Raw genomic sequence first — 57,671 nt, 5'->3', positions numbered from 1 at the left:
ATGGCGATACCGACTCCACCTTCGTCTGGCTCGGCAGTGCCCATTCCCAGGAAGATGCCACGCGCATCGGCCAGGGCCTGGTGCAGCACGTCAACCAATGGTGGCGTGAACGCCTGCACAGCGAGTTTGGCCTGCAAAGTGCCCTGGAGCTGCAATACGAAACTCACTTCAGTCGCTTCCTGATGCCGACCATTCGTGGGGCGGAGGAGGGCAGCAAGAAGCGCTATGCCGGCCTGGTGACCCGTGCCGATGGCAGTGAAGAAATGATCTACAAAGGCCTGGAAACCGTGCGCAGCGACTGGTCTCCCCTGGCCCGCCAGTTCCAGCAGGAGTTGTACCAGCGGATCTTCCACCGCCAGCCCCATCAGGACTATGTGCGTGACTACGTGCGCCGCACCCTCAGCGGCGAACTCGATGAACTACTGATCTACCGCAAGCGCCTGCGCCGGCAACTGGGCGATTACGAGCGCAATGTCCCGCCCCATGTGCGTGCGGCGCGCCTGGCGGATGAATTCAACGACCGTGAGGGCCGCCCACGGCAATACCAGAACGGTGGCTGGATTCGCTACGTGATCACCGTCAACGGCCCCGAGCCCCTGGAGGTGCGTCAGGCGCCGATTGACTACGATCACTACGTCACCCGGCAACTGCAGCCGGTGGCCGATGCGATCCTGCCGTTTGTCGATGACGATTTCAGCACCTTGGTCGGTGGCCAGATGGGCTTGTTTTAACGCCGGGAACACGCTTCACTCTGGACGCTGACACGTCTTGGAGGTATGCCCGATGTACACGCTCTATGGCACGCAAAGTTCTGGCTCATGCATCGTCGAAATTGCCCTGCAACGTTGTGGCGTGCCGTGGCAGCAAGTCGATGCCAGCCCCTGGGGCGATACTGCGGGAATGGAGGCCCTCGGGCAGATCAACCCGTTGCGGCAAATCCCCACCCTGCAACTGCCTGACGGTAGCGTGCTGACGGAAAGCGCGGCGATCCTGATCCACCTGGGCCTGGAGTATCCAGGCGCAGGGTTGCTGGTCGGCAATCGCGCCCAGATCATGCGCGGCCTGGTGTACATCGCCGCCAACTGCTATTCGGCAATCACCATCATCGACTACCCGCAACGTTTCCTCGACAACACCGATGAGACGGTGCAGGCGCAATTGATCGCGGGCACCCAACAGCATCTACACCAGGCCTGGCAGATGTTTGCCGAGCAGTTTGCCGGGCAACTGTTTACCCCGCAGGGGTTGCCCAATGCCCTGGGCATCATGGCGGCCGCGGTGTCCCGTTGGGAGGGCGTGCGGGACGTCCTGCAGCATTCCCACCCCGCGTGCGCCCAGGCCCTGGCGCAGGTGGATGGCGATCCACAGGTGGCTCCGGTGTTTGCCTGGCACTGGCCGGATTGGCCCGCGCAGTGAGCCCTGGCAATCAGAAGAAACAATGAGGCCCGATGGGCCTCAAACCCTTGCGTCGCGGGCGTCCTGGCCTACTCTTTCTGATAGTCGCGTAGGAATCATCCTTGAAATTGACTGTCGCAGACATGAAACTCAAAAACTCTGCATGGAATTGGAAGGAGGTACGCATGCTCGTCCGGTCGCTGACCCTGGCTACCTTGATGGCGTTTACGGGGCCGTTGTTGGCTGCGGATAACCGAGGCCCGCTGGAACAGGATCAAGGCAAATTTCGCCCACTGATCGTGATAGCACCCAGCTCCATCGACCCGACTCAGGTCCAACTCAAGAAAGATCTTGAACAGCCTGAGAACAAACAGAAGTTCACCGAGCGCAACATGGTGCTCTACACCGTGAACTACACGAGCATCGGCACCGTCGGCCAACGTGACGGCAAGGACCTCGGCGCCCAGGACACCAACGCGTTGATCCGTGCCCTGAAGCTTGGCGCCAGCGCCGGTACCAAAGTGATCCTGGTGGGCAAGGACGGCGAGAAGAAAGTCGAAAAGACCGTACCCCCCGATACCCTGGACCTCGCAGAGTTTTTTGCCGCAGTCGACAAAATGCCAATGGCCGAAAAAGAAGCCGCCGCACCCGCCGAACCAGAACCTGCCGCACCGGCTGCGGGCAAGCCTGGCGCCAAAGCCAAGCCTGGCAAGCACGCGCCGCAACCCCTGGAAGATTGACGCTTTCGGAGCAACCCTTTGTAGGAGCCGGCAAGCTGGCTCCTACAGTGGATGCGTTGGCAAGTCCTACAAGCCGTGTGCCACTTGCAGGCATTGCGCTACGAAGCATATGATAACCGTTATCATTTACGGCTTACCTCCTGTGCGCGTCCTCCATGCCTCCGATTCCTGCGACAAGCCCCACTGACCTCGCCACCCTTTATCAGCAGCAACACCGCTGGTTGCAGCACTGGTTATGGCGTCGTTTGAACTGTTCGCAGAGCGCTGCTGACTTGGCCCAGGACACTTTTCTGCGCCTGCTCGCCAAGAATCAACCCCTTGAGGTCCAAGCCCCCCGCAGCTTCCTGGCGAAAGTCGCACAAAGCGTGCTGTCCAATCACTTTCGCCGGCAAAAGCTGGAAAAGGCCTACCTGCAAGCCCTGGCGCTGTTGCCAGAAGAGGTGGCACCCAGCGCCGAGACCCAATGGCTGCTCCTGGAAACCCTGATGGCCCTCGATGAAGTGCTCGGCCGCCTGGCATTGCCGGTGCGCCAGGCCTTCCTCTGGTCGCAGCTCGATGGCTTGAGCCTCGGCGAAATTGCCGAGCGCCTGGGCACCAGCATCACTACGGTCAAGCGCTACATCGTCCAGGCCGGTGCGCAGTGCATTGTGCTCGACAGCCAGCGCCCATGAATCCGTTGCCCCTGACCCTGGAAGCCGCTGAGCAGGCCATGCACTGGCAATTGGAGTTGCAGGCAGCGGACGTCAGTGAACAGACACGGAGCGAATGGCTGGCCTGGCGCCAGCAAGATCCTCTCAACGAGCAGGCATGGCAGCATTCCCAGCGGTTTTTCCAGCGCATGCACGAGGTGCGAGACCCCGCGCACCAGGCTCTGGTCAGCGCCACCCTGTTACCGGCGCTGTCCCGTCGTCGGGTCCTGAAAAACCTGGCCCTCTTGCTGGCCGCCGGCAGTGTGGCGTGGACCGCCCGGGATGCCGGGCTGTTGCAGCCCTGGACCAGCGATTTCAGCACCACCGTCGGTGAGCAATGGCGTATCGACCTGGCGGACAATACCGAGATCCAGCTCAATACCGACACCGCTATCGATGTGAACTACAGCCCCGACCAGCGCCTGATCCATCTGTTGCGCGGGGAGATCCTGGTAGTACCCAACCCGTTGGACGCCCGCCCGCTGTGGGTGAAAACCGCCGAAGGCCTGACCCATGCCGCAGGCGGGCGCTTCAGCGTGCGCCAGCGCGATGGGTTTACCCAGTTGGGGTCCGACCGGCAGCCACTGGCGGCGCAGATTCCATCGCGCAGCCTGAGCCTTTCGCCCGGCGAGATCGTCAGCTTTGACCAGCAGACCCTGTTGGCGCGCCGCCCGCAGCGCGCCGGCGAACTGGCCTGGGGCCGCGGCATGATCGTCGCCGAGGGCCTGCGCCTGGAAAACTTCCTCAATGAATTGAGCCGCTACCGACGCGGGCATCTGGACTGTGACCCGAGCGTGCGCGAGCTGCGTGTGTCCGGCACCTATCCGTTGGCCGACACAGACCGCATCCTCACTGCGCTGCAACAGACCCTCGAGCTGGACGCGCAGCATTTCACGCGGTTCTGGGTCACGCTTAAACCGCGTCGGGCGCAGGTATGAATTTATTTTGCATGCATGTGGTCCGTTTCCGAATCTCACGAGACTTATATCCCCAGACACTCACTTATCTGGGGAACAGCGCATGCACCCGCAACGCACCATTCGGGCAATACTGAAAAAATCACTGGCTGTGGCCGTCGTTCGCGGCATTGCCAGCTTCGCCGGGGCCGCACCGCTGTTGCTGGCGCCGGCCTGGGCCATGGCCGCGCCACAGCAGGAGTTCGACATTGCCCCAGGCTCCCTGGCCGGTGCGTTGAACCAGTTTGGCCAGGCCACGCATATCTTGCTGTCCTACCCGGCCGCGCTCACGCAAGGGCAGACCAGCCCCGGCCTGCAAGGGCGACATGACCTCGACACCGGCCTGGCAATCCTGCTCAGTAACAGCTCGCTGCAAGCGGTGCGCGGCAGCGGCGATAACTACTCCCTGCAACCCCGTCCTGCCGACGGCGCATTGCAACTGGGCACCGTATCGATCTCCGGCAAGGCGCCGGGGTCGACTACCGAGGGCACCGGCTCCTACACCACGCAGTCGTCCAGCAGCTCAACCCGCCTGAACCTGACGCCCAGGGAAACCCCGCAATCACTGACCGTCATGACCCGCCAGCGCCTGGACGACCAGCGCCTGACCAACCTGTCGGACACCCTGGATGCCACCCCCGGCATCATCGTGTTGCGCGACGGCCTGGGTTCGGAAAGCGACGCCTATTTCTCCCGTGGCTTTCAGATCCAGAACTTCGAAATCGACGGTGTGCCCACCGTCACCCGCATGGACAACTACACCCAGAGCATGGCGATGTACGACCGGGTGGAAGTGGTGCGCGGCGCCACCGGCCTGATCAGCGGCATGGGCAACCCCTCGGCCACCATCAACCTGATCCGCAAGCGCCCGACAGCCGAGGCGCGGGCTAGCGTAACCGCCGAAGCAGGCAACTGGGACCGCTACGGCAGCGGCCTCGACGTATCCGGCCCCCTGACCGAAACCGGCAATGTGCGCGGGCGCTTGGTGGCCGACTACAAGACCGAACACGCCTGGGTCGACCGCTACAAGCAGCAGACCCAGTTGCTGTACGGCATCACTGAATTCGACCTGACCGAAGACACCTTGCTGACCATGGGCTTGAGCTACCTGCGCACCGACGTCGACGCCCCGGCGCGCTCCGGTTTGCCCACACGCTTTACCGATGGTTCGCGCAGCAACCTCAGCCGCTCCCTGAATACTGCGCCGGCCTGGTCCTATAACGACCATGAGCAGACCAGCTTCTTTACCTCCATCGAGCAGAAGTTCGACAGCGGCTGGAGCGCCAAGGCTGAATTCACCCATTCGCAAAACAAGTTCGATGAGGTGTTCAACTACGTCAACGGCAGCCTCAACAGTGATGGCAGTGGCACCACCCAGTTGCCAGTGCGATTCTCTGGTACCCCGCGCCAGGATAATCTCGACCTGTACGCCACCGGCCCGTTTGACCTGCTGGGCCGTGAGCACGAGTTGATCGCCGGCGTGACCTTGTCCAAGTACAAGGAAAACGTGCCCAGCCATGGCGGCTGGAACTATGCGTATTCCGGCTCCCCGGCGGGCGCCATCGACAACCTGTTCAACTGGGACGGGCACTCGGCCAAGCCGGACTTCCCGGTGACCGGAAAATCCTCGGTGGATGAAAGCCAGTACGCCGCCTACCTGAGTACCCGCCTGCGCATGACCGACGATTTGAGCGTGATCCTCGGCAGTCGGGTCATCGACTGGAAGCGCGAAACCCAGGACAGCCCCTACGGCGGCGTTGCCACCCGTACCAGCGAGTCGGAAACCGGCGTGTACATTCCCTATGCCGGGGTGGTCTACGACCTGACCGACAATTGGTCGGCCTATGCCAGCTACACCAAGATCTTCAATCCCCAGGCCAGTTGGGTGCGCGACATCAACAACAAGGCTCTGGAACCCATGGAAGGCAAGGGCTACGAGCTGGGCTTGAAGGGCAGTTTCTTCGACGAGCAGTTGAACACCAGCCTGGCGCTGTTCAAGTTGGAACAGGACAACCTGGCGATCTGGATCGACACGCCGGGCGGCAACACCTATCGCAACGAGAAGGGCACCACCACCGAGGGTGTCGAACTGGAACTCAACGGTGAGCTGGCCGAAGGCTGGCAAGCCTCGGCGGGTTACGCCTATGCGGTCAGCACCGATGCCGACGACAAACGCATCGTCACCACCTTGCCGCGCCAGAGCCTGAAAACCTTCACGACCTACCGCCTGCCGGGAGCGTTGAGCAAGGTGACCGTGGGGGGTGGAGTGAACTGGCAGAGCAAGGTCGGTGAAGACCTGCACACGTTCAGCCAGGGTAGCTACGCCATCACCAACCTGCTGCTGCGCTATGACGTGACGCCGCAGCTAAGTACCTCGGTCAACCTCAACAACCTGTTCGATCGCGAGTACTTCAGCTATGCCGGCAACCACGGAATGTACGGCGCGCCGCGTAACCTGATGACCAGCATCAAGTACGACTTCTAACCCTGCCCCGATCCCCTGTAGGAGCGGGCTTGCCCGCGATAGCAGTAGTTCAGGCGCTGTTACTGTCGACTGACACACCGCCATCGCAGGCAAGCCAGCTCCCACCTTTGATTGGTGCTGCGGCACAAAATACTGCACCCGACAAAAATCCCCTGTAGGAGCGGGCTTGCCCGCGATAGCAGTAGTTCAGGCACTGTTTTTGTCGGCTGACACACCGCCATCGCAGGCAAGCCAGCTCCCACCTTTGATTGGTGTCACGGCCAAAATACTGCACCCGACAAAAATCCCCTGTAGGAGCGGGCTTGCCCGCGATAGCAGTAGTTCAGGCACTGTTTTTGTCGGCTGACACACCGCCATCGCAGGCAAGCCAGCCCCCACCTTTGATTGGTGCTGCGGCACAAAATACTGCACCCGACAAAAATCCCCTGTAGGAGCGGGCTTGCCCGCGATAGCAGTAGTTCAGGCGCTGTTACTGTCGGCTGACACACCGCCATCGCAGGCAAGCCAGCCCCCACCTTTGATTGGTGCTGCGGCACAAAATACTGCACCCGACAAAAATCCCCTGTAGGAGCGGGCTTGCCCGCGATGGGGGTAGTTCAGGCACTGTTACTGTCGACTGACACACCGCCATCGCAGGCAAGCCAGCTCCCACCTTTGATTGGTGCTGCGGCACAAAATACTGCACCCGACAAAAATCCCCTGTAGGAGCGGGCTTGCCCGCGATAGCAGTAGTTCAGGCACTGTTACTGCCGGCTGACACACCGCCATCGCAGGCAAGCCAGCTCCCACCTTTGATTGGTGCTGCGGCACAAAATACTGCACCCGACAAAAATCCCCTGTAGGAGCGAGCTTGCTCGCGATAGCGGCGTATCAGCCACCGAATCTATTGGCTGATCCACCGCCATCACAGGCAGCAGCTCCGCGCGCTGCCTTTTTGCTATGCGCCGCTCACGCCTTCCACGGCTTGAGCCACAGCCCCAACCCCAGCAGCACCCCGGCGCCCGCCAGGGTGCTCAAGCCCAACTGCCAACCATCGTTGTGCAACGGGTGCAGGACCAGCGCCGCGATTCCCAGCAACACCACACTCAACCCCCACTGCAACGGCCAGCCCAGTTGCCCGAGTAGGTGTTGGCGTTGCATCAGCAGCAGGTTGGTGACGATTACTCCACCCAAGGCCGCCAGGGCAATGCCCGGCAGGCCGAAGAAGTACGGCAGCATGACCAGCAAACCGGCATTGACCAGGCTGCCCAGCAGTTCGCACTTGAGCGGCAGACGCGTGTCGCCGTTGGCGTAGGCATAGCGCGCGAGCATGGCGTTCCAGGCGCCGAACACCAGCGGCGTGGCGAACCAGGCGAGCAGGGCCGGCAAGGGCCCGTCGGCGCTTTGCGCCGGCATCAGCAGGTGAATCAACACGGGGCTGGCGCCAATCAGGCCGAGGGCGGCCGGCAGGCTCAGCAGGGTGGCGGCGTCCAGGCCACGGCGTAGCAAGGCCAGGCGTTGTTGGCCCTGTTCGCCGCTCATCAGCCCCAGCAGCACCTGGTTGAGGCTCATCAGCGCGATCAACGGCAGGTTGATCAGTTTGCGCGCCAGGTTGACCCAGGTCACCGCGCCTTCCCCCAGGTAACTGGCGATCAGTCGTTCGAGCAAGGCCAGGCCCTGGCTGGCGAGATTGCTCGCCAACAGCGGACCGATGCGCCCCAGCAATTCGCGGCCGGCCAGGGCATCGCCCTTGACCTGCCAGGGACGCCAGCCGAACGACCAGACCGGTGCCAGCAGCGGTAGACACATGAGCACGCTGCCGGCAAAAAAACACATCGCCAGTTCCGCGCTGTCACTGGCCGGGCCACGGATAAACAGGTACAGCACCGGCGGCAGGTTGAACAGCAACGAACCCAGCCCCGGCAGCACAAAGCGCTGGCGCGCCTGCAATGGAATACTGAACAGGCCATGCATCACCAGCCCCGGCGCGCAGGCGGCGAGCCAGCGCAGATTGGCAGCGGCCTGGTCGTGGGCGGCGGCGTCCAGCCCCGGGCCGATCAGCCGTACCCACAGCGGCGCGCTGAGGGCGAGCACGGCAAACAGGGCCAGGCCCACACCGAGCAGGCGCGGCGACAGGCTCGCCAGCCAGGCCTGCTGGCGTTGCGCATCACGTTGCTGATAGAGGGGCAGGGCCGCCGCGGCGAGCAAGCCGGCGGCCAGGGTCATGCGCAGCGCTTCGGGCAGGAATACCGCGACCAGAAACCCGTCGCTGCGGCTGCCCGCCCCCCAGGCCGCGACCAGCAGCCATTCCCGGGCAAAACCGGCCACCAGCCCGGCGAGGGTCGCCAGGGTCAGCCACAGGGTGCTGCCAAACATCAGTGCAACAGGGTGAACAGGCCCTTGCCACCCACCTTGTAGTTCAGCCCGCGAACGCGTTCGCCCATGACCTTGGCGCCGGTGCCACCGACAATTTTGTACGGCGCGACGGTTTTGGCCACCACGGTATTGGCGGTGACCACCGAACCCTCGCACAGGTGGGTGCCAAATCCGATCAGCGCACGGCTGCCAATCCACACATAGTCGTCGATATAGATCGCCCCGGAAATCGACCAGAACTCCGGCGCCTGCAAGTCATGGCTGCCGGCGATGATCAGCACATGGGAGGCAATCGCCACATGGTTGCCGATCACCAGGCCAGAGCGCGCATCCACCTGGCAATGCCAGCCGATCACAGTGTCATCGCCCACGACCAGGTTATGGATGCCCAGCACTTCGGTATTGCGCCACAGGCTGGTGCCCTTGCCGATCTTCGCACCGCCCAGGCGCAGCCAGCCCACGCGAATATGGTGGCTGGGGATCTTGTTGATCAGGATGTTGTAGGCCATGTCCCAGGCACTGCGCCAGCGGTCCTTGAGGGTTGCCCAGTTCTTGCCATAGATCGGCAGGAACTGTGCCGGGATATCCTGTTTCATGCGATGGAACAAGCGGCGTGCCACCGGATGACCAATGGTCGGTTCCACGTCGAAGGAGGTCATCCAGAAGAGTTTGTTGCTGCCTTCGCCTTCTTCAAAAACCACCTCGTTGGCCAGGCACCAGGCCAGGCCATCTTGCAAGTCTTCCAGGCTCACACCGAGTTCGCTGGCCAGGGCGGGCAGGCGCTCACGCAGGTCGGGGGAGTGAATAGTGCGATGTTTCATGGTCGGTCATCCTTTGGCACGGAAACAGGAGCAGGGGCGGTCACGGTCGGGTTCAGGCGCACCTGTTGCAGGCTGATGCCCATCAACAGCCAGAACAGCGCGATCAATACAAAGGTGAAGCTGAAGTAGTGGTCGAAAATCCCGGTCAGCAGAGCCGCCAGTACACCGCACACGCAGCCCAGCCACAGTGCGTTGTCGGCGGTGACTTTGCGCACCGAGCCCAGCGGCCGCACTTCGCGCCACCACAACACGGTGACCGCGATAAACAGCAGCATCCCGGGAATGCCGATCTTGTAGATGAAGTTCAGCCACAGGTTGGAAATCCCCAGCAGGTTGCTGCCCGGCACCGGTGGGTCGATCTTGAAGCCGATGCCTAGCGGGTACTTGGCCATCACGTCGGGGAATCCGGCGTACTCATCGAAGCGAATCTCGGTACTGGCGTTGGTGGTCGAGAACATCGTCATCAAACGGTCCTGCAACGGCGGATAGAACATCACCAGGGCAATCACAAAGGCGACGCCGATACCGATGATGCGGCCGCTGTGCGGCACACGCTTGTAGGTCAGCCAGATCAGGATCAGTGCCAGGGCCACAATCGCGCCCCGGGAGATACTCAGCAGCAGGCCGGCGCAACCGAGCACCGCCACCGCCAGGCCCAGGGCGCGGCGCCAGCCAGTGCGGGTCCAGCCGTAGAACAGCGCCAGTGGGATAAACAGCACCAGCACGCCGCCGGTCAGGTTCGGGTGGACCCAAGGCGAGGCCATGCGCTTGTAGTTGGCCGAGAAAATATCTTTCACCGCCTCGGGGTGGGCGTACTTGAGGTCGGTGAGGATGTCGATCATCGACATTGCATTGCGCGTCTTGAGGAACATGAAGATCGACAACAACAGCATCGCTAGGTTACCCAGCAGCAGGGCGACCACCACCTTGTCGCGGTCGGCATCGGTGCGCAGCAGCAGCGGCACGATAAACAGCAACGACAGGTTCATCAGCCAGCGTACCCAGTTCACCGGCCCGTTGCCCTCGGCGTGGATGATGATCATGCCCCAGATAAACGGAATGGTGCTGAACAGCATCAGCCACATCAGTGCCCGTTCGGTGGGGCGCCAGACCATGAAACCACGGGTCTTGCCGATAAACGATTGCCAGAACACCCCGGCCCAGGTCAGGCCCAGCACCGCTTCGCTGATGGTGGTGCGGATCCCCAGTTGCAAGGTGGTGTAGGGAATACTGGTGGCTAAGACGGCAAAGATCAGCAGGCCCCACAGCGGCTTGCGGATCAGGGTCAGTGCCACGCCAACGCCGGCCACGATCATAAAGACCTTCATCGGCGACAACGCCAGCAGCAAGCCCCCGAAGACCAGGCCCAGGAGCAGACTAACGAGTTTTCCTGGCAGCATTAGCGATCCATTTCCTTGAGCAATTTATCCAGGCGCAGGCGATAGGCCGGTTCGGCAAATTGCCGGGCCCATGTGCGTTGCAGTTCGGGGTCGACCGTGGCCCCAGGTGCAGCCAGTGACACCATCAATGTTTGCAGTTGCCCGGCGTCGTGGGGCGCAAAACGCGGCGCCGTGGGGGGCGCCACTTCATCCAGGGCCGAGCCACGGGCGACCGCAACCTTCGTGCCGACACTCAACGCTTCCACCACCGGCAAGCCAAAGCCTTCGGCATAGGAAGGCTGCCACAGGTAAGCGGCATGCCGGTAGAGCGCCTGCAACTGGCCGTCGGACAAACCGCTGCGCCAATGCAGGCCAGGCAACTCGCCGAGGGTGGCCGGCACATCGCTGGCGTGGCCGACCAGTACCAGGTCCGGCACGTTCGGGTCCTTGGCGCGACTGGCTTGCCACTGCTCAAGGAAAAACGTCATGTTCTTGCGGGGCTCGCGGGTGCCCACCACCAACCAGTAGCGTGCCGGCAAACCCTCGGGCAGTGGTTCTGGGGCCTCGGTAAACTCCGGCACCAGGTTATTCAACACCCGGAACTTGGCCCGCGCCCAGGGGAACAGGCGCGCCGCTTCATCGCACGAGAATTGCGAGGGGCACCACACGCGATCTGCCTGCCACACCGACCAGGCAATCGACGCGCCATCGATCAAGCGATAGGCCAGGGCCTTGAGTCTGGAGCGATGGAAGTTGCGGTGGGTCAGTTGAAACAGGTCGTGCAGTACCAGTACATAGCGGGTACCGGCGGGTTTGCGGCACAAGGGCAAGCCCATGTTGGCCGTGGCGATGTACAGGTCGATCCGCTGTGCGTGGATCGCCCGGGGCAAGAAAGCGCGCTCGAAACGCCAGCGCACCTGGGGGCGCTGCAGGCCTTCCAATGGGCTGGCCCAGGCCGGGCAAACCGCTGTTTCGCGCTGCGGATGATCCAGTGGTGCCTCGGTCAACAGCACCACTTCAGTGGCGTCCCGGGCGCGCAAGGCGTGTTCCAGGGCCAGGACCTGACGGGCGATGCCCGACGAAGGCGCGACCGTGGCGGGGCGGTAATCCAGGGCTACGCGCATGCTTGGGGCTCCTGATGGGTCGGCAAGGTGCGGTAGATCTGCTCCAGTTCGTTACCGGCCACCGCCCAGTCGTGATAGTTGCGCGCGTAGTCACGCGCGGCATCGGCCAATTGGCGGGCCAGCGCCGGTTCGTCCAGCAGGCGCACAACCCCATCCGCCAGGGCCTCGGCGCTTTCGCCGGCCAGATAGTGCGCGTGCGCCTCAACCGCCAGGCCGGACACGCCCTGGGCGGTGCTCACCAACGGCAGGCCGGCGGCCATGGCCTCCAGCACTTTGAGTTTGGAGCCGCCGCCATGGCGCAGGGCGGCGACAAAGCCTGCGCAGCGACGCTGCAAGGCGCTCAGGTCGGGGACAAACCCCTGCCATTCAATACGTTCGTCCGGCCAACGCTCGCGCCAGTGCTCGGGCAAGCCGTAGCCGGCGACGGCCAGGCGGGCGCCGGGGCACTGCAACCAGACCCGGGGGAAGATTTCATCGAGCAGCCACTGCACCGCGTCGAGGTTCGGCGCGTATTCGTAGTTGCCCACAAACAACAGGCGCTGGCCCTGCGGGTCGGCGCTGACTGTGCTGAAAGCGCGACTGTCGACCCCATTGACCACCACGCTCACGGGGGTCGCGGTCAGTTGGCCGATGGCCTGGGCATCGGCCTGGGTCACGGCGACCACATGGCACGCTGCATCAAACGCCTTGCGCTCCCATTTCCGGCAGCGCCATTGGTCATAGCGCACGAACGGTGCGGCCCACTTTGGAAAGCGGTCATAGGTGGCGCCGCCCAGGCTCGATTCCAGGTTGTGCTCGGTGAGCACGAAGTCCCGCGATTGCTGCTGCAAGGTGTGCAAGTACGGTTGCAGGCTGTAGCTGTGTTCCACCTGGATCACATCCCAGGTTTCGTTCAGCAGTTGGGCAAAGCGTGCCTGCAACGGGGCCGACAGGCCATTGATCGTGGTCAGCAGCGGCCAGGGCGCAAACACCCCGGCGAGCAGGGTCATGGGGTGTTTCAGTGGCCGGCGCGGGACCACGATCAGGCGTTCGAGCAAGGGTTCAAGGGCGGCGTGGCTGGCGGCATCGGCCGGGGTTTTCGATTGCACCAACAAGGTGATGCGATGCCCGCGCTCACTCAAGGTGCGCAGCAAATGGTATTGCCGGGTCTTGCCGCCGCTGGTCATCGGCCACGGCAGATAGGGCACAATCCACAGGATTCTCACGTGCAGCTCTCCATGCCTGGGCGTGCTACCACACCAAGATCTGTAACGTCGGTTTCACCGCAGGGCGAATGCCGTTGTAGTCGTTAAGGGTTTGCCGGGCGCCGGTCAGCGGGTCCAGCAGTTCGGCGTTTTTGACCTCGGGCAAGGTGATGCTGGTGCCTTCGGCACTCCAGTACATCAACAGGCGTTTGCCGTCGTTGCGGGTCCAGGCCACGCTGTACAAGGTTTTCGGTACATCCTTGAGCACCGGCGTGGCGCCGGGCTTGAGGGTCGGGCCGGTGATTTCGAGGAAGCGGGCGAGGGCGCTGTACACCGGCTTGGGTTCGCCGTTGAGGTCCAGCAGGCCATAGTGCTGGTCGCGCACGGACGCGCGTTCATCCAGGTCGGACAGGGCAAACAGGAAAATCTTCTGGTAGTCCTGGGACGCCATCAGCGCCAGGCGCCGCAAGGTGAAGTCGGCCTGGCCGTCGATGCCGATCAGGTCCTGCATTTCCTTGGGGCCGCTGTAGCTGGACCAGCCCCACTCGGTGGCCCAGACATCCTTGACCCCGGCACCGTGCAGCATCGCATTGAGCTGGTCACCGCGCAGCAGTACTTCGTTCTTGCCCGGCTCGTCGGTTTCCGGGGTCATCGAATACGGGTGATACGCCGCCACCATGCCCAGGCTTTGTACGCCCAGCTTGCCTAGGGCTTCGAACATCAAGGTCTTGCCACGCGGCGGCATCTGGCTGTAGTACGCCATGCCCCCCATCACCTGGATCTTGTCCGGTGCGGCAACGTTCAAGGCTTGATGACTGGCCAGCAGCAAGCGCGCGTATTCCTCGGCGTTGACTTGCGGGCGCCAGTTGTTCGGTAGGTTCTGTTCGTTCCACACCTGCCAGGCGTCGATATTCGGGTAGCGCTTGGCCAGCAATGCCAGGCGCAGGGCATACACGCTGGCATCCCGTGGGCGGTACTGGTCCTGGAAGTCCGCGCCCCTGGGGGCGGTGGTGATAAACGGCGCCGAGCCCACCAGGTAGAACACCGAACGGATTTTCTCGGCGGTCAGGGTGCGGTCCAGTTCATCGAAGGTGCTCAGTTGATAGTCTTCTTCCTTGGGTTCCAGGCGGTCCCAATGCAGGTCGACGCGCACCCAGTCCAATCCCAGTTTCTGGTATTGGCGGATCTGTTTTTGGTACTGCTCGGGCTTGAACCACAAAAAGTGCGCGTTCACCCCCAAAAACTCGCGCCATTGCACGGTGCGTTGGGGCGCCAGGTTCACCGGCTCCGCGTCGACGTTTTCACTGAGCAGCAGCGCGCCGCCAACGGCCAGCGCAATCACCAGCGGCAGGTAGCGCCACATCCGACGAGTAGGCGAAATGTTCATCACAAAGGCTCCTTGACTGCGGCCTGGAACAACTCGGCAAAGCGTTGGGCGGTGCTGGACCACTGGCGCTGGCGGCCGATGTCGGCAGCGTGGTCGGCCCATTGACGGGCTTGTTGTGGGTCGAGGATCAGGCGGTCCAGGGCAGCGCTCAACGAGTCGATATCGCCCTGTTGGTAGGTGATGCCATTGCCCCCGGCAACTTCTTCGGCGAAGGCGCGGGCATTGGAAGTAATCACCCCGCGCCCGCAGGCGTTGGCCCAGGATAGCGCACCGCTGGTGCCGCGCATCTGGCCGAGAAAACCGAGTTTTTTCGATTCGCGGTACGGCAACACCATCACATGGTGGGCCTGGATCGTGTGGGGAATCTCGGCTGAGGGCAGGTCCAGTTGCCAGTCCACCACATCGCCCAGTTGCAGGGTGGCGATCAGTTGGCGCAGGCCATCGAGGTAGTTGCCGGCCGGGTCGAACGTCATCTCCGGCGCGGTGCCCCCGGCGAGGGTCAGGCGTACCTGGCCACGGCATTGTGGATGGGCGGTCAGGGAGCGGGCCAGGGCCTGTAGCAGGTCCTCGATGCCCTTGCCCCGGTAGATAAAGCCGAAATACAGCAGGCGCAGCGGTTGCAACGGCGGCAAGGCCACGGGGGCGATGGGCAGGTTGCCGTGGGCAATCACTGCCACTTGTCCGGGATTCAGGCCCATGCGCTGGCGCAGGCAGTCGCCACCCAGGCGGGTGAGGGTAATCAGGCGGCGCATGCTTTTGGCCAGGCGCCGCTCTTCGTGAAGGGTCAATGGATCGGCCAGCAACGCCGCCGCCTGGGGCAGCGGGTGGGGCAGGCGTTCAAGCAGGGTCAGCGGGAAAAACAGCTTGGCCCGGCGCCAGATCAGGCGCTCCGGGTCATGCACGGTGGCGGTCAGCGGTAACTGCGGCTGGGCCCGGCGCAAATAGTCCAGGGCCTGGAACTCACCAAAACGCCCGCCACCCAGTTCGGCATGGACCAGGTCCACGCTGCGCCAGTCAAAGGCTTGCAGGCGGCGTAATTGCTCCGCCAGGTCCTGGCAGCCTTCCAGCGGCGTCAGCACTTCCAGGCCCAGTTCACGCAACGCGCTGCGCAAGTGCGCAGCGTAGTCGGCGATCCCGGTCTGTTCCGGTGGCAGCGGCGCCAGCAACGCAATGCGCATCAGGCCGCACCGCGCCAGCTGTTGATCCGCGCCAGGACATTGGCCGGCACTTCGAAGCGGCGGCGGTTGAGGATCATCCCGTCGACTTTGCCAAACGCGGTGGTCAGCAACGACAGAGCGTTCTCGATGGTCGGCACGGTGCTGGTGCGGGCTTCGATGACCAGCACGATCTGGTCGGCGCGGCGCAGGGTAAGGAACGCCTGCGGGTTGGACGACAGGGCAGACGCGTCCAACAGCAGCACTTCACCTGGCTTTGCGGCTTCGCTGCCGTTGACCGAGACCCGGTGCCCGCGCTCTTCCAGCAGGCGCTTGAGTTGCTCGATGATAAAGCTCACGCCTTCGCCATGCCGTGCCGACGCCAGGCCCAGGGCAAAGCCCTCGCTGGCGATGCGCTCGGCGGGCAGCAGGCTGTACAGGCGATAGATGCTGGCGGTGAGGGCTGCCGGTGTGGCGTGTTGCACATCGGGGATGCTGCTCCACAGCGGGATACCGAACACTTCCTGCAACCGCGCGCCATCGTGGATACGCTGGTCCAGCAGGTACAGCACGTAAATGGTCAGCAAACCGACAGCCAGGCCGGCAGGAATGGTGAACAGCAGAATCAGCAGGCTCTTGGGAAACACGCGCGCCGGGTTGAGGGTGGCGTGTTCGATCAGGGCAATGTTGCTGATCTGGCTGCTGTCCAGTTCATGGTCGATGCGTGCCTGTTCAAGGTTTTCCGAGTACAGCGCATAGCTTTTCTCGGCGGTGCGCAGTTGCTGGGTCAGCTTGTTCAGCTCGGGTTCATCGGTCATCGCCTGGTCACGCTGGGCGCGCAGTTCGGCGAGGGTCTTGTCGTAGTTCTCGATTTCCCCGGCCAGTTTGCGCTCTTGCAACTGGGCGTCGATGATCTGCTGCTTGACGTTGATTACCAGGCTGTTGGGCGCGGTGTTTTGCGAGCGTTCCAGGCGGGTCGCTTCCTGGGCGCTGAGGTCTTGCATGTCGCGGATGTTCTGCTCGATCTGGTTGACCTGCGGCGTGCCGGGCAGGTAGGTGCGCAGCAGGCGCGCGCGTTCCACTTGCAAGGCATTGAGCTGGCGCTTGAGGTCAAGCTGAGTGGGGTTGAGGCTGGTTTCCCGGCCCGTCACCACTTCGGCCGGCTGGTTCTTGATCTGCTGGCTGGCGTTGGCCAGGAAGCTGCGGATCCCCGCGATCTGGTTTTGCGCGGTGACCTTGGCGTCGGTGACGCGGTCGATCTGGTTGGTCAGGTTTTTCAGGCGCGCGTCCACGCTGATCGAGTCGATCTGCTTCAAGCGGCCCTGCAGTTCATCCTTGAGCCCCTGGATATTGGTGGCGACCTTGGTGCGCTCGGCTTCATAGAAGGTGTGCAGGCTCTTGCGCCCGAGAATCCGTGCGCGCTCCTCCAGGTAAGCATCGACCCAGGTCTCGACGACTTTCTGGGCGATGACCGGATCATCCCAGGTGAAGGAAATCTCGATCACCGAAGAGCCTGGTTCGTGGCCGGCCTCGAAGTTCTTCTCCAGTTTGGTTGCCAGGCGTTCCAGCGGGCTTTGCTTCTCGGCAAGGCCGATGAATTGCAGGACGCTGCGCACGGCATCGAGCACTTCACCGGCGGCTTTCTTGACGTAGAACTTGGTGACTTTCCAGAAGCCCTGTGGCGGCTCGGACGTCATCGCCAGGTAGCGTTCGGCAACGATATGCACGATTGGCCGGCCGGTGAGCATTTTTTCTTCGTCGACAATCGGGTCGTGCTGGGTGCTCGGCGCAATCAGCGTCTGGCGGTTGGCGGCTTCGATCGGTAGCGTAGTGTTGTCCCGTCCTGGCTTGACCAGCAGGCGCGCGTCGGACTCATAGCGCGCCGGCAACAGGAAGGCACCCAACACGGCCACCACGATCGTGGTGATCACGGCCAGTTTGAATTCGCGGCGGAAGATGAAAAACAGCCGCAAGAGGTCGCGTAGAGAGCGGATTTCGATCACAGGATCACTCCATTGAATATGTGGTGTACGCCAGACGGGAACAGTCGGTTCGAGTGATACGAAGCCTGGTCCATAATCATTGGCCTGCGTTGATGACGGGGTTGTTGTAGATGGTGTTGCCGCTGTTCTTCACGCCGCTGTCGTTGAGGTCGTAGTTCAAGCCCACGCCAATCCCCTTGTTGATCGGGAACAGGCGAGTGAAGTACATATCCACCGCTTCCACCGTGGCGCCGATCGTCGATTGCGGCACGTAGATCAAATCACCGCGCTGCAACGCTACCCGTGGGTGGTTGGGGTTGGTCAGCATGCTTTCCAGGTTGATGAAGTACATCTTGTACTTGCCATCGGCACCGGTACGCAGCAGGGCAATGTTTGAGCTGTCAGCCGAGGCCAATACACCGCCGGAACTGAGCAACGCCTGCTCCACACTGACATTGCCCGCCAGGTCGAAAAACGCCGGGTTCGGCACCGCACCGCCGATAAACACCTTGTTGCTCGGGGCGCTGGCGATGTTCACCGTCACTGCCGGCTCGCGGTAGATGCGCTTGTATTTGTCGGTGATTTCCTTGCCCAGGTCTTCAGGTGTGCGCAACGCCGCCTTGACTCGACCAATATTGGGGATCGAGATCACACCGTCAGGCCGCACAACGAACACCGTCATGTCGTCGGCCGCTGCAGGCTCCTGGGCATCACGCACGATGCGCAGCAAGTCACCGCTCTGGATCAGCACCTGCGGCGGGGGCAGGTCGGCCAGGCCCAACGCGGCCTGATGCCCGGCCTTGAGCGTGTTGTTATCAGGAAGCGGCACCCGCGCGGGGGTCGAACAACCAGCCAGCCAGATCGAGGCACTCAACAGGCTGAACAGGGTAAGACGGGAACGTCGGTTGGTAGTCTTCATGACGGCTCAAGTCCAGTAGGTGGAAAACATGCCCAGGCGCTGCTTGAGCGCGTTGGGCAAGTAGCGTTCAAGGTGGCCGAGGCGATAGCCCAGCAATTTAAAGGCACTGCGCACCACCACTTCGGGGGCGCGGTGCAAGGCGTTGGCCTCGCGCAAGGCACGTAATTCGGCCAGTACATAGCGTTTACCTTCACCGCCGGCGTCGCCAAACGCCTGGCGGATCCATGGCTCGCGGCCGTAGAACACACCAATGTCGAAGTAGCGGTGAAACTCGTCCATCAGGCGGTAATCGTGGGAGTGATAGACCCGGGCGCTGGCGGCGTACTGTACCTTCCAGCCTGCCAGCAGCATGCGCGCGGCGACGTAGGCGTCCTCGCTGCCGATCACATCGGCCGGGAACCCGCCCACGGCCTGCAGGGCGCTGCGTCGGTACACGGAGAACGAGTCGGAACTGAAGCAGGTCTTGATCCCCAACTGCGGTGCATCGGCCAGGCTTTTGCTGCGGCTGTGGGCCGGGTAATTGAAGTGCCGCGACTGCGCGCCCAGCACACCCGCGCCGGGGTGCGGCAGCTGGCGGCCATAGGCGACGCCGTTGAGAGGGTCCAGTTGCAGCTCTTCGAGCAGCTTGGCGAACGTCTCGGGTTCGGCCGGGATCGCGTCCTGGGTCATCACGATCAGGGCGTCGCCACCCACTTGCTCGCTGGCCCAGCGCCGGGTGCCGCCGTGGTTGAAGTCGCGGGCATCGATCACTTCGACACGCGCGCCGAACTCGCGAAAGCGCGCCACGGTGTCATCGCTCGATGCGCTATCGACCACCAGCATCTCGTCGGGTTGCACGGTCTGCATGCGCAGCGCCGGCAGCAAGCGGTCGAGGTGGCTGGCAGCGTTGCGGGTCGGGATGATCAGGGAGGTACGCATCAGGGCTGGGGCTCGCTGGCGGGCGCACGGCCGTAGATATCGTCGAAGCGCACGATGTCGTCTTCACCCAGGTATTCGCCGCTCTGCACCTCAATCATCACCAGGTCGATGATGCCGGGGTTGGTCAGGCGGTGTTTGTGCCCGGCGGGAATATAGGTGGACTCGTTCATGTTGAGCAGGATCTCGCGCTCGCCATTGGTGATCATTGCCGCGCCGCTGACCACTACCCAGTGTTCGCTGCGGTGGTGGTGCATCTGCAAAGACAGCGAGCCCTTGGGCTTGACCACGATGCGCTTGATCTTGAAGCGAGTGCTTTCCTCCAGCACCGTGTAGGTGCCCCAGGGCCGGGTGACGGTGCGGTGCAGGCTGAATGCCGGATGGTTCTGGCGCTTGAGCTCGGCGACGATATGGCGCACGTCCTGGCTGCGATTGGCGTCGGCAATCAGCAGGGCATCGGGGGTGTCGACGATGATCAGGTCGCGTACCCCGACTGCACCCAGGACACGCTTGGGCGAGTCGATGTAGCAGTTGTGCACGTCGTGCAGGATCGCTTCGCCATTGATCTGGTTGCCGTTGTCGTCACTGGGGGTCAGTTGGCGCAGGGCTTCCCAGGAGCCGATATCGCTCCAGCCAATATCACAGGGCACCACGGCGACCTGGGCGGATTTCTCCATCAGGGCCACGTCGATGGAAATGTCCGGCGCGGTGCCAAACCCTTGCGGGCTCAGTTCACGCTGGCGGCTGCTGCTGTTCTGCAGGCTGGTGCTGTGCTCCAGCGCCGCTCTGGCCGCGTCCAGCACCGCCGGGGCGTGGGTCGCCAGTTCGTCGAGCACAGTGGCGGCCTTGAAGCAGAACATCCCGGCATTCCACAGGTGCTTGCCGCCGTCCAGGTAGCCTTGGGCGGTGGCCAGGTCGGGTTTCTCCACGAACCGCTGGGCGCGGAATCCTTGCGCCAGGGCCGTGCCTTGTTCGATGTAGCCAAAGCCGGTCTCGGGGCGGTCGGGCTGGATGCCGAAGGTCACCAGATAACCCGCTTCGGCCAATTCGCGGGCCTGGGCCACGGCCTGGGCGAAGGCGCTTTCATCGAGGATCAGGTGGTCGGCAGGCATCACCAGCAACTGCGCGTCGCCGCCGAAAAACTCTTGCACATGCAAGGCGGCGACGGCGATGGCGGCAGCCGTGTTGCGGCCGAACGGCTCCAGCAATAAATCCAGGCCCAGTTGGGCCTGATTGACTGCGCGGTAATCATCGAGGGTGCGAAACAGCAGGTCGCGGTTGGTCACTGTCAGCACGCTGTCGACCCCCGGCAGGTGGCTGGCGCGCAGGAAGGTTTTCTGCAACAGGCTCTGGTCGTCGCGCATGCGCATGAACGGCTTGGGCATGTTCTGCCGCGAAACCGGCCACAGCCGCGTGCCCGAGCCACCGGAAATGATGCACGGAATCAATCCGTTGAGGGTGTTCATCAATAAACTTCCTTGGTGGAAAGGACGGCCGGGACCGTCATGAAAACGATGTACAGGTCAAACCACACCGACCATTTGGCGATGTATTCCAGGTCGTATTCGACCCGTTTCTGGATCTTGAACAGGGTGTCGGTTTCACCGCGGTAGCCATTGATCTGGGCCCAGCCGGTGATGCCCGGCTTGACCCGGTGGCGCGAGCTGTATTCGTTGACCGCTTCCTCGAAAGGAATCCCGGCCGCCTTGGTGGCGGTGGCGTGGGGACGCGGGCCGACCATCGACATGTTGCCCAGCAGTACGTTGAACAGTTGCGGCAGCTCGTCGATGCTGGTCTTGCGAATGATGCGCCCGACCCGAGTGATGCGCGGGTCGAGGCGGGTGGTCTGGCATTCGGCATTGACGTCGGTCTGCTCGACGTACATCGAGCGGAACTTGAAGACACGGATCAGGTTGTCGTTGTAGCCAAAGCGCTTCTGCCGGAACAGCACCGGGCCTTTTGAGTCGAGTTTGATGGCCAGGGCGGTCACCAGCATGATCGGCGACAGCAACAACAGGCCGGCACTGGCCAGCAGCAGGTCTTCGCAGCGCTTGATAAACGGTGACCAGCCACGCAGCGGCAACTGTGAGGTATTGAACATCAGGATGCCGCCGACATCGGTGATGCGGTTATGGCCATAGCGCAGGGCGGCCATGTCCGGCACCAGCATGACGTTCACCGACATCTGCCGCAGGCGCTTGACCAGCCCGTTGATACGCTGCTCGGCGGCCCAGGGCAGGGTAATCATCACCTGATTGACCTGCTCGGAGCGGATCAGCTTTTCCAGGTCGCGGGTGTTGCCCAGCAACGGCAGGTTGCTCAACTCCTTGGGAATGCGTTCGGTGCGGTCGTCGATAAAACCGATCAGGCCGGAGCGGATATCACTGTTGCGTGACAGGTGTTCGGCCACATGGACGGCGGTGTCGGTAAAGCCGAGGATCACCGTGCGCTGCAGGAACTTGCCGTTCTTCATCAGGTTGCGGTAGAGGCGCAGCATCAGGATGCGCTCCACGCCAAACAGGATCAGGCTCAAGGAAAACCAGAACATCAGGTTGCGCGGGCTCAACTGCGGAAACAGCAGCAGGATCTGGTACATGAACAGCAGGATGCAAAACGCGGAAATCCAGGCGGTCAACATGATGCGAAAACGCAGGCGGTTGCTGAACAGATCCTCGGAGTACACCCCCAGGGCCTGGAACAGAATGATGGTCAGGATCGCAAAGAACAGCAGCAGGCCAAGGTAGTGGCTACGCATTTGCGGGTCCACCGGATCCGGATAGAACAACAGGATCATCGCCGGCAGGACCGCCGTCAGGCCGTGGAGTAATTTGACGAAAACCACAAAAAACTCAACAAAGCCGGTACGAGTCAGAAACAGGCTGTCGACTGACGACTTCTCACGCATAAATCATCCCTCAATACACCACCAGGACTTCCCTGTTCGTTTGCTCATCCATAAGGCAGTTCTGCTTTATAAGCGGCGCAAGGCGAACGACTGCTTTCACTGGGTAACGCGCAATGACCTGTCTAGCGCAGGCATTTGCAAAGTAATGTCTAAATGATGGCTCCTTTTGAATTTCTCGTCAAGGTTTTGACTTTTTTCAAGTTGCCTGCCGTCATTTCTCATAAGATACTCTTGTCGTGACGGTTTGTTGACATGTTTTGCTGTGGCTATCAGATTTATCGAGAATGAGTGATGGCTTTTTGGAGTGTAGGAACAAAAATGGGAATTTACCTGCGGGGAGGGAAATCAATTTTTTGACGGAGTGTAGGAAGGATGTGGGCTGAATCTAGAACTGTAGGCGCGGGATTGCCGGCGAATAGGCGTCGTTCTCGCCTTCTCTGGTATCGGTGGCTGAGGTAGGACTAATCTACGGTTTTCCCTGGCGGATGAGTTGAGCATGATCGATCTCGCAACCCTGGCGGTTTTCTCTGGCTCCGTGCTGCTGCTGTTGCTGTCGCCTGGGCCGAACATGGCCTTTGTCATCAGTCATGGCGTGAGCTACGGCTGGCGTGGTGGGGTGGCGGCCGGCCTGGGGATCGGGGTGGCGGACCTGCTGCTGACCGCATTGACGGCTACTGGCGTCACGGCCCTGGTTGCCAGTTGGCCCCCGGCCTTTGATCTGATTCGCTATGCCGGCGTGGTCTACCTGCTGTGGCTGGCGTTCAAGACCCTGCAGAAAAAACCGTCCCTGGACACCGCTCGGGTGGAGCGGGTACGCCTGGGTGGGGTGTTTATGCGCGCCATGCTCAACAGCTTGCTCAACCCCAAGGCGCTGTTGTTTTTCATGGTGTTCCTGCCGCAGTTCGTCAAGCCCGAGGCCGGCCCCATTGCCCTGCAGTTGGTGCAGCTGGGGCTGCTCCTGACGTTGATTGCGGGGGTTTTTCACGCGGTGCTGGGGATTTTTGGCGGGGCGATCAGCCGATTTTTCGCCAGCAGTGAAAAGACTGCAGTGTTGCAAAAATGGGGGCTGGCCACGGTGTTGACGGTGTTGGCCGTGCGCCTGGCGTTGATGCCGCGCACTGTGTAGCAATTCTCCTGTGGGAGCGGGCTTGCTCCCACATGGGGAATGCGCTGGTCCTCAGCCCAGCCGCGCCGCCGCCCGTGCGGCGATTTCGCCACGGGTCTTGCGTGATTCGGCCGTGCGTTTGTTGGCCTCGTCCAGCACATGCCGTGGCGCGGTGTCTGGTCGGCCGGCATTGAAGGGCGGGGCCGGCGCATATTCGAGCTGCAATTGCACCAGTTGCGCAGCGGCCTCGCTGTACAACTCGGCGGCCAGGGTCAGGGCAAAATCGATTCCCGCCGTGATGCCACCGCCGCTAAACAGATTGCCGTCGCGTACCACACGCTCCTGCACTGGCGTCGCGCCCAGGGTGGCCAGCATGTCGTGATAGGCCCAGTGTGTGGTGGCGCGCCGCCCACGCAGCAAGCCTGCCGCGCCCAGTACCAGCGAGCCGGTACACACCGACGTCACATAGCGTGCGGTCTGGGATTGTGCCCGCAGAAAGTCCAGGGTCGGCTCATCTTCCATCAGCGCTCCCACCCCCGAGCCACCCGGCACGCAGACCACGTCCAGCACCGGACAGGTGTCATAGGTGAGGGTCGGCGTGAGTACCAACCCGGTGCTGGAGGTGATTGGCGCCAGGTCTTTCCAGATCAGGTGCAGCTTCACATCCGGCAATGACGCCAGCACGTCGTAAGGGCCGGTGAGGTCCAGTTGCTGGATGCCGGGGAACAACACAAAGCCGATCTGCAAGGTCATGGTGAAACTCCAGAAGAGGGGATGGACGGCTTCACTCTAGTGGCCTAGGCTTTGGCGCATACGCCATTGAGCCCACGAATCACGCCAATCATGTCGAAAATCATCCATGTGCTCGCTTTTCCCAACGTGCAGGTACTCGACGTCACCGGGCCTCTGCAAGTGTTTGCCACGGCCAACGACTTGGCGCGCCAGCAAGGCTTGCCGCGGCCCTATGCGGTCAACGTGATTGCTGCCCAGGACGAACCGGTGATGACATCCGCCGGTCTGGCCCTGCTGGCCGCGCCGTTGCCAGCCGCCGAGACGCCCTGCGACACCCTGGTGATCGCCGGTGGCTGGGGCGTGTATGGCGCGGCCGAGGATCCGGCCCTGGTGGAGTGGGTCCGGCAAAAAGCCACGCAGGCGCGGCGCATGACCTCGGTGTGCACCGGTGCCTTCCTGCTGGCCGCCAGCGGCTTGTTGGACGGCTGCCGTGTCGTGACCCACTGGACGCGTTGTGAGGAACTGGCGCGCAAATATCCCAGGCTGCAGGTCGAAGCCAACCCGATCTTTATCCAGCAGGGGGCGCTCTGGACCTCGGCGGGGGTCACGGCCGGCATCGATTTGTGCCTGGCCCTGGTGGAGGAGGACCTGGGCCGAGCGGTCGCCCTGGAAGTGGCGCGGCACCTGGTGGTGTTTCTCAAACGCCCCGGTGGGCAGTCGCAGTTCAGCGTCACCTTGTCCCTGCAAAAGGGCGACAACCGTTTCAGCGAATTGCATGCGTGGATTGCCGAGCACTTGCACCTGGACTTGAACATCCCGACCCTGGCGGCTGCGTGCGGCATGAGCGAGCGCAGCTTCGTGCGCCACTACCGCGCCGAAACCGGCCAGACCCCGGCGCGGGCGGTGGAACTGATCCGCGTGGAAACCGCACGCCGGCAACTGGCCGACAGCGCCGTGGCGATCAAGCGCATCGCTGTGCAATGTGGCTTTGGCAGCGAAGAAACCATGCGCCGCAGTTTTGTCCGAGCCTTGTCGATCAGCCCGCAGCTTTACCGCGAGCGGTTTTCGGCGCCAGCCTGAGTCTGCCCAAGTAATTCAAACAGTGCATCAAGCGTGGCCTGCGGTGCTTCCTGGGGAATGTTGTGGCCCACCCCGGCGAGCACCCGGCGCCGATAGAATCCGCTGAAATTCCCCACATCGTCATCCACCTCCGGCGCCGGGCCGACACCGTCGTCGGCACCGCACAGCGAAATACTCGGCACCGAGATCGGCGGCGGCTGCACTAACGCCTGTTCAATCGGCTCCAGCGCCGGATCACCCTCGGCATACATGAAACGATGGCGATAGGAGTGGATCACCACGTCGACAAAGTCCGGGTTATCAAACGATGGCGCGGTCTGCGGGTAAAGGCTTGGCCCCTCGGCCCAGGAGGGCGACCAGAGCGACCACAGCAATTTGCACAACTCACGGCGGTTGGCCGTCAGGCCATCGACGCCCCGTTGGGTGTGGAAGTAGAACTGGTACCACAACCGATGCTCGGTCAGCGGCGCGCGTGGCTGGATGGACCTGGCGATATCTTGAATGTTGTAGCCGTCACCCGTGACCAGGCAGCGTACCCGCTCAGGCCAAAGCGCCGCGACAATACACGCGGCGCGCCCGCCCCAGTCATAACCGACGAGGGCGGCCTGGCCGATGGACAGGGCATCCATGAAGTCCAGCAGGTCCTTGGCCAGCGCCGCCTGCTGGCCGGAGCGCATCACCTGGGCGTGGGCAAAGCGGGTCGGGCCATAGCCGCGCAGGTAAGGCACCAGCACGCGATAACCGGCCTCGGCCAGCACCGGCGCGATGGCATCGTAAGCGCGAGGGTCATAGGGGAAACCGTGCAGCAGAATCACCACTTCACCCCCGGCAGGGCCATGGGCTTGGTAAGCGATATCGAGCATGGGGGTGCGGGTATACAGCAGCGCGATCGAGGGGCTCATCGGGACTCCGTTCGGGTCACAGCAGTGAGACTGGACTTTAGCGCGAAACGGTTACGTGTTCTGCTGTGCCTGTGCCACCGCCATCGCAGCCTCGCTAAAGCTCGACAGCTCCCACAAGGGATTGGCGGCGGATTCGGGATTTCAGTCTGAATGAAGATCAAAGGTGGGAGCTGTCGAGCCCCGGCGAGGCTGCGATAGCGGTGGATCAGGCGACATCTGCTGTGCCTGTGCCGCCGCCATCGCAGCCTCGCTAAAGCTCGACAGCTCCCACAAGGGATTGGCGGCGGATTCGGGATTTCAGTCTGAATGAAGATCAAAGGTGGGAGCTGTCGAGCCCCGGCGAGGCTGCGATAGCGGTGGATCAGGCGACATCTTCGCTGCCTGTGCCGCCGCCATCGCAGCCTCGCTAAAGCTCGACAGCTCCCACAAGGGATTGGCGGCGGATTCGGGATTTCAGTCTGAATGAAGATCAAAGGTGGGAGCTGTCGAGCCCCGGCGAGGCTGCGATAGCGGTGGATCAGGCGACATCTTCGCTGCCTGTGCCGCCGCCATCGCAGCCTCGCTAAAGCTCGACAGCTCCCACAAGGGATTGGCGGCGGATTCGGGATTTCAGTCTGAATGAAGATCAAAGGTGGGAGCTGTCGAGCCCCGGCGAGGCTGCGATAGCGGTGGATCAGGCGACATCTGCTGTGCCTGTGCCGCCGCCATCGCAGCCTCGCTAAAGCTCGACAGCTCCCACAGGGGATTGGCGGTGGATCCGGGATTTCAGTCTGGATGAAGATCAAAGGTGGGAGCTGTCGAGCCCCGGCGAGGCTGCGATAGCGGTGGATCAGGCGACATCTGCTGTGCCTGTGCCGCCGCCATCGCAGCCTCGCTAAAGCTCGACAGCTCCCACAGGGGATTGGCGGTGGATCCGGGATTTCAGTCTGGATGAAGATCAAAGGTGGGAGCTGTCGAGCCCCGGCGAGGCTGCGATAGCGGTGGATCAGGCGACATCTGCTGTGCCTGTGCCGCCGCCATCGCAGCCTCGCTAAAGCTCGACAGCTCCCACAGGGGATTGGCGGCGGATCCGGGATTTCAGTCTGAATGAAGATCAAAGGTGGGAGCTGTCAAATTCCGGCCAGCAGAAAAAATCGATGCTGCCCAGGTCGTTGACCAGTGCCGCACTGCGCATGTCGCCGATGATGCCATGGGCATCGATGGCGCTTTGAGTTTCGTTTTGTTGTTCCAACGAGATGCGCATGGTCTGCCCAGCCTTTCTTTCAGGAGTCCATTGAGCTGACTGACGGCGCAGGGCACACGTTCAGTGGCTTGTCTGGAACGCGACGATGGCTGTCTATATCTATCGTTTTTGCCAGGGGGCTTTTGGTTAGAATCACAGGCTTGATGACGTGAGACGCTGCCCATGACAACTGTGCACCGGCCTTGGCTTGAGGCTTATGCCGACAACTACCGCAACGACGAAGTGGTCCATCCCCATTGTCATGCCCAGGCGCAATTGATCCACGGTGTTTCCGGGGTGATGGTGGTCAGCACGGCCCAAGGCAGTTGGCTGGTGCCGTCCGGGCATGCGTTGTGGGTGCCCGCCGGCACGCCCCATGAAATTCGCATGGCCGGCGAGGTGCATATGCGCACCTTGTTCCTCATGCCCGAGGTGGAGCCGAGCCTGGGTCGCACCTGCCAGGTGATTGAGGTTTCAGCGCTGCTGCGGGAACTGATCGTGGCTGCCACGCTGATCGCCGGTCAGCTCAATAACCCACGCCTGCCGGCAATGGTGGAACTGATCCGCATGGAACTGCTGGCCGCGCCGGTGGTGGCCATGCATGTACCGGTGCCCGGCGACGCACGGCTGGCCAGGCTGTGTACGCGGTTTATCCGCAACCCATCCGATGACAGCAGCCTGGAGTCCTGGGCCGACACCCTGAACATGAGTGCGCGCACCCTGAGCCGGATTTTCCAGCGGGAACTGGGCATGAGCTTTGGCGAGTGGCGTAAACGCGCGCGCCTGGCCCTGAGTCTGAAGTTGCTGGCCCAGGGCGCCTCGATCCTGGAGGTCGCACTGGAACATGGTTATCAGAGCCCGAGTGCGTTCAGCGCCATGTTCCGCCGTTCGCTGGGGTATCCGCCGAGTCATTTCCGCCCTGGGGCCTGATGTTGCTTCATGTAACCCAATTGTCCATTTGGCGACGATACATGGCCCTGGCGCGGGCGAATCCGCCAGTGCGGGTGCCTAATCTGCAAAGCTCATTCTTCAGCGAGCTTTGTGATGCCCAGCCTTGTCGTTCATCCCTCCACTGGTAATCGACTCCCGGTAGCCCTGACCCTGCTTCTGCTGGGCGCGCTGGCCGGATGTAGCGGCCTGCCCAGCGAGCCAGCAGCGCAGTTGGCGGCCCAGGCAGCACCGCAATTGTCCGGCGGGTCTGCAAACCCGCCACTGCCCGCGCGCTGGTGGCAGCTTTACCGTGACCCGCAATTGGACCGGCTGGTAGCGCAGGCCCTGATCCACAACAAAGACCTTGAAGCCGCCAGCGCCCATGTCGACGCGTTGCTGGCGCGCCTGGAGCAGGTCGACAGCGAGCGCCAACCCTCGACCTTGCTGACCTACGGCGTGGGCTATGGCCGCAGTCGAGATGACCAGACCCTGGCCCAGGCAACGGGTGAACACGCCGATGACCAATGGAGCCATGCGCCCGGATTATCCCTGAGCTACACCCTGGACCTGTGGGGGGCGGTGCGTTATCGCCTGGCTGCCGCCCGTGCCAATGCAGATGCGGCGCGGGCGCTGGAAGATGAATGGCGGGTGACGGTGGCCGCGCAGACCACACGGGCCTATGGCCAGGCCTGTGTTTATGCCTTCAGCAGCCAGGTGCAGAGTCATTCGGTGCAGGTGTTGGAGCGCAGTGTCGATGTCACGCGCCAACTGCAGAAGGCTGGGGCGGCGACGGCGCTGGACCTGGCGCGGCTCAATGGCCTGCTGGAGGAAGCCCGTGCGCCGTTGCCCATATTGAACGCCCGCCATCAGGCGGCAGTGTATGAACTGGCGGTGCTCAGTGGTGTGCCACCGCTGGATCTGGCCCGGCAAACCTGTGCCCGACGCCCGCAATTGCAGGCGCCGCTGCCTGTGGGCGATGGCTGGGCGCTGGTGCAGCGGCGTGCCGATATCCGTCGTGCCGAACGTCAACTGCAAGCGGCCACGCTGGCCATTGGCGTCGCACGCGCCGACCTGTATCCACGGGTGACGTTCGGCGTCGCGCTGGAGTCTTCCGCAAGCAGCCTGGGCCAGTTGGGAGACAGTGAGGCGCTGGTGTATTCCGTGGGGCCGCTACTGTCCTGGCGCTTTCCTCATCGCGGCGTTGCCCAGGCCCAGGTGGGCCAGCGCCGGGCCCAGATGCGCGAGGCCCAGGCGCGTTTCGATGGCACGGTACTCAGCGCCTTGAAACAGGTCGAGCAAGCCCTGGCGCTGTACCAGGGCGAACAGCAGCGAAGCCAGGCCCTGCAAGCCGCGCTGGGCAACAGCCAGCAGGCGTTCGAGCTGGCCACCCGCAGCTATCGGGCCGGTGCCCTCGATGCCCTGCAACTGCTCGACAGCGAGCGCAGCCTGGTCAACCTCCAGGCCACCCTGGCCCAGGCTGACTTGCGCTTGATCAACCGCCAGATCGATCTGTTCCAGGCGCTCGGTGGCGGCTGGCAACGTGACGACTCACCTCAACCCTTACCCCTTGCTGTCCTTGGAGCCACACCATGAACCAGGCTGTTGAACCCGCGATCCTGCAATCCACTCCCGGCTTGATGCAACGCCATCGCCGCGTACTGCTGACGGGCGCATCACTGGTGACGCTGCTGGGAGTGGGGCTGTTTGCCGGATATTGGTGGCAGTGGGGGCGGTTCCTTGAAGAGACCGACGATGCCTACGTGCGCGCCGATTGGGTGGCGGTCAGCCCGCGCATCGCCGGCTACGTGGCCCAGGTGCTGGTGGAAGATAACCAGCCAGTCAAGGCCGGGGATGTGCTGGTGCGTCTGGATGAGCGGGACTTTATCGAACAGTTGCGCAGCACTCAGGCCCGGTTGCAGCAAGCCCGGGCAGCCGCGACGGCACGTCAGTCCAGCCTGCACACTCTTGATGCGAGGCTGGGCGAGCAGCAGCAACGCATCGCCCAGGCCGAGGCGGCCTTGCACAGCAGCGAGGCTGAAGCCCAGCGTGCCCGCCTGGACTATCTGCGCTACCGCGATCTGGTGGGCCAACAGATCTCCACCCGCCAGCGCCTGGAAACCGCCAGCGCCAGCCAGGCCAAGGCACGGGCAGCGGTGACCGAAGCCCGGGCCCAAGTGGCCCGGCAGCAGGCCCAGTGCCAGGTGTTGCAGGCGCGTCGCCAACAGGTGCAGGCGCGGATCGCCGAATCCCAGGCCCGGGTGGGCGAGGCCCAGGCCAATCTGGCCCTGGCCCGCAATGCCTTGAATGACACGGCGATTCGCGCGCCGTTCGACGGGGTTGTGGGCCAGCGCAAGGTCCGTCGCCAGCAGTATGTGATGCCAGGCCTGCCGTTGCTGGCGGTGGTGCCGGTGGAGCAGGCCTATGTGATTGCCCACTACAAGGAAACCCAGTTGCAACATATGGCGCCGGGGCAATCGGTGGATATCGCGGTAGACAGTTTTGCCGGCCAGCGCTGGCGTGGTCGGGTAGAAAGTATCGCTCCCGGTTCTGGCTCGGTGTTCGCCCTGTTGCCGCCGGACAACGCCACCGGCAACTTCACCAAGATCGTGCAGCGTTTTGCGGTGAAGATCCGCCTGGTCGCGGACGAGGCGAATGCTCCCGCAATCTTGCCGGGGATGTCAGTGATTGCCACGGTGGATACCCGTCCGGTCAGCCAGCAGGACAGTTCCCATGGCGGTTGATGCGCGCACTTCGACGGTCTCGTTTCGCGCCTGGGTTGCGGTGATCGGTGGCTTGTTCGGCTGCTTCATGGCTGGGATGAACGTGCATGTCACCAGCGCCGCACTGCCGGAAATCGAAGGTGCGCTGGGGGCCACCTTCGAAGAGGGCTCGTGGATTTCCACGGCCTATCTGGTGGCGGAAATCATCATGATCCCGCTCACCGCGTGGCTGGTGCAGGTGTTTTCCTTGCGGCGGGTGATGCTGTGGGGTTCCGGGGTATTTCTGGTGGCCTCGGTGGCCTGCTCGATGGCGCCGAACCTGCCGGTGATGATCATCATCCGGGTGGTCCAGGGCGCGGCCGGGGCGGTGCTGATTCCGTTGTCATTCCAGTTGATCATCACCGAACTGCCGGCCAGCAAGATCCCGTTGGGCATGGCGCTGTTCAGCCTGGCCAACAGTGTGGCCCAGGCCGCAGGGCCCTCCATTGGCGGTTGGCTGACCGATGTCTATTCGTGGCGCTGGATCTTCTACCTGCAACTGTTCCCCGGCATCGCGCTGTTGGCGGCCGTGGCCTGGTCCATCGATCGCCAGCCGATGAACCTTGGGCTGTTGCGCCGGGGTGACTGGCTGGGCATCGCGTGCATGGTGCTGGGGCTGGGGGCGTTGCAGATTGTGCTGGAGGAGGGCGGACGCAAGGATTGGTTCGGTTCGTCTTTTATTGTGTGGATGAGCCTGGTGGCGATGGTCGGGCTGGCAGGGTTTATCGGCCGCCAATTGTGGGGGAGCAAAAGCTTCATCAACTTGCGGCTATTGGCGCACTACAACTTTGGCGTGGCCAGCGTGGCGATGTTTATCTTCGGCGCCAGCACCTATGGCCTGGTGTTTCTGGTACCCAACTACCTGTCCCAGATGCAGGGCTATAACGCCAGCGAAATTGGCGTCAGCCTGATTGCCTATGGCCTGGTGCAACTGGTGTTGGCGCCGTTTCTGCCACGGCTGATGAAGTGGTTGAGCGCCAAGGTCCTGGTCGCCTCGGGTTTTGCGATCATGGCGTTGGGCTGTTGGATGGGCGCACACCTGTCGGCAGACAGCGCCAGTAACGTGATCATTCCTTCGATTGTGGTGCGAGGTATTGGCCAGCCGCTGATCATGGTCGCGCTGTCGGTGCTGGCGGTCCATGGGTTGGCCAAGGCCGAGTCGGGCTCGGCCTCGGCGGTGTTCTCGATGTTGCGCAACCTGGGCGGTGCGGTCGGCACGGCCTTGCTGGCACAGTTGGTGGTGGTGCGCGAGCAGGTGCATTCGGCGCGGATCGGTGAGTCGCTGAGCATTTTCGAACCGGCCTTGCAGCAACGCTTGCCGGGCGGTGGTTTGCTGCAGGAGCAATGGCCGGAGCACCAGCAAGTGCTGGGGTTGCTGGACCTGGGGGTGCGGCAGCAGGCTTTCTTGATGGCTTACAGCGATGCGTTCTACCTGGCGTGTGTGGCGTTGACGTTGTGTGCGGTGGCAGCGCTGTTGTTGCGGCGTACCTAGCGCCGTGGTTGCAAGCCCCGCAGCAGCAAATCCAGACCTTGCAGCGCCTGCTCCAGGCGCTCATCCGGCTGTGCATCGTGGGCAATCCATTGCGCCGTATCCACCAGGCTGCCATTGATCAACCGCGCCAGCGCCAGGCTGGGAGCCTGTTCGATCACCCCGGCTTGCATCAACCCCTCCAGCAGGCCGCGCAGTGATTCGATGCATTGCTGCTGGGCGCCCACATTTTCGCCCAGTACCGCCGGTGTATCTTGCAGCACAATGCGCTGGATCTCGGGGTCCTGGGCCATACGCAGATAGGCACGGCAGCGCTCGCAAAAACCGTCCCAGGGGTTGTCGGCCTGGTCACTGATCTGTTGCAGGCGCTCATCCATTTCGCGGTCGAGTTGCGCGACCACGGCGGCCAATAAGCCTTTTTTGTCGCCAAAGTGATGGTACAACGCACCTCGGGTGAGGCCGGCGCGGGCGGTGAAATCATCCATCGACGTATTGGCATAACCTTGGGTAGCAAAGGCCTGGCGGGCACTGGCAAGCAGGCGGGCGCGGGTTTCTTCGATCATCTCGGCGCGGGCTCGGCTCATGGGAAACGCTCGTTATCTGCGGGTGAGTGGTTGACATACGCTGCGTATGTTACTCATGATTTGTCACATACGCACCGTATATCTTTTGCCCGGATTGCATCGAATAGCAAGCTCCAGGGCTCCCAGCAAGAGGTCACGCACCATGGCAAACCCCTACGCCGAGCTGTTCCAGGCGCCAGGTTCGAAGGCATTTGTAGCGGCCGGCATGCTCGCGCGTATGCCGATCTCCATGACCGGTATCGGCGTGATAACCATGTTGTCCCAGGTCCGTGGCGGCTATGGCTTGGCCGGAGCGGTGGCGGCGACTTTTGCCTTGGCCACGGCGTTTTGCGCACCTCAGGTGTCGCGGCTGGTAGACCGCTATGGCCAGGGGCGAGTGTTGCCATTGGCTGCCGCACTAGGCGGCGGGGCGTTGCTGTTGTTGTTGCTCTGCACCCGCCTGCAGGCGCCGGACTGGACGCTGTTTGTATTCGCCGCCATGGCCGGCTGCATGCCCAGTATGTCGGCCATGGTGCGGGCGCGCTGGAGCGAGTTGTACCGTGGCCAGCCGCAGCTGCAAACCGCGTTTGCCCTGGAGTCGGTGCTTGATGAAGTGTGCTTTATCCTCGGGCCGCCGTTGTCGGTGGGGTTGAGCGTGCTGCTGTTTCCCGAGGCGGGTCCGCTGGTGGGGGCGATCCTGTTGGCGGCAGGGGTCGGCACCTTTGTCCTGCAAAAACAGACCGAACCACCGGTCCATGCGCATCATGGCCCTCAGGGGCGCTGGTTGATCGCCTCCCCCAAAGTGTTGGTGCTGATGCTGCTGTTAATGGCCATGGGGACTATCGTTGGCGTGGTGGACGTCGTCAGCGTGGCGTTTGCCGAGCACCAGGGCCAGCCGGCTGCCGCCAGTATCGTGCTGTCGGTGTATGCCATTGGCTCGTGCCTGGCCGGGTTGGCCTTCGGTGCCCTGCGGTTGACGATGCCATTGCACCGCCAGTTCCTGTTCTGCGGCCTGGCCACGGCCCTGACCACGCTGCCGTTGTTGTGGGTGGTGGATATTCTCGGGTTGTCGCTGGCGATATTCGTCTCCGGGCTGTTCTTTGCCCCAACACTGATTGTGTCCATGGCCCTGGTGGAAAAAGTCGTGCCGGCCAGTCGCCTGACCGAAGGCATGACGTGGCTGATCACCGGCTTGAGTATCGGCGTGGCACTGGGGGCAGCGAGTTCTGGTTGGATGATCGACCGCTTCGGTGCACCCAGCGGGTTCTGGGTGGCGCTGGTGGCGGGGGCGGTGGTGCTGGTGTCGGCGCTGCTGGGCGCGCGGTGCCTGGGTCCAGGAGTGAACAGTCAGCCCTGCACGGGGTGACACGTGTGCAACGGGAAGGGAACCCCGGACAGGCAGGGTGCCTGTCCGGGGTGAGTGCTTAGAAGTTGGTGCGCATGGTGAACATCATGTTGCGCGGGTTGCCGTAGTAGCTGTTGCTCTCGATGGTGCCCGTCTGTGAGTAATACGTGCGGTCAAAGATGTTTTCGATATTGACCGACAGATTGACGTTCTTGTTTACGTCGTAGCCAATGCGTGCGTTGTAGATGGCATAGCCACCCGTCTCATTCTTGATCCCTTTGCCGACGTTGCCACCCACATGGCGGCCATAAACACCGCTTTGGATGGTCGTGCCTGCGCCGATCTGCCACTTCGAGTACTCACCTTGCAACTGATAGTTGGCCCAGGTACGCAGCATGTGTTCGGGCATGGACGTCTGGAATGTGGTGCCTTCCAGGTCCGGGTTATTCGGGTTATTGACGTACTCGCTGGTGTTGTAGGTGTAGCCGGCGGTCAGCTCCAGGCCGGTCATGACTTTGCCAGTGATCTCGGCTTCAAAGCCTTGGGAGCGGACTTTGCCCCCTGCCACATAGCAATTGCAGGTGGTTGGCTGGTTCGGATCGCGCTGGGCAAGGCCGGAGTAGGTGGTGCGGAAGATGGCGAAGTTGGTGTTCAGCGTACCGCCGTACAACTCGCCTTTGAGGCCCAGTTCGTAGGTATCACCGGAGCGCGGTGTCAGGGCACTGCCGTCAACGGTTTCGACGTTAAGTTGCGGGGTGAAGATCTCCGCGTAGCTGACATACGTCGACCAGTTGGGGTTCAGCGCATAGACCAGGCCATAGAATGGCACCACCTTGGCGTTGGTCTGCATGTCGCTCTTGACGTGCCGGCCGTTCAGTTCGTTGCGCTGGTCCTGCTTGTAATCAAACCAACTGACACGCGCACCGACGATTACGTCCAGCGGCTCGAACACATTGACCCGCAGGGAACCGTACAGGCCTTGCTGGTCCAGGGTCGAGGTGGTGGTGCGGTACTTGTTGGTGCGGGCATATTTGGGGGGCGTGAAATTCAGAATATCCGGGATGAAGTCGTAGGCCCCATTGTAGTTGGTAACGTCATAACGCCCGGCGACCCGCTTGCTGTGGGAGATATTGGCGCCCAGAATCGCTTCGCTGCGATGGCCCAGCATGTCGAAGTTGCCGTTGAGGAACAGATCGGTGTTGTACTGGTAGTTGTTTTCGCCACGGCCCTCGGCCCAGTTGTAGGCGCCTGAATTGTCGATCGGGTCGATCTGGCCGCCGGTGTTGCTGTACAGGGCATCCAGGTTGAACCGGGTGTAGTTGGTGGCCAGGGTGGCCTTCCAGTCGTCATTGAGCTGATGCTTGGCTTCGAAGAAGTACTGGGTCGACTCGACGTCGTTATAGTCCGACGGCGAACTGAGGTTGGTCGAGCGTTTGAAGTCGATCTTCGAACCGTCCTTGTAGCCCGGCAGGCCCCAGTCCATGGTCGAGCGGTTATCGGCATTCTGATAAGTGAAGCCGGCGCTCAGCAAGGTATCCGGGTTGAGGTCGAATTCCAGTACGCCGTAGGTCGATGCCCGTTTGCTCTTGCCACCGTCATAGAAATAACGACGCGTGTTGTAGGAGGTTGCCAGACGGCCACGCAGGGTTTTTTCTTCGTTGAGTGCGCCCTGAACATCGACTTCCTGGCGGTAGTTGTCCCAGGTCCCGGCCTGGGTCACGGTGCTCAGCTTGAAGTCGCTGCTGGCGCGCTTGCGCACCAGGTTGATCGCACCCCCTGGCGAACCCGCACCCTGGAACAGCCCGGCCGAGCCCTTGAGGACTTCCACGCGCTCATAGGAGATCAGGTCTGACCAGTTCAGCGAGGTGATACCGGTGCTGGTGCCGGCCGGGATCGGAATGCCGTTGATCTGGAAGTTGTCGATCTCGAAGCCACGGGCGTACGGTTGGTTGTCGCCGTTGAGGGCACCGTAGGTGACCACCCCTGGAACGAGGCCGTAGACGTCGTTGAGGGTGGTGATGTTTTGATCCTTGATGCGTTGGGCCGTCAGCACCGTAACGGTTTGCGGGATCTCTTTGAGGCTGCGTTCGCTCTTGCCGATGGTCACCGCGCCGGTGGTGTAGGAGCGGGTGTTTTCGGTGTTGACGCCCAGGCCGGCTTGCCCCACGACACTGGTTGGAGCCAGTTCCAGGGCATCCCCGGATTTGCGGCTGATGCTCACGGCATTACCCTGGAAGCTGTAATTGACGCCGGTATTTTGCAACAGCTTTGCCAGCCCCTCTTGCGCACTGAACGTACCGCTGAGGCGAGTGCTGCTTAACCCCTGAATATCATCCGGGCTGTACAGCACCTGTACCGACGACTGCTGGCCGAATGTCTGCAAGGCATTGGCCAGTGGTTGCTGCGGGATATTGAAGTTCACCGCCTGCTCCTGCGCATGTGCCGCCAGGGGCAGCGCCATGGCCATGGCCAGGCTCAGGGTGGTGAGGGAGAAATGCTTGCTCAGGGCGTGAGACATCACAATGGCTTTGACATACGGGTTCATTTGTCGAAGAGCGGGCCTTGTCATTTTTTTACCTAGTCTGTAAGGGGCAGAGAGTTATTTTTTTAAGTTTGGGGTGAAGCAAATCGCAAGACGTGCACAACTTTTTTCAGGTCGTTGTCATGCGGGTTGCGCCTGAGTCATCACCCGGCCGCTCTCCATGCGCACCAGTTGGTCGGCGATATCGAAATAACGGTCATCATGGGAAATCACGATGATCGTCTTGCCCAGACGTTTGAGATCCGGCAGCAGTTCGGTGTAGAAAATTCGGCGGAAGGTCGGGTCCTGATCGGCCGCCCATTCGTCGAATACCAGAACCGGACGCTCTTCCATCCAGGCGTTGACCAGCGCCAGGCGTTTACGCTGGCCGGTGGAAAGATCGGTGGTGGTGAAGTTGCCGTCGCGCACGCTGACCTTATGCGCGATTTCCAGGCGTTCCAGGTAACGGTTGGCATCGTCCGGGATGTGTTGGTCGCCCTGGACAATGTCATCGAACAGGTAGTAGTCGGCAAAAATCGTGGTGAATAATTGACGGTAGTCGTCGCGGTTGGCCGCATCAATCGTGGCGCCATTGAGGGTGATGTCCCCCTGTTGCGGGGCATACAGCCCCAGCAGCAATTTGATCAGCGTGGTTTTCCCGCAACCATTTTCACCGACGATAAAGGTGATATCGCCCTGGTTGATCTTCAGGTTCACCGGGCCAAGACGGAAGGGTGCGCTGCCTTCGGCGGCCGGGAACGTGTAGCTGACATTGTTCAGCTCCAGAGTCTTTACGGGTGTAGCAGGGGCGCCCTTGTCGCTGAGCAGCAAGTGCGGCTCGGGTGACGAGAACTGTTCGCCCAGTTCTGCGATGCGCCGGAAGGCGATCTGGGCGCGACTGATGATCGGTAAGGTGCCGATCAGGTGTTCCAGCGGGCCTTTCATGTACAGCAGGACCAGGACAAAGCCGCTCATGACCGTCTTATCGGTGCTTGGCCATTGCGATTGCAGGGTCAGGGCCAGCCCGATGACCACAAAGAACAGCATCGAACCGAAGCTCTTGGCGATGATAAAGGTGTTGATTGAGCTGATCTGCGTGTCGCGAATGGAGTTGGCGGTACGCTGGATCCCCAAGGTGAACATACGCTGGCGGCGGGGTCGGTGAATGCGCAGTTCCTTGGCCCCTTCGGCAATCGCGTTGTAATGTTTTTGCAGTTCGTCTTCGGCTTCGCGTGCGGCGATGAAACCCTTGATGCCACGGGCCCGGGCAATCGACTGGACCACGCTGCCGATGCCGATAGCGATCAGAATCATCACAAACATCGGCCACGACAACATCGCCAGGTAACCCAGGCAACCCAGGACCACCGTCAGGGAAATCGCCAGCGGGGCGAAGGCAAAGGCAAAGTCGCTGATGGTGTCGACGTCATGGGTCAGTACCGGAATCAAGCGGTGAGTGCGATAGCGCTCAATCTGCTCGATGGGGGTCGACAGGACCTTTTCTCCCAGCTCTTTACGCAGCCTGGCAATGATGTGCTGGCCCACATAGTTAGTACCGATGTCCGAGAGGATTGAACTGGCCAGCGCCAGCAGGCATAGGCCGGCGAACACGGCGATGACGGTCTGGGTCAGGCCTTCGGGGGCATGCAGGGCATTGTTGATGGTGGCTAGCAACACGGTCACGCTCAGGCCGCCGATCATGCCGAGCACGATGGAGACGCAGACGATCAGGCGGAAGGGCTTGAGCAGAGCGAGCAATTCTTTGATTGCCCCGCGTGTTGGCTTGTTCATGGAGGTTTCCTGCCAGGAGAAGAAAATAGGGCCGCTAATAACCAAAACGAATGGCCTGGCGGTTTATTTAAAGGACCGCAAAAGGCCGCGGTCCGGTGGCAGGATCAGAGGTCGCGTTCTACGCGAAAGCCCAACCAGTCGCCGCTCTCGTTGGGGTACATGTTGTTGCGGTTGCCGGAGCGCGAGAAGACCGGTGCTTCAAGGTAGTCGTTGCCGCGAATGCTTTGCAGCTCACAACTCTTCTCGACCCAGGCACTGCCGTCAGCAGGGGCGCCGACGTAGTTTGGGTGATAGCAGTCGGCAACCCACTCGGAGACGTTGCCGTGCATGTTGTAGACACCAAAGGCATTAGGTGCGAAGGCCTTGGCCGGGTTGGTGTAGGTATAGCCATCGGTCGGGCCGTAAGTGTTGGCGTGTTTGGAGATCTGATAGTTCTTGCCTTCATCGAACGGGAACGGAAACGGGCCTGGGTTGCCGCCACGAGCGGCGTACTCGCGCACGGCTTCGCTTACCAGGCGGTACTGCTTGCCGGTCTTGTTCGACAGCCAGGCAATATAAGCCTGGGCTTCGGCCAGGTTCATGCACACCGCAGGTTGCTGTGACTCCTGGGGGTAGCTCGGCTTGCCATTGGTGCAGCGGCGACCGGGGCGTACATCGAAGTCATTGAGGCGGGCGCCGGTTTCATTCTGGTAGGCCTTGAATTCACCTGCCAGTACCTGGAAACGGCTGATGGCGAAGGGTTTGGCAAAGGTCACTGGGTGCTGCGGGCTTTCGTCAGGCTCGTGGCCGATTTCATCGTCCGGGGTGCCCATGGTGAAGGTGCCTGCCGGCAACACGACCATTTCCGGGCAGTCCTTGCAGTCTTTGAAAACCTTGCCTGGCTGCTGCGCTGTGGTGGCAGCTGCGGCCAGGCCTGGCAGCAGGCACAGGGCTGCGACCAGTGCTGCCAGGGGCTTGAGGGAACGCGTCGAGGTGGTGAGAGTGCAAGTCATAAGTCGTCTCGATAGGAAAGGTCAGCGCTCAAGGGCGGTATCAGAGTTTTTTGCCAAGCAGGGTCATGAAGCGATCGACTTCGCTCTCGGTATTCAGCAATCCCGGTGCGGTGCGGATCACCGGGCCGGCGTCACGGTGTACTGCGTCGCTGACCACGCGGTTTTCCATGAGGTAGGCCGCCACTTTGTCACTGCTTTGTTCCTTGACCCGGAAGAAGGTGAAACCTGCCGAAAGTTCGGGGCTGGTGGGCGTCACCAGTTCGATCTGCGGATGGGCCAGCAGACGCTCTTTCAAGTAACTGTTGAGCCCATGGATACGGGTCTGCACGTCGGCTTTGCCCAGTTGCAGGTGCAACTTGAAGGCTTCGTTCAAGGCCCAGCGATGTTCGAAGGCGTGGTAGCCGCCAGGTGACATGGTGGTGGCAAAATTGGTGTCTTCGGAGAAGGTCGGCACCGTCGGGGTCACGTCCTTGAGCTCTTCGGAGCGGGCACAGATGATCCCGGTGCCACGTGGTCCGAACATCCATTTATGGGTGCCGGCGATGAAAAAGTCGCAGTGCATCTGCGGGAAACTCAGGTCTTCCACGCCGAAGCCGTGTACACCGTCGACCACGTAGAGAATGCGGTCTTTCTCGTCGCGGCTGCGGTTGAGTTCTTCCACCAGCTTGCCGATTTCGCCGATGGGCAGTTTCACGCCGCTGCCCGATTGCACCCAGGTCATGCCCAGTACCCGGGTGTTGGGGCGGATATTGCTTTTGATCGCACTGAGCACTTCATCCACCGAAATCCGGTGGGCGTCCTTGAATAGCTTGATCTTGCGTACTTGGGTGCCTTCCTTTTTCACCCGGTAGTCGAGGGTGAATTCGGTGGAGTAATGCTCGTGAACCGTGGTCAGAATCTCTTGGTCCGGACGCACATGAATGCCGCCGTAGATCATCGCCAGCCCTTCGGTGGTGCTGCCGGTCAAGGCAATCTGCCCCGGTTTGGCTTGCAGGTAACGGCCCGCCCAGTCACGCACCTGGGCTTCGCGTTTCCAGGCTTCCTGCAAGTCCCAGTCCATGGCCAGGCCGGGGTTGCGGTCGATTCGTGCACGGTGCAGGTCGATCGCATCGCGCACGGGCTTGGGGTGGGAGGTGACCAGGAAATTGGAAAAGTGGATGTAGTCCGGGTCTTGGGTGAACAACTGGCGCAATTGCGCCCATTTTTCCTCGGGCACGGGCGTCGCAGTGCTCGCCAATACATGCTGATTCAGGACAGCGGTGCCCAGAGGTAGGCCGGCGGCGAGTATCCCGGCCTGTTTGAGAAACGTACGACGATCAGTCATGTGTTCGGTTCACTTGTCAGCAAAAGGGGGAGGTAATCAGCGGTCGGTCACCGGCTGGGCGGCTTTTTGCACCTGGTCCCAGACCCGCAGGAAGTTGCCGCCCCACAGCTTGGCGATATCGGCTTCGGAGTAACCACGGGAAATCAGTTCGGCGGTCACGTTGCGAATCTCGCTCACGTTGTCCCAGCCCTTGACGCCGCCCCCTTCGTTGAAGTCAGAGGCAATGCCGACGTGGTCGATACCGATTTTGCGTACGGTGTAGTCGATGGCGTCGCCGTAGTCTTTGAGACTGGCCTTGGGCTCTTCTTCAAGGATCGAATACAGGCCGCTGGCGTATTGGCCAAACTTCTGTTCAGGCCAGGCGGCGATGATCGGGTCGCCCGGCATCAGCGCCATGGCCAGGTTCGGCAACGGCGGCAGGTCGAAACGTGCGCGCAAGCTATTGAGCTTGTCCTGGGTGGCCTGGGTCAGTGGACGCAGGTATTGGGAGAACCCAACGACCTGGACCACGCCGCCGCTGTTCTTGATCAGTTGCATCTCTTTGTCGCTGAGGTTGCGCGGGATATCCACCGCGGCCTGTGGCGCTGAGTGCGAGGCCACCATCGGTGTGCGGCTCAGTTGCGCGACTTGTTCCAGGGCCTTGGTCGACATCTGCGAGACGTCGATGATGACGCCCAAGTCATTGAGCCGATGCACAGCCTGTTGGCCGATGTCCGAGAGGCCGTTGAGAGCATCGGGGGAATCGTTGAAAAACGGCAGTGGGCGTGAGGAGTCGGCCCAACTGTTATTGCCGATGTAACTGAAGCCGAACATGCGCATACCGCGTGCGGCCCACATATCCAACAGATTGAGGTCGTTACCCAAAGGGTAGGCATTGAGCATGCTGATAAAAATGGCGAACTTGCCTTCGCCGTGCAGGCGTCGCAAGTCGTCCGGGGTATAGGCAATGGCTACCTGATTGGGGAAGTCACGGACCATCCCGGAAATGATTTTGTAGCGCACCTCTTGCTGGTTACGCGCTTCTTCGACAAAGCCTGCGGTGGGGCGATGGGGGGCATTGTCGCCGTTCCACATCTCGGGCCAGCCGAAGATAGTCAGGGCGGCCCCGGACAGGCGCCCTCGGTTGGCCTTGACCAGGTCGAACTGGCCGTCGCCGTCTTTGTCGGCTTCGTGTCCGTGGGTGCCGAAATTCAGCGGCACCGAGATGTGACTGTCGAAGGACAGCAAGCGATCCTGCAATTCATTGGCTTGCTTGATCACCTCCAGCGGGTAACCGGCGTTGCCCCTGAACCAGTGGTCCCAGACCAGAAAACCTGCCCCGGCGCCAATGGCCAATGCCAGCGGCAGGCCAATGTAAAGAGCCTTTCTTGAACGTGGTTTTGTCATTGCCATCTCAGTCGGTTCGCCGTCGAAGTGCAGGCGCAAGGGCCTTTGCTATCTGGGAAGAACGAGCGATAGAACGGGAAATTTAGGCGGCACGCCCGTGGCGGTAAATTTCCCGTGGCAACAAACGTTCTAGCTTGGATAAAGCCTGCTTCATGGCTGATTCCGGCCGGGCAAACCAGGCGGGACAATACAGGTAGGAAAATGACGATTTCTCGACGAGGGTTCATCGCAGGCCTGGCGCTGACGGGCGCCGCAGTGCCTGCGGCCTTTTATGCCCATCGCGAGTTGACGCGTGAAGAGTTTCCGATCACGCCGGAGGAAGCGACGGTTGATCTGGCCGACACGGCTGGCCAGCGCCTGGCCGATTCCCTGCGAGGTGTCTGGAGCCTGCGTTTCGAAGGCGGTGATGGCGGGCTCCACGGCCTGCCGCTTGAGGGGTTGGAGTTGTTTCTTGATATTGCCCCGCGTGGGCGCGGGTTGCGTGGTTATCTTGATACTGGCGAACGGTTGCGTGCCGATGCTGAGCCGCGTTATCAGGTGATGGGTGATTTGGTGTCGGGTAATGGCGCTGAATTGTATTGGCGCCTGATAGACCGCGAATCGCCTGGTGGCGTGCCGGCTTATGAGCTCAAAATGACGTTGGATGAGGTCTGGGCAGATTTCGGCAATGCCGGCAGCGGCACCCTCAGCGGGCAAATCCTGCGTCTGGATCGACCGTTGGCGCTGCCCGAACTGGACAGTCGTTTTGTTGCCACCAAACAACTGTTTCCCGAGGCTCGGGAGCGTATTGGCTTGAATCAGGCATTGATGGCCTGGCTGATCGCGCCAGAGCATCGCCTGTTCCACCAGCTCTGGCACGCCTCTCGCGATCAGTGGCACAAGCTCGCTGAAGACAAGCGCGATGCCTTGCGCGGTATTGGCTGGCAGCCCGGGCCGCGGGATCAGGAGCGAGATGCCCGTGGTCCGCGCAAAGACCGCAACGGTTCAGGCATCGACTTCTTTTTCATGCATCGGCACATGCTGGGCACGGCGCGCTCGATGCAGGATCTGCCGTCCTGGCCGCGCTTCCCCGCGCCGCAGCCAGAGCTTGAGCGTGATCGCCAGGGCTTTGCCCGCTACTTCGACAACCATGACGGTTTTGCGCTGCCGCCAACCTGGCTGGCCAGTGGTGACAGTGATTACACCCAGTGGGTCAGTGACATCAAGACGACTGAGACCTACCACAGTAATTTCCAGGTCTGGGAATCGCAGTATCGCGACCCGCGCTATCTGGCCAAGCTCACCCTGGGGCAGTTTGGTTCGGAGGTAGAGCTGGGTCTGCACGATTGGTTGCACATGCGCTGGGCCTCAGTGCCACGGGACCCGTCCAACGGCGCCCCGGTGCCGTTTGCCCGTGATCCGGCGGACTTCGCCGCTCGGTGGTATGCGGCGCAAAACGATTTTCTCGGCGACCCGTTTTCCTCGCATGTGAACCCGGTGTTCTGGTATTTCCATGGCTGGATCGACGACCGTATCGAGGACTGGTTTCGCGCGCACGAGCGTTTTCACCCGGGCGCAGTCAGTCGCCTCGAAGTCAATGGCGTACCTTGGTTTGCGCCTGGGCACTGGGTGGAAGTGGCGGATCCCTGGCTGGGCCCGGTGACTCACGGTTGCAGCACCACGCCAGGATTACAGATGGGCAAGTCGGTGGAGATGGATCCGGAAACCATGAAGCTGGCGCTGCGTATCACCTTTGGTGCGGATGACGATCAGCTCACACAGCTGTTTCGCAAGGTCCCCAGGCGTCCCTGGTATGCGCGGCATTTGAAGGTGTTGAAGGTGCCGCAGAACTGATGTGGGAGCGGGCTTGCTCGCGATAGCGATAGGTCAGTCAGCATCATCAGCGCCTGATCCACCGCCATCGCAGCCTCGCTGGGGCTCGACAGCTCCCACATTGATCTTCATCCAGACCGAAATCCCGGATCCACCACCAATCCCCTGTGGGAGCTGTCGAGCCCCAGCGAGGCTGCGATGGCGGCGGTACAGGCAGCGAAGATGTCGCCTGATCCACCGCCATCGCAGCCTCGCTGGGGCTCGACAGCTCCCACATTGATCTTCATCCAGACCGAAATTCCGAATCCGCCGCCAATCCCTTGTGGGAGCTGTCGAGCTTTAGCGAGGCTGCGATGGCGGCGGCACAGGCACTGAAGATGTCGCCTGACCCTCCGCCATCGCAGCCTCGCCGGGGCTCGACAGCTCCCACATTGATCTTCATCCGGACCGAAGTCCCGGATCCACCACCAATCCCCTGTGGGAGCTGTCGAGCTTTAGCGAGGCTGCGATGGCGGCGGTACAGGCAGCGAAGATGTCGCCTGATCCACCGCCATCGCAGCCTCGCTGGGGCTCGACAGCTCCCACATTGATCTTCATCCAGACCGAAATTCCGAATCCGCCGCCAATCCCTTGTGGGAGCTGTCGAACTCCCACAAGGTTCTGGTGTTACCAGCCGCGCCCGGAGTTGACCCAGAAATTCACGGACAGCGAGGTGGAGACAGACTCCACTTGATGGAACCAGCCTTCAGGCAGGAACAACAGGTCGCCTGCCTCCAGGGTCACCCGAAGAAAGTTCACGTCGCGGGACGCCGGGAAGCGTTGGTAGTCCGGGGCGTCGGGGTTGACTTCGCAGCCGTCGAGCCCGCCCTCTGGCGACGTCGACCAGGTGCCTAGCGCTTCACGGTGATGCGGTGCGGCGAGGGTGAAGGATTTGCGCCCCCAGACCTGGGCAAACATATTGTCTGTGTCATCGCGATGCAGGGGTGTCAGCGTGCCTTTGGGGCCGATCCAGATGCGTGGCGCGATGAACTGCGACTGATCGAAGTAGGGCGGGTGTTTGATCTGCTGCATCAGTTGTGCCGGCAGAATATTGTTGCCCATGTAGGCCGGCGGCGTGCCGTCGGCGTTTTTCGCTGCGGGAGTGTCCAGCGAGGCAATAAAGTCCGCCATGGAGGTGGAGCGAAAGTCGCGGTCTGCGGAGAAGGTCTTCTTCACGTAGTCGCCGTGACGGGTGATGCCTTGCAGTTCGGCGAAGTGCACCAGGGATTCTTCGCGGCTGAGTTTGAACAGGGGCCAGTCCTGCAGCGCATCGCTGATCACCAAGGGAATGCCGTGGGGCAGGTAACGGCTGCGAAATTCGCTGACGGACACTTCGCTGCGCGGCCGGCGTTCCACGGTGCGCAGGGGCGGGAGGCTGGCTGAAATTCGCTCGCTCAAGCGCGCCGGCGTCGGGTAGCGCTTGTTCTTATCGACCTTTTCCGCCTTGGCGCCACCCTGGCGCGCATGGTCGATGATCTGTGGCAGCATCGTGGCCAGGCCCATATTGCCGCTGATTTTCAGGCGTCCGCTGGCAAACAGCTCTTCGACGTTGACCATGCCCCCCATGATCCCGAGAAAGTCCCGCTCCGTCACCTCGATGGTCACGTCGGGGTGGGCGTGGCGGCCACGTTCTGTGCGGCTGTGGGTTTTGACCTCGGACCAGAATGCCTGTTCGGGTGCGAATGCGAATTGAAAGACACCTTCAATGCCGACGGCGCCGGCATTGGCGAACAGCTTGGTCAGAATGGTCTGCAAATCCACGGCGATCCCTCTTGTATGGGTTATTGATCTGAACAAGGGAACGAGCGCTGCTGCATGAAATTTATACATGATGTTGCGGGTGGTCTGGCGTGACCCTAATTTGCCCAGGCCTTCATCCGTTCCTTTTACACGTAATAGATTGGGGTAAACGTGGTGACCAAGCTGACACTGCTGTGCTTGCCGTACTCCGGCGCCAGCGCCATGGTCTACAGTCGGTGGCGGCGCAAACTGCCGGAATGGCTGCACGTGCAGCCAGTGGAGCTGCCGGGCCGTGGCGCACGTTTTGATGAACCTCTGCAAACTGACATGCGCACCCTGGCGCGCCAATTGGCTGTGGAGCACAAGCCGTCGCTTGAGGCGCCTTATGCGCTGTTCGGGCATAGCCTGGGCGCCTTGCTGGCGTGTGAAATGGCGCATGCGTTCCGCGCCTTGGGCTGCCCGGAGCCGGTGGCGCTGTTTGCCTCGGGCACGGCGGCGCCGACCCTGCGCAGTGACTACGATCGTGACTTTGCCGAACCCAAGACGGATGAGCAGTTGATTGATCAACTGCGTACTTTCCAGGGCACCAGTGAGGCCGTGCTGGCGGACAAGGAGCTGATGAGCCTGACCCTGCCGGTACTGCGCGCCGACTTCTTGCTGTGCGGCCGTTTTCGCCCGCAGGAGCGGCCGCTGCTCAAATGCCCGGTCCATGTCCTGGGTGGCAAGGAAGACAAAGCCACCACGGAGCAACTGATCGGCTGGAGCAAGGAGACGGGCGGCAGCTTCTCGGTGGATATGATGACCGGTGGCCACTTCTTCATTCATGAGCATGAAGCGCGGGTGCTGCGGGTCATCAAGGAACACTTGGAGGGGCATCATCGCCGCTACGTCCAGATGAGCGCACTCGCTCGCTAGAACCGCGCCCGCTGGCGCAATCGATTGTTTACAGGAGGCCCATCATGGGTGTTGCCTTGGGATTTTCCGTTGGTCCGTTACGGGCAGGGCAGGGGCGTTTGCCGCTGCTGGTCGAGGCCACTGAGCCAGGCACCAGCCTGCTGGCGGTGTTTGAAGAACTCAGCGCGTTGGTGGATGAACACTTGTTGCGCGACGGTGGGATTCTGTTTCGCGGGTTTACCCTGGAGGGTGCCGAACAGTTTCGCGAGTTTGCAGCCAGTTTTGGTCATCCCTTGTTGAGCTACGAGTTTGGCTCGACCCCGCGAAGCAGTGTCACGCAGGGGGTGTACACCTCCACCGAGTATCCGGCGCACCAGAGTATTCCGCTGCACAATGAGCAGGCCTACTCCCGTGATTGGCCAATGAGAATCTGGTTCTACAGCATGATCGCCGCGCAGTCGGGGGGCGAGACGCCGATTGCCGACAGTCGTGAGGTCTACAAGCGTATCCCGGCCTATATCCGCGAGCGTTTCGTCAGCAAGGGCCTGATGTATGTCCGCAACTTCGGCAACGGCCTGGATGTGGCTTGGGAGCAGGTGTTCAATACCGAGGACCGGGCAGTCGCCGAGGCGTACTGCAAGGCGCACGCAATTGTCTGCGAGTGGAAGGACGATGGCGAGTTGCGTACCCGCCAGACCTGCCAGGCGGTGGCTCGCCATCCGCGCACGGGCGAGATGGTCTGGTTCAACCAGGCGCACCTGTTCCATATTTCCAACCTGCAACCGGAGGTGCGTGAATCGCTGCTGGACATCGTTGATGAGGAAGATTTACCGCGTAATGTCTATTACGGCGATGGCTCGGCCATTGAAGACGAGGTGCTCAATGAGATTCGCGCGGTGCTCGACGACTGCATGATCAGCTTCCCCTGGCAGTCGGGTGATGTGCTGATGCTCGACAATATGCTTGCGGCTCACGCACGCGCGCCCTTCGAGGGCAAGCGCAAGGTGATTGTGGCGATGGCCGAAGGCTTTTCTGCCGACCAACTGTAAGCGTCATCCTCGATTGTTCCCGCACAAGCGGGAACGATCCCTCTGTATCCAAGCCCTGTAGCCACTGACTCATTCAGCAGTCAGCCAGGCGGCATTGCGGTGCTTCAAGCGCAGAATTCTTCAAGCGCCTCAAGGTCCTCGGGACCTTATCTTCTCTGCCTCAGCGACTACAAGATAGTTGTTCTCAGTCGCTAATTTTCCCCGGTTGCATTCGTTTTATAGGGACGACGTGCCTTTGTGCTTCCTGCCTATTGATCCGGATGCTAAGAAATGAATGCTGAAGACTCCTTGAAACTCGCTCGCCGGTTTATCGGGTTGCCCCTGGAAAAACGCCGGCTGTTCCTTGCGGCCTTGCAAAAGGAAGGGGTGGATTTTGCTCAGTTTCCGATCCCGGCGGGTGTAGAAGTCGAAGATCGTCAGGCGTTGTCCTACGCACAGCGACGGATGTGGTTCCTCTGGCAACTGGATCCGCAAAGCGGCGCCTATAACCTGCCCAGTGCCGTGCGGCTCAAGGGTAGGCTCGACGAGTTGGCACTGGAGCAGGCCTTCGCCAGCCTGGTGGAGCGCCACGAAGCCTTGCGCACGGTATTTCGCCAGTTACCTGACGAAAGTCTGCAGCAAGTGCCCGCCAGCGCCCCGTTGATTGTCGAGCGCGAGGACTTCAGCATCCTCCCCGAGGACGAGCGTGAGCGCCGGGTTCGCAGTGAAGCCCAGGAGCAGTCAATGCAGCCATTCGACCTGGCTGCCGGTCCGTTGCTGCGAGTCAAGCTGATCAAGCTCGATGCCGAGCAGCACGTGCTGTTGTTGACCTTGCATCACATCGTTTCCGATGGCTGGTCGATGAGCATCATCATCGACGAATTCGTGCGCTTCTATGACGCTCACCGTCGTGGTCAGGCGCTGAGCCTCGAACCGCTGCCGATCCAGTATGCCGACTATGCCTTGTGGCAGCGGCGCTGGATGGAAGCCGGCGAGCAGGAGCGCCAATTGGCGTATTGGCAGGAGCAACTGGGCGATGAGCATCCCGTGCTTGAATTGCCGACCGATTTTCCGCGCCCGGCAGTGGCCAGCCATCAAGGCCGTCGTTACGAGTTCGATCTGCCGACAGCCCTGGCGGATGAACTGCGTCAGTTCGCGCGCCAGCAGAATGTGTCGTTGTTCACCGTGTTACTGGCAGCCTTCAATATCCTCTTGTACCGCTACACCGGCCAGACCGACTTGCGGGTCGGTGTGCCGATTGCCAACCGTAACCGGCTGGAAGTCGAAGGCCTGATCGGTTTGTTCGTCAACACTCAGGTGATCCGTGCGCGCTTTGACGAGCAGACCCTGGTCGCTGGCCTATTGCAGGACCTCAAGGAAGTGGTCAATGCCGCGCAGGCCCATCAGGACCTGCCATTTGAGCGCCTGGTCGATGCCCTCAAGCTGGAGCGTAGCCTGAGCCACACCCCGCTGTTCCAGGTGATGTACAACCATCAGCCGGAAGTGGCTGACATCGAGACGTTGCAGCTGAGCTCCGGGCTCAGCTTGAGCCGGCTTGAATGGGACAGTCGCACCACCCAATTCGACCTGACCCTGGATACCTACGAAAAAGGCGGCACACTCAAGGCTGCCCTGACCTTTGCCAGTGATCTGTTCGTTCAGGCGACTGTCGAGCGCATGGCGGGCCATTGGCTCAAGGTGCTCAACGAGATCGTCGCCGACAGCGCGCGGCGGGTCAGTGAACTGCCGGTACTCGATGCCGCCCAGGTGCAGGCCCAGGTCCTGGACTGGAACCGTACCGAGGCGCAATTCCCGGCGCAGCGCGGTGTGCATCAGTTGTTCGAGGAGCAGGTGCAGCGCAATCCACAGGCGATTGCCCTGTTGTTCGACCAGCAGGCCCTGACGTATCAACAACTCAATCAGCGCGCCAACCGTCTGGCGCACAAGCTGCGCGAATCGGCACCGGCTGGTGCCGAGTTGCTGGTGGGCGTGGCTACCGAGCGTTCGGTGGAAATGGTCGTGGCGCTGCTCGCGGTTCTCAAGGCCGGTGGTGCCTACGTGCCGCTCGATCCGGAATACCCCAGCGAACGCCTGCGCTACATGATCGAAGACAGTGGCGTGCGCTTGCTGTTGACCCAGAGCCACCTGCTGGACAACCTGCCACTGGGCGAGACCGTTCAGGCCTTGTGCCTGGACCAGGAAGGCGACTGGCTGGAAGGTTACAGCGATGCCAACCCGGCACTGCCATGCCTGCCGGAACAACTGGCCTACATGATCTATACCTCGGGCTCCACCGGGCGGCCCAAAGGGGCGGGCAACCGTCATACGGCACTGACCAACCGCCTGTGGTGGATGCAACGCGCCTACAGCCTGGATGCCCGCGACACGGTACTGCAAAAGACCCCGTTCAGTTTCGACGTTTCGGTCTGGGAGTTCTTCTGGCCGCTGATGGTCGGTGCGCGGTTGGCCGTGGCGCTACCGGGCGAGCACCGGGAGCCGGCACGCCTGATCGAAACCATCGGGCGTTACCAGATCACGACCTTGCACTTCGTGCCCTCGATGTTGCAGGCCTTTATCCATGAGGCCGGGGTCGAGGCTTGTGGCAGTCTCAAGCGCATCATCTGCAGCGGTGAAGCCTTGCCGGTGGATGCCCAGCAGCAGGTGTTCAGCAAATTACCGGGCGCCGGACTGTTCAACCTCTATGGCCCGACTGAAGCCGCCATCGACGTGACGCATTGGCGGTGTGTGGACGAGCGTCGGGCCAGCGTGCCCATCGGTGTGCCAATCGACAACCTGCGCACCCAGATCCTTGGTTCCGGCCTGAGCCTTTTACCCGTCGGTGCGGGGGGCGAGCTGTACCTGGGTGGGGTTGGCCTGGCCCGTGGTTATCATCAGCGGCCAGGGCTGACCGCCGAGCGCTTTGTGCCCGATCCGTTCAATGCCGGTGAGCGCTTGTACCGCACTGGCGACCTGGCGCGTTATCGGGTCGATGGGGTTATCGAATATCTCGGGCGTCTCGATCACCAGGTCAAGCTGCGTGGCCTGCGTATCGAACTGGGCGAAATCGAAGCCAGCCTGTGCGACCACGAACTGGTCCGTGAGGCTGTGGTGCTGGCCCAGGACGGCAAGCAGTTGGTGGCTTATCTGGTGTTGACTTGCGAGCAACCGCCGGCCGACTGGCGCGAACAGCTCAAGGCCAGCCTGCTGCAAGGCCTGCCGGAATATATGGTGCCGCAACACCTGCTGGCGCTCACGGTGCTGCCGTTGATGCCCAACGGCAAACTTGACCGCAAATCCCTGCCGCGCGCCGAGGCTGGCGTGCAAGCCGAATACGTTGCCCCTGCCAGCGATATCGAGAAGGCCCTGGCGGCGATCTGGCGTGACGTATTACGCGTGGAACAGGTCGGTCTGGAAGACAATTTCTTCGAGTTGGGCGGCGACTCCATTGTTTCCATCCAGGTCGTCGGTCGTGCCCGTCAAGCCGGGATTGCCTTCAGCCCGCGGGACTTGTTCCAGCACCAGACCGTGCGCAGCCTGGCACAGGTTTGCCAGGCCAACGTTGCCGTCACCATTGATCAAGGTCCGGTCAGCGGCGAGGCACCGCTGACCCCGGTGCAACAATGGTTCTTCGAGCAACCGATGACTCAGCGTGCGCACTGGAACCAATCGCTGTTGCTGACCCCGCGAGAAACCCTCGACTTGGCCCATGTGGACGCCGCCGTACTGCGCCTGATCGAGCAGCATGATGGCCTGCGCCTGCGTTTCGAGGCCGGCACCCAAGGCTGGACCCAGGCCCACGGTGCGATGCCGGATGCGTCGCCGGTATGGCAACGCCAGGCGGCTACCGCCGAGGAGCTAAACGCCCTCTGCGATGAGGCTCAACGGAGCCTGAGCCTGGCGCAAGGCCCGCTGTTGCGGGTGCTGTTGGTGAATATGGCGGACGGTAGCCAGCGGCTGTTGCTGGCCATCCATCACCTGGTGGTGGACGGGGTGTCCTGGCGCGTACTGCTTGAAGACCTGCAAAGCCTGCTGACCCAGGCCAGGGCCGGTGCAACCCTGGCGTTACCGGCGAAAACCAGCGCCTACAAAGTCTGGGCCGAGCAGTTGCAGGACTATGCCCAGCGCCCGGCCTTGGCTCGAGAGTTGGACTATTGGCAGGCGGCGCTGGCCGATGCTCCCGCAGACTTGCCCTGCGATCACCTGCAAGGTGGGTTGAGCAATGCCCTGGGGCAAAAGGTCGCCGTGACCTTTGACGCCCAATTGACCCGTCAATTACTGCAGGAGGCGCCGGCGGCCTATCGTACCCAGGTCAATGACCTGTTGTTGACCGCGCTGGCACGCGTCATTGCCCGCTGGAGCGGTGAGCAATCGGTGTTGATCCAGCTTGAGGGGCATGGTCGCGAGGAGCTGTTTGAAGACATTGACCTGACCCGCACCCTGGGCTGGTTCACCAGTCTGTTCCCGGTCAAGTTGACCCCGGCACAGGACCTGGCCGGTTCGATCAAGGCGGTCAAGGAGCAACTGCGCGCAGTGCCCGGCAAAGGACTGGGGTTCGGTGTGTTGCGCTATTTGGGCGAGCCACAGGTACAGGCGATACTGGCCGAATTGCCGGCACCGCGCATCACCTTCAACTACCTGGGGCAGTTCGACGCTCAGTTCGACAGCGGCGCGCTGTTCGTGCCGTCCACCGAAAAGTCAGGCGTGGCCCAGGACGAGCAAGCCCCGCTGGCCAACTGGTTGAGCATCGAAGGCCAGGTGTATGGCGGTGAACTGTCATTGCAATGGACTTTCAGCAGCGAGTTGCATGAGCGCGCGACCATCGAACGTGTGGCCGAAGACTATCGCCAGGAATTGACCGCACTGATCGGTCATTGCCTGCAAGCCGAAGCCGGTGGCGCCACGCCTTCGGACTTCCCGCTGGCCAGCCTGACTCAAGAGCGTCTGGACGCGCTGGAAACCCCGCTGGTGCAGATCGAAGATATTTACCCGCTGTCACCGATGCAGGAAGGCTTGTTGCTGCACACCTTGCTGGAGCCGAATTCGGGCATTTACTTCATGCAGGACCGTTACTGCATCGACAGTGACATCGACCTGCCGCGCTTTCGTAGTGCCTGGCAGCAAGTCATCCAGCGTCACGATGCACTGCGGGCCTCGTTCAACCTTGACCATCAGGGTGAAATGCTGCAGATCATCCACCGCCACGCGCCGCTGCGCCTCGACTGCCTGGACTGGAGCGAGGTGCCGGCCGAGCAGCACGAGGCCGATTTACAGCACCTGCTGGAGAACGAGCGCCAGCAAGGCTTCAACCTGCTGGAGCAGCCGCCGTTCAGTCTGCGCCTGATTCGTCGCGGGCCCCAGCAATACTGGTTCATCCTCAGTAACCACCACATCTTGATTGATGCCTGGTGCCGATCCTTGCTGTTGCAAGACTTCTTCACCCTTTACCAGGGCAAGCAGATGCCGCAACCGGCGGCGCGTTACCGTGACTTTATTGCCTGGCTGCAAGAGCAGGGCGAGGAAGCGGCAATCAGTGCCTGGCGCGAAGAGTTGCAAGGCGTCGAGCAACCGACCCGGTTACCTTACGACCGGCCCATGCAGCGCCAGGGCGGCCAGTCACAGATCGGTGACCGTTACCTGAACCTGGAGCGCAGCGAAGGTCGCGCCTTGCGTGAGCTGGCCCAGCATTATCAATTGACCGTCAATACCTTCACCCAGGCGGCTTGGGCGCTGGTCATGCACCGCTACAGCGGCGAGTCGGATGTAGTGTTCGGTGTGACGGTGGCGGGTCGACCGATCAGCCGTCCCGAGATGCAGGACACCGTTGGCTTGTTCATCAACAGCATCCCGCTGCGGGTGCGCATGCCGCAGGCTGGTAGCGTCAAGCAATGGCTGCAGGCATTGTTCGAACACAACCTGGCCTTGCGTGAGCATGAGCATCTGCCGCTGGTGAAAATCCAGGCCTGCAGCCACATCGACAGCAGCCAGCAGTTGTTCGACAGCCTGTTTGTGTTCGAGAACGCGCCGCTGGAGAGCGCGGTGGTCAGCGGTGCCCAGGAGCTCAGCGCGATTGCCGACAGCGCCCGGACCCATACCAACTACCCACTGACGGTGGTGGTCTACCCGGGCGATGAGCTGGGGCTGCATCTGTCCTACGACCAGCGCTTCTTCGATGAGGCAACGATTGACCGTTTGCTGCACGATATGAAGCGTGTACTGGGTGCGCTGGTCAGTGGTTTCCATGGCCAATTCTCGGCCTTGTCGCTGCTGTCCGACGCGGACCGCTACCAGTTGGTTGAGGCCTGCAACCAGACTGAACGCAGCTATCCGCTGGACCAGGGATATGTGCGTCTGTTCGAGGCCAGTGTGGCGCAGTACGGCGAGCGCACGGCCGCCTCGTGCCTGGACCGGCAATGGAGCTACAACGAACTCAACCGCCAGGCTAACCGTGCCGGTCATGGGCTGATTGCGGCAGGTGTACAGATCGACCAGCCAGTGGCTTTGCTGGCCGAACGGGACCTGTCGTTGCTGGGCATGATCATCGGCAGTTTCAAGGCCGGTGCCGGTTACCTGCCGCTCGACCCGCATTTGCCGGATGAGCGCCTGTTGCGTTTGCTGGAGTTGAGCCGCACGCCGGTGCTGTTGTGCTCCGCCGCTTGCGCCGAGCGTGCCCGCAGCCTGTTGGCCAGCCTTGCAGTAGAGGTTGCGCCGCGGCTGTTGGTCTGGGAAGACCTTCAGCAGGGGGATGCTGCGCAGGGCAACCCGCAAATCTACGTCGGTGCCCGCCATTTGGCGTATGCGATCTACACCTCTGGTTCCACCGGCACGCCCAAGGGTGTGTTAGTCGAGCAGGGCGGCATGCTCAACAACCAATTGAGCAAGTTGCCGTACCTGGAACTGGGGGAAAAGGACGTTATCGCCCAGACCGCATCGCAGAGTTTTGACATTTCGGTATGGCAATTCCTCACCGCACCGCTGTGCGGGGCGCGTGTCGATATCGTGCCCAATGACATTGCCCAAGAACCAGCAGCCTTGTTGGCCCATGTACGGCAGGCGGGTATCACGATTCTGGAAAGTGTGCCGTCACTGATCCAGGGCTTGCTCGATGAGCCAGTGATGGCTTTCGAGCACTTGCGCTTTATGCTGCCAACCGGTGAAGCGATGCCGCCGGAACTGGCCCGCCGCTGGTTGCAACGCTACCCGGCAATCGGCCTGGTCAACGCTTACGGTCCTGCCGAGTGTTCTGATGACGTGGCCCTGTACCGCGTGGAAATGGCCGCGACCCAGGGGACTTGCCTGCCCATCGGCAGCCCGACCGACAACAACCGCCTGTACCTGCTTGACGGCCAGTTGCAACCGGTGCCTGTGGGCGCTGTGGGTGAACTCTGGGTTGCTGGCGTCGGTGTTGGTCGTGGTTACCTCAGTGATCCGGGACGTACGGCCATGGCCTACCTGCCGGACCCATTTGCCCTGGAGGCTGGTGGCCGGCTGTACCGCACCGGTGACCTTGGTCGTCGGCGTAACGATGGCCTGCTGGAGTACGTGGGGCGCGTCGACCATCAAGTCAAGGTGCGTGGTTTCCGGATCGAGTTGGGTGAAATCAGTGCGCACCTGCTGGAACTGGAGGTGGTACGCGATGCTGCGGTCGATGTCTTCGAAAGCGGCACTGGCAAGGCCTTGGTGGGCTACGTGGTGCCGGCATCGGCCGACCTTGCCCACGATGCATTGCGTGACAGCCTGCGCGACAGTCTGCGCCAGCGTCTGCCCGATTACATGGTGCCGTTGCAGTGGGTGTTCCTTGAGGGGCTGCCACTGACCCCGAACGGCAAACTGGATCGCAAGGCCTTGCCGGCGCCGGATGCCGGTCAGTTGCAACAATGCTTCGTGGCCCCGCGCAACGAACTGGAGCAGCGTGTCGCGCAGATCTGGCAGGACGTGCTCAAACTGGAGCGTGTCGGCTTGACTGACAACTTCTTCGAACTGGGCGGCCATTCGTTGTTGGCCACCCAAGTGATTTCCAGGGTGCGCCATGCGCTGAATATCGAACTGGCGCTGCGTACGCTGTTTGAACACACCACCTTGCACGCCTTTGTCCAGGCCCTGGGCCAGAGCCAGGCTGGTGGCGAGCCGGCGCTGGTGGCGGTGGATCGTCAGCAGCCGCTGTTGCTGTCCTATGCCCAGGAACGGCAGTGGTTCCTCTGGCAACTGGAACCCCACAGTTCGGCGTACAACATCCCGCTGGCCTTGCGTCTGCGTGGAGCCCTGGACGTGGCCGCTCTGACACGCAGTTTCAATACGCTGATCGAGCGCCATGAAAGCCTGCGTACGCGCTTTATCCAGGACCAGCAGGCGCTGCAAATCATTGATGCCCCGCTGGCATTGGCGCTGGTGGCAGAACCTTTGGCCAGTGACGCGCTGATCGCCGCCGCCGTGCAAGCCGAAGCTCAGGCGCCGTTCGATCTGCAGCAGGGGCCGTTGTTGCGGGTGAAATTGCTGCAACTGGCGGCGGATGATCATGTGCTGTTGCTGACTCAACACCACATCATTTCTGATGGCTGGTCGATGCAGGTCTTGGTGGAGGAACTGATTGCCCTGTATGGCGCCTATAGCCAGGGCCAGAGCCTGGAGCTGCCAGCCCTGGCGATCCAGTACGCCGATTATGCGCAATGGCAGCGCCAGTGGATGGAGGCCGGTGAGCTGCAACGTCAACTGGCTTACTGGAGCAACCAGTTGGGCGATGAGCAACCGGTACTCGAACTGCCGACTGACCGGCCGCGCCCGGCGGTGCAGGATCAGCGTGGCGCGCGCCTGGAAATCCCGTTGGACGCGGCGCTGAGCGCCGGCCTGCGACAACTGGCACAGCGCGAAGGCGCGACGCTGTTTATGGTCTTGCTGGCGTCGTTCCAGGCCTTGCTACATCGCTATAGCGGGCAAAGCGACATTCGTGTCGGCGTGCCAGTGGCCAACCGGCAGCGGGTCGATATCGAGCGTTTGATTGGCTTCTTCGTCAATACCCAGGTGCTCAAGGCCGAGGTGGATGGCCAGGGTGCGTTCATCGAACTGTTGCGACAGGTCAAGCACACGGCGCTGCAGGCCCAGGCCCACCAGGACCTGCCGTTCGAGCAACTGGTACAAGCGTTGCAGCCGGAACGCAGCCTGAGCCATAGCCCGCTGTTCCAGGTGATGTACAACCACCAGAGTGAGGGCAAGAGAAGCATCGACGTCGACTTGCCAGGGTTGCGGGTCGAAGGCCTGGCCTGGGAAAACCAGACCGCGCAGTTCGACCTGACGCTGGAAACCTACGAATCGCGCGACAGCCTGAGTGCCTCGGTGGTGTATGCCAGCGCACTGTTCGACGCCAGCACCATCGAGCGCCTGGCGCAACACTGGCAGCACCTGTTGCAGGCGGTAGTGGCTGACCCTACGCAACGTATTGCGCAATTGCCGTTGCTGGCCGCAGCGCACGAGCGTGTGATTCTCGAAGACTGGAACCGTACCGCCGTAGCTTACCCGGCCGGGCAGTGCATCCAGCAGTTGATCGAAGAACAGGCGGCGCGCACCCCAGAAGCGGTGGCGCTGGTGTTTGCCGAACAACAACTGAGCTACGCCGAACTCAATGCCCGGGCCAAC

General features: G+C 61.9%; 39 protein-coding genes (1 of these 39 running past the window's edge). 17 read left to right on the top strand and 22 right to left on the bottom strand.

Translation table 11 applies throughout. From position 1 onward, the window contains the following. The 6 genes from FJD34_RS27130 to FJD34_RS27105 all read left to right on the top strand — a co-directional run. On the top strand, positions 1 to 731 hold the final stretch of the coding sequence (locus tag FJD34_RS27130) for a DNA polymerase II (RefSeq protein WP_090291482.1). 1,627 nt of this gene lie to the left of the window's left edge; the window shows 731 of its 2,358 coding nt (coding positions 1,628-2,358); its start codon lies off the left edge, out of view; its stop codon occupies positions 729 to 731. Positions 732 to 783: 52 nt separating this feature from the next. Continuing rightward, on the top strand, positions 784 to 1,416 hold the full coding sequence (locus tag FJD34_RS27125; protein ID WP_032862994.1) for a glutathione S-transferase N-terminal domain-containing protein: 633 nt from the start codon (positions 784 to 786) through the stop codon (positions 1,414 to 1,416). 164 nt (positions 1,417 to 1,580) lie between these two features. Next, the gene (locus FJD34_RS27120; RefSeq protein ID WP_032862995.1) at positions 1,581 to 2,135 is read left to right on the top strand and encodes a DUF4174 domain-containing protein; all 555 of its coding nucleotides are present in this window, start codon (positions 1,581 to 1,583) and stop codon (positions 2,133 to 2,135) included. A gap of 155 nt (positions 2,136 to 2,290) precedes the next feature. Continuing rightward, the gene (locus tag FJD34_RS27115; RefSeq protein ID WP_090291479.1) at positions 2,291 to 2,806 is read left to right on the top strand and encodes a sigma-70 family RNA polymerase sigma factor; all 516 of its coding nucleotides are present in this window, start codon (positions 2,291 to 2,293) and stop codon (positions 2,804 to 2,806) included. Beyond that, positions 2,803 to 3,762 carry a FecR domain-containing protein gene (locus FJD34_RS27110; protein ID WP_090291477.1) on the top strand — a complete coding sequence of 320 codons (960 nt, stop codon included), beginning with the start codon at positions 2,803 to 2,805 and terminating at the stop codon, positions 3,760 to 3,762. Before FJD34_RS27115 ends, FJD34_RS27110 begins: the two co-directional genes overlap by 4 nt. Positions 3,763 to 3,844: 82 nt before the next feature. Then, a complete protein-coding gene (locus FJD34_RS27105) occupies positions 3,845 to 6,265 on the top strand; it encodes a TonB-dependent siderophore receptor (protein WP_090291475.1) in 2,421 nt (806 codons plus the stop codon). Positions 6,266 to 7,213: 948 nt separating this feature from the next. On the opposite strand, the gene FJD34_RS27100 is transcribed toward FJD34_RS27105, so the two are convergent. The 12 genes from FJD34_RS27100 to FJD34_RS27045 form a co-directional block, all read right to left on the bottom strand. Then, on the bottom strand, positions 7,214 to 8,620 hold the full coding sequence (locus FJD34_RS27100) for a lipid II flippase MurJ (RefSeq protein WP_090291473.1): 1,407 nt from the start codon (positions 8,618 to 8,620) through the stop codon (positions 7,214 to 7,216). Then, positions 8,620 to 9,441: an acyltransferase gene (locus FJD34_RS27095; RefSeq protein WP_032858470.1), complete on the bottom strand. Its 822-nt coding sequence runs from the start codon at positions 9,439 to 9,441 to the stop codon at positions 8,620 to 8,622. The genes FJD34_RS27100 and FJD34_RS27095 overlap by 1 nt, the downstream gene beginning before the upstream one ends. Further along, on the bottom strand, positions 9,438 to 10,841 hold the full coding sequence (locus FJD34_RS27090) for an O-antigen ligase family protein (protein ID WP_090291471.1): 1,404 nt from the start codon (positions 10,839 to 10,841) through the stop codon (positions 9,438 to 9,440). Before FJD34_RS27090 ends, FJD34_RS27095 begins: the two co-directional genes overlap by 4 nt. Next, entirely contained in the window at positions 10,841 to 11,944 is a 1,104-nt protein-coding gene (locus tag FJD34_RS27085) for a glycosyltransferase family 4 protein (protein ID WP_090291470.1), read from the bottom strand. Before FJD34_RS27085 ends, FJD34_RS27090 begins: the two co-directional genes overlap by 1 nt. After that, on the bottom strand, positions 11,935 to 13,149 hold the full coding sequence (locus FJD34_RS27080; RefSeq protein WP_090291468.1) for a glycosyltransferase family 4 protein: 1,215 nt from the start codon (positions 13,147 to 13,149) through the stop codon (positions 11,935 to 11,937). The genes FJD34_RS27085 and FJD34_RS27080 overlap by 10 nt, the downstream gene beginning before the upstream one ends. Positions 13,150 to 13,174: 25 nt before the next feature. Continuing rightward, positions 13,175 to 14,515 (bottom strand): glycoside hydrolase 5 family protein, encoded by a 1,341-nt coding sequence (locus FJD34_RS27075; RefSeq protein ID WP_090291466.1) that lies wholly within the window; start codon positions 14,513 to 14,515, stop codon positions 13,175 to 13,177. Next, positions 14,515 to 15,693 carry a glycosyltransferase gene (locus FJD34_RS27070; protein ID WP_065943976.1) on the bottom strand — a complete coding sequence of 393 codons (1,179 nt, stop codon included), beginning with the start codon at positions 15,691 to 15,693 and terminating at the stop codon, positions 14,515 to 14,517. Before FJD34_RS27070 ends, FJD34_RS27075 begins: the two co-directional genes overlap by 1 nt. Beyond that, positions 15,693 to 17,672, bottom strand: a complete 1,980-nt coding sequence (locus tag FJD34_RS27065; RefSeq protein WP_090291465.1) for a GumC family protein — start codon at positions 17,670 to 17,672, stop codon at positions 15,693 to 15,695. The genes FJD34_RS27070 and FJD34_RS27065 overlap by 1 nt, the downstream gene beginning before the upstream one ends. A gap of 76 nt (positions 17,673 to 17,748) precedes the next feature. After that, a complete protein-coding gene (locus FJD34_RS27060) occupies positions 17,749 to 18,570 on the bottom strand; it encodes a polysaccharide biosynthesis/export family protein (RefSeq protein ID WP_090291463.1) in 822 nt (273 codons plus the stop codon). Between the two features lie 6 nt (positions 18,571 to 18,576). After that, positions 18,577 to 19,488: a glycosyltransferase family 2 protein gene (locus tag FJD34_RS27055; RefSeq protein WP_065943974.1), complete on the bottom strand. Its 912-nt coding sequence runs from the start codon at positions 19,486 to 19,488 to the stop codon at positions 18,577 to 18,579. Next, positions 19,488 to 20,951, bottom strand: coding sequence for a mannose-1-phosphate guanylyltransferase/mannose-6-phosphate isomerase (locus tag FJD34_RS27050; RefSeq protein WP_090291461.1), 1,464 nt, complete (start codon positions 20,949 to 20,951; stop codon positions 19,488 to 19,490). The genes FJD34_RS27055 and FJD34_RS27050 overlap by 1 nt, the downstream gene beginning before the upstream one ends. Continuing rightward, positions 20,951 to 22,390, bottom strand: a complete 1,440-nt coding sequence (locus FJD34_RS27045) for an undecaprenyl-phosphate glucose phosphotransferase (protein WP_032858484.1) — start codon at positions 22,388 to 22,390, stop codon at positions 20,951 to 20,953. The genes FJD34_RS27050 and FJD34_RS27045 overlap by 1 nt, the downstream gene beginning before the upstream one ends. A gap of 496 nt (positions 22,391 to 22,886) precedes the next feature. On the opposite strand from FJD34_RS27045, the gene FJD34_RS27040 reads away from it, so the two are divergent. Beyond that, positions 22,887 to 23,516 carry a LysE family translocator gene (locus FJD34_RS27040; protein WP_032858486.1) on the top strand — a complete coding sequence of 210 codons (630 nt, stop codon included), beginning with the start codon at positions 22,887 to 22,889 and terminating at the stop codon, positions 23,514 to 23,516. Between the two features lie 51 nt (positions 23,517 to 23,567). Here FJD34_RS27040 and inhA read toward each other — a convergent pair whose 3' ends face one another. Then, positions 23,568 to 24,248 carry an isonitrile hydratase gene (gene inhA / locus FJD34_RS27035; protein ID WP_032858487.1) on the bottom strand — a complete coding sequence of 227 codons (681 nt, stop codon included), beginning with the start codon at positions 24,246 to 24,248 and terminating at the stop codon, positions 23,568 to 23,570. Between the two features lie 90 nt (positions 24,249 to 24,338). On the opposite strand from inhA, the gene FJD34_RS27030 reads away from it, so the two are divergent. After that, on the top strand, positions 24,339 to 25,307 hold the full coding sequence (locus FJD34_RS27030; RefSeq protein WP_065943972.1) for a GlxA family transcriptional regulator: 969 nt from the start codon (positions 24,339 to 24,341) through the stop codon (positions 25,305 to 25,307). Here FJD34_RS27030 and FJD34_RS27025 read toward each other — a convergent pair. Next, the gene (locus tag FJD34_RS27025; RefSeq protein ID WP_065943971.1) at positions 25,277 to 26,209 is read right to left on the bottom strand and encodes an alpha/beta fold hydrolase; all 933 of its coding nucleotides are present in this window, start codon (positions 26,207 to 26,209) and stop codon (positions 25,277 to 25,279) included. The two genes, FJD34_RS27030 and FJD34_RS27025, sit on opposite strands and share 31 nt — an antisense overlap. 1,093 nt (positions 26,210 to 27,302) lie before the next feature. Further along, entirely contained in the window at positions 27,303 to 27,452 is a 150-nt protein-coding gene (locus tag FJD34_RS28120) for a hypothetical protein (protein WP_157695988.1), read from the bottom strand. 162 nt (positions 27,453 to 27,614) lie between these two features. Here FJD34_RS28120 and FJD34_RS27020 point away from each other — a divergent pair, with 162 nt between their 5' ends. The 4 genes from FJD34_RS27020 to FJD34_RS27005 all read left to right on the top strand — a co-directional run bounded on the left by FJD34_RS27020 (position 27,615) and on the right by FJD34_RS27005 (position 32,612). Further along, positions 27,615 to 28,361: an AraC family transcriptional regulator gene (locus FJD34_RS27020; RefSeq protein WP_032863831.1), complete on the top strand. Its 747-nt coding sequence runs from the start codon at positions 27,615 to 27,617 to the stop codon at positions 28,359 to 28,361. Between the two features lie 114 nt (positions 28,362 to 28,475). Further along, complete coding sequence (locus tag FJD34_RS27015) at positions 28,476 to 29,954, top strand: efflux transporter outer membrane subunit (protein ID WP_090291459.1); 1,479 nt, start codon at positions 28,476 to 28,478, stop codon at positions 29,952 to 29,954. Further along, complete coding sequence (locus FJD34_RS27010) at positions 29,951 to 31,102, top strand: HlyD family secretion protein (protein WP_065943969.1); 1,152 nt, start codon at positions 29,951 to 29,953, stop codon at positions 31,100 to 31,102. The genes FJD34_RS27015 and FJD34_RS27010 overlap by 4 nt, the downstream gene beginning before the upstream one ends. Next, positions 31,092 to 32,612, top strand: a complete 1,521-nt coding sequence (locus FJD34_RS27005; RefSeq protein ID WP_090291457.1) for an MDR family MFS transporter — start codon at positions 31,092 to 31,094, stop codon at positions 32,610 to 32,612. Before FJD34_RS27010 ends, FJD34_RS27005 begins: the two co-directional genes overlap by 11 nt. Here FJD34_RS27005 and FJD34_RS27000 read toward each other — a convergent pair. Then, positions 32,609 to 33,193 carry a TetR/AcrR family transcriptional regulator gene (locus tag FJD34_RS27000; RefSeq protein ID WP_090291455.1) on the bottom strand — a complete coding sequence of 195 codons (585 nt, stop codon included), beginning with the start codon at positions 33,191 to 33,193 and terminating at the stop codon, positions 32,609 to 32,611. The genes FJD34_RS27005 and FJD34_RS27000 overlap by 4 nt on opposite strands. A 142-nt stretch (positions 33,194 to 33,335) precedes the next feature. On the opposite strand from FJD34_RS27000, the gene FJD34_RS28740 reads away from it, so the two are divergent. Next, a complete protein-coding gene (locus FJD34_RS28740) occupies positions 33,336 to 34,538 on the top strand; it encodes an MFS transporter (RefSeq protein ID WP_065943966.1) in 1,203 nt (400 codons plus the stop codon). 58 nt (positions 34,539 to 34,596) lie between these two features. Here FJD34_RS28740 and FJD34_RS26990 read toward each other — a convergent pair whose 3' ends face one another. The 5 genes from FJD34_RS26990 to pvdM all read right to left on the bottom strand — a co-directional run bounded on the left by FJD34_RS26990 (position 34,597) and on the right by pvdM (position 42,531). Further along, positions 34,597 to 37,035 (bottom strand): TonB-dependent siderophore receptor, encoded by a 2,439-nt coding sequence (locus FJD34_RS26990; RefSeq protein WP_162276350.1) that lies wholly within the window; start codon positions 37,033 to 37,035, stop codon positions 34,597 to 34,599. A 144-nt stretch (positions 37,036 to 37,179) separates the two neighbouring features. After that, positions 37,180 to 38,829: a cyclic peptide export ABC transporter gene (locus tag FJD34_RS26985; protein WP_090291453.1), complete on the bottom strand. Its 1,650-nt coding sequence runs from the start codon at positions 38,827 to 38,829 to the stop codon at positions 37,180 to 37,182. Positions 38,830 to 38,933: 104 nt separating this feature from the next. Then, complete coding sequence (pvdO, locus tag FJD34_RS26980) at positions 38,934 to 39,821, bottom strand: dihydropyoverdine dehydrogenase (RefSeq protein WP_032863815.1); 888 nt, start codon at positions 39,819 to 39,821, stop codon at positions 38,934 to 38,936. A gap of 40 nt (positions 39,822 to 39,861) precedes the next feature. Further along, the gene (gene pvdN / locus FJD34_RS26975) at positions 39,862 to 41,145 is read right to left on the bottom strand and encodes a pyoverdine-tailoring periplasmic protein PvdN (protein WP_032863812.1); all 1,284 of its coding nucleotides are present in this window, start codon (positions 41,143 to 41,145) and stop codon (positions 39,862 to 39,864) included. A 36-nt stretch (positions 41,146 to 41,181) separates the two neighbouring features. Next, on the bottom strand, positions 41,182 to 42,531 hold the full coding sequence (pvdM, locus tag FJD34_RS26970; RefSeq protein ID WP_032863832.1) for a pyoverdine-tailoring dipeptidase-like protein PvdM: 1,350 nt from the start codon (positions 42,529 to 42,531) through the stop codon (positions 41,182 to 41,184). A 201-nt stretch (positions 42,532 to 42,732) separates the two neighbouring features. Here pvdM and pvdP point away from each other — a divergent pair, with 201 nt between their 5' ends. Further along, a complete protein-coding gene (pvdP, locus tag FJD34_RS26965) occupies positions 42,733 to 44,364 on the top strand; it encodes a pyoverdine maturation tyrosinase PvdP (RefSeq protein ID WP_090291451.1) in 1,632 nt (543 codons plus the stop codon). A gap of 645 nt (positions 44,365 to 45,009) precedes the next feature. Here pvdP and FJD34_RS26960 read toward each other — a convergent pair. Next, positions 45,010 to 46,143: a cupin-like domain-containing protein gene (locus tag FJD34_RS26960; RefSeq protein ID WP_032862967.1), complete on the bottom strand. Its 1,134-nt coding sequence runs from the start codon at positions 46,141 to 46,143 to the stop codon at positions 45,010 to 45,012. 153 nt (positions 46,144 to 46,296) lie between these two features. Between FJD34_RS26960 and FJD34_RS26955 the strand changes: the two genes are divergently transcribed. The 3 genes from FJD34_RS26955 to FJD34_RS26945 form a co-directional block, all read left to right on the top strand. Further along, positions 46,297 to 47,037: a thioesterase II family protein gene (locus FJD34_RS26955; protein WP_082445663.1), complete on the top strand. Its 741-nt coding sequence runs from the start codon at positions 46,297 to 46,299 to the stop codon at positions 47,035 to 47,037. 44 nt (positions 47,038 to 47,081) lie between these two features. Then, a complete protein-coding gene (locus FJD34_RS26950) occupies positions 47,082 to 48,065 on the top strand; it encodes a TauD/TfdA family dioxygenase (protein ID WP_090291449.1) in 984 nt (327 codons plus the stop codon). Between the two features lie 270 nt (positions 48,066 to 48,335). Continuing rightward, positions 48,336 to 57,671 (top strand): non-ribosomal peptide synthase/polyketide synthase (locus FJD34_RS26945; RefSeq protein WP_146552292.1); only part of this gene is annotated, 9,336 nt, incomplete at its 3' end.

The sequence above is a fragment of the Pseudomonas brenneri genome, from assembly GCF_007858285.1.
GTDB classification, from domain to species: domain Bacteria; phylum Pseudomonadota; class Gammaproteobacteria; order Pseudomonadales; family Pseudomonadaceae; genus Aquipseudomonas; species Aquipseudomonas brenneri.
This window is presented reverse-complemented; position numbering and strand designations above follow the sequence as displayed.

What these genes read in the sequence shown, in the direction of transcription:
- FJD34_RS27125 (WP_032862994.1), top strand. Translation starts at nt 784, where the DNA reads ATGTACACGCTCTATGGCACGCAAAGTTCTGGCTCATGCATCGTCGAA.
- FJD34_RS27120 (WP_032862995.1), top strand. Translation starts at nt 1,581, where the DNA reads ATGCTCGTCCGGTCGCTGACCCTGGCTACCTTGATGGCGTTTACGGGG.
- FJD34_RS27115 (WP_090291479.1), top strand. Translation starts at nt 2,291, where the DNA reads ATGCCTCCGATTCCTGCGACAAGCCCCACTGACCTCGCCACCCTTTAT.
- FJD34_RS27110 (WP_090291477.1), top strand. Translation starts at nt 2,803, where the DNA reads ATGAATCCGTTGCCCCTGACCCTGGAAGCCGCTGAGCAGGCCATGCAC.
- FJD34_RS27105 (WP_090291475.1), top strand. Translation starts at nt 3,845, where the DNA reads ATGCACCCGCAACGCACCATTCGGGCAATACTGAAAAAATCACTGGCT.
- FJD34_RS27100 (WP_090291473.1), bottom strand. Translation starts at nt 8,620, where the DNA reads ATGTTTGGCAGCACCCTGTGGCTGACCCTGGCGACCCTCGCCGGGCTG.
- FJD34_RS27095 (WP_032858470.1), bottom strand. Translation starts at nt 9,441, where the DNA reads ATGAAACATCGCACTATTCACTCCCCCGACCTGCGTGAGCGCCTGCCC.
- FJD34_RS27090 (WP_090291471.1), bottom strand. Translation starts at nt 10,841, where the DNA reads ATGCTGCCAGGAAAACTCGTTAGTCTGCTCCTGGGCCTGGTCTTCGGG.
- FJD34_RS27085 (WP_090291470.1), bottom strand. Translation starts at nt 11,944, where the DNA reads ATGCGCGTAGCCCTGGATTACCGCCCCGCCACGGTCGCGCCTTCGTCG.
- FJD34_RS27075 (WP_090291466.1), bottom strand. Translation starts at nt 14,515, where the DNA reads ATGAACATTTCGCCTACTCGTCGGATGTGGCGCTACCTGCCGCTGGTG.
- FJD34_RS27070 (WP_065943976.1), bottom strand. Translation starts at nt 15,693, where the DNA reads ATGCGCATTGCGTTGCTGGCGCCGCTGCCACCGGAACAGACCGGGATC.
- FJD34_RS27060 (WP_090291463.1), bottom strand. Translation starts at nt 18,570, where the DNA reads ATGAAGACTACCAACCGACGTTCCCGTCTTACCCTGTTCAGCCTGTTG.
- FJD34_RS27055 (WP_065943974.1), bottom strand. Translation starts at nt 19,488, where the DNA reads ATGCGTACCTCCCTGATCATCCCGACCCGCAACGCTGCCAGCCACCTC.
- FJD34_RS27050 (WP_090291461.1), bottom strand. Translation starts at nt 20,951, where the DNA reads ATGAACACCCTCAACGGATTGATTCCGTGCATCATTTCCGGTGGCTCG.
- FJD34_RS27045 (WP_032858484.1), bottom strand. Translation starts at nt 22,390, where the DNA reads ATGCGTGAGAAGTCGTCAGTCGACAGCCTGTTTCTGACTCGTACCGGC.
- FJD34_RS27040 (WP_032858486.1), top strand. Translation starts at nt 22,887, where the DNA reads ATGATCGATCTCGCAACCCTGGCGGTTTTCTCTGGCTCCGTGCTGCTG.
- inhA (WP_032858487.1), bottom strand. Translation starts at nt 24,248, where the DNA reads ATGACCTTGCAGATCGGCTTTGTGTTGTTCCCCGGCATCCAGCAACTG.
- FJD34_RS27030 (WP_065943972.1), top strand. Translation starts at nt 24,339, where the DNA reads ATGTCGAAAATCATCCATGTGCTCGCTTTTCCCAACGTGCAGGTACTC.
- FJD34_RS27025 (WP_065943971.1), bottom strand. Translation starts at nt 26,209, where the DNA reads ATGAGCCCCTCGATCGCGCTGCTGTATACCCGCACCCCCATGCTCGAT.
- FJD34_RS28120 (WP_157695988.1), bottom strand. Translation starts at nt 27,452, where the DNA reads ATGCGCATCTCGTTGGAACAACAAAACGAAACTCAAAGCGCCATCGAT.
- FJD34_RS27020 (WP_032863831.1), top strand. Translation starts at nt 27,615, where the DNA reads ATGACAACTGTGCACCGGCCTTGGCTTGAGGCTTATGCCGACAACTAC.
- FJD34_RS27015 (WP_090291459.1), top strand. Translation starts at nt 28,476, where the DNA reads ATGCCCAGCCTTGTCGTTCATCCCTCCACTGGTAATCGACTCCCGGTA.
- FJD34_RS27010 (WP_065943969.1), top strand. Translation starts at nt 29,951, where the DNA reads ATGAACCAGGCTGTTGAACCCGCGATCCTGCAATCCACTCCCGGCTTG.
- FJD34_RS27005 (WP_090291457.1), top strand. Translation starts at nt 31,092, where the DNA reads ATGGCGGTTGATGCGCGCACTTCGACGGTCTCGTTTCGCGCCTGGGTT.
- FJD34_RS27000 (WP_090291455.1), bottom strand. Translation starts at nt 33,193, where the DNA reads ATGAGCCGAGCCCGCGCCGAGATGATCGAAGAAACCCGCGCCCGCCTG.
- FJD34_RS28740 (WP_065943966.1), top strand. Translation starts at nt 33,336, where the DNA reads ATGGCAAACCCCTACGCCGAGCTGTTCCAGGCGCCAGGTTCGAAGGCA.
- FJD34_RS26990 (WP_162276350.1), bottom strand. Translation starts at nt 37,035, where the DNA reads ATGTCTCACGCCCTGAGCAAGCATTTCTCCCTCACCACCCTGAGCCTG.
- FJD34_RS26985 (WP_090291453.1), bottom strand. Translation starts at nt 38,829, where the DNA reads ATGAACAAGCCAACACGCGGGGCAATCAAAGAATTGCTCGCTCTGCTC.
- pvdO (WP_032863815.1), bottom strand. Translation starts at nt 39,821, where the DNA reads ATGACTTGCACTCTCACCACCTCGACGCGTTCCCTCAAGCCCCTGGCA.
- pvdN (WP_032863812.1), bottom strand. Translation starts at nt 41,145, where the DNA reads ATGACTGATCGTCGTACGTTTCTCAAACAGGCCGGGATACTCGCCGCC.
- pvdM (WP_032863832.1), bottom strand. Translation starts at nt 42,531, where the DNA reads ATGACAAAACCACGTTCAAGAAAGGCTCTTTACATTGGCCTGCCGCTG.
- pvdP (WP_090291451.1), top strand. Translation starts at nt 42,733, where the DNA reads ATGACGATTTCTCGACGAGGGTTCATCGCAGGCCTGGCGCTGACGGGC.
- FJD34_RS26950 (WP_090291449.1), top strand. Translation starts at nt 47,082, where the DNA reads ATGGGTGTTGCCTTGGGATTTTCCGTTGGTCCGTTACGGGCAGGGCAG.